The following is a 57,671-nucleotide window of genomic DNA, read 5'->3' as shown; positions in this document are numbered from 1 at the left end:
ATCTTTCCCAGATTTCTTCAAAACGTAACCCTTCACTCCTGCTCGAATAGCGTCCCTAATTTGTGTGGCGTCTTCCACCATAGTCAGCATCAGAATTTTTAATAAAGGTGCCTTCTCTCTTAAAATTAAAGCCAAGTCTACACCAGAACTTCCTGGCATATTAAAATCCGAAATAAGGACATCTACTTCGTTAGAAATCAAAAATGTAATGGCGTCTTTGGTATTATTAAAACATTTCAAAACTTGAAAGTCTTCTATGGATTCAAACAATAGACGCAGAGCATCCAACACCACTTGATGGTCGTCAATTAAAACAAGACTTATGGGTTTCTGAGTCATTACTTAAGTTTGGACAAACGAAAATAACGGAAGTATTGGAAGAATAAATAAAAGCAGCCTTGAAATCTACTTCTCGGTTACAGATAGGGCATAATATACTCATTTTTAGCAGCTTCTAATCCTGCGAAATCAAAACCGCTACGTTTCCCGTCTTTTGCCCAGAATAAACATAAGCAAAAGCCGCTCCTATTTCATTGAGCCTATACGTTCTATCAATTAGGGGTTTCATTTGCCCAGATTCTATCAGTTTTTTTATCAGCAAAACACTTTTCATAGTATTCAATGGTATAGGAAACTTCACCTTCTTTCCTTTTGAAAACTTCCCTACTATCGTTAAAAAGAGATTTTGCGACCATGGACCCAATTCAGAAGAGATGTAGACTCCCTTTGATTTTAGAATTGGTTTACATTTAAAAAATGTGCTTTTGCCTACGGCATCAAAAATGAAATCAAACGGTGTATCTAATCGGGTGAAATCTTCCGTTTCATAATTAATCACCCTATCAGCCCCAAGCGTTCTCATTAAATCTAAGTTTTTGGTATTGGCTACGGCCGTTACCTCCGCACCATAATACTTGGCAAGTTGTAATGTAGCCGAACCTATGCCTCCAGTAGCTCCGTTGACTAAAACTTTATCGCCCGCTTTCAAATCCACCTTGTTTAGAAAATTAAGCCCATAATGAGCTCCTTCTGTACAGGCTGCCGCTTCTTCAAAAGTGAGCTGATTGGGTTTTATGGCAAAAGCTTCTTTATCAGAAAGCACTAGGTATTCGGCATGAGCTCTTAGTCCATTTGTATTTAAGCCGAAAACTTCATCACCTTTCTTAAAACCGCTCACTTCTTTACCTACCTCTTCTATAATTCCAGAAAACTCCGTGCCGAGAATAATAACTTTGGGTTTAAAAACACCCGTCATTAAACGCATAAAAAAGGGTTTTCCATAGAAAATGGCACAGTCTGTTCTATTAACAGAAGCTGCTTTCACTTTAATTAAAACCTCGTTTTGCTTTGGTATAGGCTTCGGAAAATCTTCTAATTTGAGGTGCTCTGGAACACCATATTTTAACCATTTGATAGCTTTCATAATTAAAAATACATTTTCTAACGAAAATCATGATGGGCTAAATTATCAATGGTTTAAAACACTTTTGAATGGTTTAACTTTAATAAGTTCAGCTATTAAACCCAAAATTCAATAAACTTTAAAACGTTAGTCATTGGCACAGATATCTTCTATTTCTGCGACAAATGTAGCGTTTTGTTCTACCTGAAAACCTTCATCCATTAGAATTGACTGGCCTGCTTTCATTCGAATTTTGGCACCCGAATTTAATTTGTTTGTGGCTGTTAAATCTTCTTTGGCGGCAAACATTTTAACTATATCTCCTACGTCGTGATCTGGACTACTGAGTAAAAGTTGAGGTAGAATAAAAGACACTAAACCACTAGAGGCGTTTTTTTCGGGGCAAGCACCATTCTGAATAACGGCTCTGAATTTTGTATCTTGCTTCACCTTTTTAAATTCCAATGAATCGGCAGTATTTGAAATGATTTCTATATTAACAAAATCGTCTATAGAAGACTCCCAACGTTTTATTGGGCCAATATTTCCAACTAAAAATAACATTCCTTTATTATTACGACTACAGACAAACGTATCAATTACGGTTCCCGAACTCGAAGTTGGTTCATTTACAGCGAAAGTTACCCGTGTTCGGCAAGACGAATAAGTAGTATCGCCTAAATAATAGTTTTTAGAAATAGGTGTTCCGGTATCAGCAATACCAGAGCCCGAAACTCCAATTGGATTGAATACATTTTCCGTGCTCAAAAAGTCTCCGCCAATTGGAAACGATCCCCATGTCCATGGACGGATAAATTCAACGGCTGCCGAACTTTTTGTTGTAAAACTTCCGACAATTCCGACTGCGAAAGTTGAAGCTACAAGAAAATACATATTGCCCTCAACTAGTGATTCTGTGACTTTCGATTTCGAACCAACCCCTGAATCATCATCCCCTCTTAAAAAATTTGTTGCCGGATTACTAGGGTCAAATGCATTTTGATATAAGCTTAAATAAGTGTCGTTTATTGAACCGTCTGTAGTTTCAAAAGAGAATGAACCAGTTGATGGGCTAATAAAAGGAATTACCCTAAAATAACATAGCTTACCAGAGGCAATATAAGTATTAGAATTATTATTAGAACTAGACCTATTATAAGTGCTGTCTGAAACAATAGTACCATTATAAACTGTATCCAGACTTTCTGAAGCTAGAAGACCTTCTCCAATGGGAACTGTTCCGTTTTGGCAGACATTATATACTCCGATTAAAGGCATCGGGCCAGGATTCACAACTACACTCACTTTTTGACTTGCTGTGGGATTACAAGGATCTTCGGAAATTGTAAAAATATAATCGACAGATATTGGTTTTTCTGTACTGTTAATTAAAACTTCATTGATGAAAGGTCCAGATCCTGCTCCTACACTATTACTTATTCCTACAACGATTGGCCTCGTCCATGACAAAGTGGCACTCGGCGGAGCATTATCAGCAAGTGCCTCGTACACAAAAGACAAATTTGAACAAATCGCAGGTGGTGTTAGACTAGATGTTAAAAATCTCGATAGAAGCGTAAAATCTTCTGTAACTATTCTGTCATGACTTGAAAGCCCTGTTGAAGCATTTTGACCTAGACCACGTCGAGAAAATGCTCTTGCTAAAGCACATTGATATCTACCGCCAAATAAGTTAAGGTCAGCTTGCAATATGGCATCTCTGGCATCAATAAAACTTGGAGAACAAGGCTGAATGGACAAACCAGTACTTACAAGCTTTAAGGCCGCCACATTTCCTCGCATATCAGCTAAGTTGATTGGTACGTCATATATATTATCAATAATTTGATTGTCTTCAAGAATTATTTCCCAAGTCATATCCCACAAAATGGTAGCCCAAATGGAACCAATCCCGTGCGGTTGTGTGAAGCTAGGATTAGCAACCTGTCCGTATGTAACTAAGGGATTGACATTTGCCATGTCATATGAATAGGGATAGGGTCTGACGCCATCACCGTTTATAGATTCACCTAAAATATACGTCCCAATTCCTCTTGACAAATTAGCATTTGCTACACTAGGAGAAAGTAAAGACCAATCTGTTGTTAGCATTAATGCTAAATAGTCACTCCAGCCGAAGGAGGCACTCTCGGTATTTGAAAGGCAAGAAACTGTATTAGGCCCACCAGTTAACCTCCTTGACCAAGCATGCCCGTAAGTATGTACCACCACCCCATTATCAAAGGCAGCCTCGGGTTGGTAGGTATCTCCATTATCAAAAACACCAATGGTCATACGCACTATTCCACCATCAGCCGTGGTGGTAATATTAGCATCGTTTGTTGTGAACCCATCTTGTACTTCTGCCAATATGGCGTCACCACCTTGCCCCCCTCTTTCAAGGTTATAATTTTGAAAATTCCCTGCTGGTTCATCAAAACCATATTGCCATAAGATGTCGTGTGTCAAATTACACCAGTAAAAACAATTGGTTATGGCGGCATTTTGGTTCGCTGTAGCAGTATTTAAACCATGGGTATATGAAAAATTAAAATTTAAATCGGTAGACGATGGTGTAAAATCAGCAGGCTCGTTAGCTACATTATCATGATCTGAATCTTCATAGGCAATAACATTATTCCCTTTTGTTATCGTAGAATTCAAACTTTCGTCGTCACCATCATTGTGCCAGCCGTTTGTACTTCCTATTCCAGTGCCTAAAGGTGCAAATCTGGCATAGGGAGAGCTTACTAAAGTATTTAAACCATGATTTGGGCTTTCTAAAGGGTAATCAAAAACACGATAAGTATTAGTAGTCAAAGCACCTTCTGCTCCCTGAACACCTTTTCTAGACGACTTTTCGATAATCGGTTTTACATAATTCGATGGCTCTCCAAATGACGATTGAATGACATTGTCTTTAATATCCAACACTTCCCCATTTATAGCATCAATTTTAATAGACCATTTATGTTTGTATCCTTTTTCATAAATATCAGTATCCCATACTAAATGTAAAGCTGTGCTTCCTTTGATGTCGGATTCGTACCAATACAACTTCACAAATACGTTTTCATCACTTAGTTCATTATCAAAGAAAACAACTTCCTTAAAGATTTCATTATTAAGAAAAACAGAAGATACTTCGTTCAATTGCTCACCTGCATCTAAGCTCACACTTAGTGCGGCCTTTTGTAAGGCACTTTTGGCTGTTATGATAGACTTAAAATCTATTTTAGGTAACCTAGAATTTAAATTCTTAACACCTCCATTTCCCACATGTAAAACCTTTCTGTCTTTTAATGTCAAATTCAACATTCCATTATAAACTTCGATTCCTTGTGCTATCTGGCTTAAATAAATATGATACAGGCCTGTCGATGAAGAGAAATATTCACTCGACACCATTAAATTGTCTATTTCTGCTAGACTTAATTTCTGCTCCTTAGCATGGTCCTTTAAGTAGCTTTTTGCCACCAAGAATTCATCTTGTGCATTACCAATAATGTATATAAATAGACAGCAGACAGTCAAATAGAAAGTACTTAAGTTTCTCGTTTTCATGCTTCTATATAGTTTCATAATTAAAAGTATCGTTTCTTAATATAGCGTTTTCTGAGGGCATATTCAAACTTTGCAGTTGTCTAGCATTTATCCAGTCAGTACTATTCCAGCAAAACAAACAAGCAAAATCTTACAGATTTATAGCCCGCTTTGTTAAATAAAGCTACTTTGATAAGTCAAAAAGCATCAATAACGGAAGATTATTAAAAAACCTGAAGCAAGCATTCCCATTGCTTTTGGCTAATTTTGCAGTCGAACTACAATTGAACTTTAGTATACATGCTCTACCCGAGAAACATTGAGATAAAATTAGGTTTTAACACCATCAGAGAATTGGTGGCAGAACGCTGTGTGAGTGATTTAGGAAGGAGCTTTGTAGATAAAATTCGTTTCTCGGATAATTATCCTTTGGTTAAAAAGCTGATTGGACAAACTGCTGAATTTAAACTCATCATGCAGCTTCATTCGGCATTTCCTGAGCAAAACTTCTTAGATGTAACTGATGCTCTGACCAGTGCACAAACTGTAGGGGCATATCTTTCAGAAGAACTTTTCTTTGACATAAAACTCTCTTTAACCACTATACTGCAGATTCAGCAGTTTTTTGACGAAAAAGAAATTCAATTTCCACTTCTTGTGGAAATGGTGAAACAGTCCATTTCTGAAGATTTAGACTTAGAAGAAATCATTTCAACTATTGACGGTATTATAGACGAAAGAGGCATTGTAAGAGACAATGCCTCTAAAGAGCTATTCTTAATTCGTAAAAAGATTTTAGCAGAGCAAAGTGCCGTTAGAAGAACTTTAGAACGTATTTACAAGACCGCTAAAAACTCAGGCTGGATTGGTGAAGATATGACCCTGACGGTAAGAAACGGCAGATTGGTTATTCCTTTATTGGCAGAGCATAAGCGTAAAATGAAAGGCTTTGTTCATGACGAATCCGCCACTGGAAAGATGGCCTTTGTAGAGCCTTCTGAGGTGCTGGAAGCCAATAACGAAATTCGTGATTTAGAGATAAAGGAAAGAAGAGAAGTTATAAAGATACTTCGCGACCTTACGGCTCATATCAGACCACATATCTTAGAACTAAAGAGAGCCTATTTCCTACTAGGCATTACGGACTTTATAAGAGCTAAAGCCAAATTAGCAGTGGATTTAGATGCCACAGCACCACTTCTAGTCAATGAAAGAATACTAGAATGGAATTTTGCGAAGCATCCTATTTTATATTTAGCTCACCAAAAACTGGGCAAGCCAACTATTCCTTTAAACGTAGAACTCAACCCATTAAACAGAATTTTGATTGTCTCAGGGCCAAATGCAGGGGGGAAATCTGTGATGCTTAAAACCATTGGTTTAATTCAATACATGGCTCAATGTGGCTTTCTAGTGCCCGTTTCCCCTGATTCTAAACTTGGTATTTTCAGAAATCTATTTATTGACATTGGCGATGAGCAAAGTATAGAAAACGACTTGAGTACTTACAGCTCTCATTTGACCAATATGAATTTCTTCCTTTCTAACGCCAACAAAAGCACGCTTTTCTTAATTGATGAGTTTGGCACTGGAACGGAGCCCAATTTGGGTGGTGCCATTGCGGAATCGCTCCTTGAAAACTTTGTTAAATCTAGAGCTTTAGGGGTTATCAATACCCACTACACCAACTTAAAAATCTTCGCGGATAAAAACGACGGGTTGCAAAACGGAGCGATGAAATTTGATGGCGAGCAGTTAGAGCCGCTTTATATCTTAGAAATGGGTAAACCAGGTAGCTCATTTGCCTTAGAAGTAGCCAGTAAGATTGGATTGCCAGATTACATCACTAGAAATGCCAAGAAAAAACTAGGCACCCAGCAAGTAGATTTTGAAAAGATGCTGAAAGAGCTGGAGATTGAAAAGAAAGTTTTTGCCGAAAAGAATCAAGAGTTCCTTTCACAAAATGCTTTGTTAAAACAAAAAATAGAGCAATACAACGGACTTAAGGACTTCTTAGATGGTGAGCAAAAACGAATTTTAAATGACGCTAAAGCTGAAGCCAAAAGACTGTTAAAAGACAGTAATAAAGCCATAGAAACAGCCATTCGTGATATAAAAGAAAATAAAGCTGATAAAGAGAAAACCAAGATTATCCGCCAAAAGCTAGAAACGCTGAAGGAAGAAACGCTTGAAGAGGAAGCAACTGTTACACCAAAAGACGAGTGGCTAAAAGAGGACGGAGCCATTGTAATTGGGTCTTTTGTCAAAATTAAAGGGCAAGAAACCATTGGTGAAGTAATAGCCATTAAAGGCAGAGATTTTGAAGTGGCCATAGGCCAATTAAAGACCAACATAAAAGCCAATAGATTAGAGAAAGTAAATAAGAAAGCTTTCAAAACTGCCACCAAAGAAAAGCCAAGAGCCAGAGTAAACGGCGTGGATATGTCTGAAAAAATGGCCAATTTCAGCTTTAACTTAGACATTAGAGGTAAAAGGATGGAAGAAGCCATGCTGGAACTAGACAACCTCATGGATGACGCCATTATGCTGGGGTATAATGAACTTAGAATAGTACATGGTAAAGGAGACGGTATACTGCGAAACCTAGTGAGAAACCACCTAAAAGAATACAAACAAGTGAAAGGTTTTAAAGATGAACACGCCGACAGAGGTGGACATGGGGTTTCATTGGTTAGTTTAGCGTAAATATGAAAACAGATAACTCCCTAAAGGAAATTAAGAAATTTTGGCTGTGGTTTGAGAAAAACAATGCTCTTTTTATGAGGGTTTTGGAAGATGGCTCCGACTTAAAGCAGAAAGAACTCAGTAATTTCTTCGACGAAAAAATACTTTCGTTTGGGCATTTCACTTGGGAAATAAACGAAGGAAACTTCAAAAAGTACCAATTAGTGATTTCACCAAACAGGGTATTTGAATTACTTCAAATTTCTAAAAAAATAATTTCTAAGGCTCCTCAAATGGAGTTCTGGGAGTTTGCTTATGCCAGAGAAAAAGTAAGGTATATGGAGCCTTTTAAAATCTATGACCAAAACTTGGACGTCTATATTATAGATCCCAAAGACTGGTCTTTTAAGCAAGACGGAAAAAGTTTCTATGTGTGTGCTCCAAACCTAGAAAAGCTAGATGCGGAAACAGAACAACATGCCCTAGATTTAGTGGCTACGGCTATATTAGGAGAAGAAAACAGAATACTTAATATTACGACCTTGGTAAAGGTAGATAAAACCGACGAGACTTTTTTCTCTCTTTAGTTTTCTCTCATCTGTAATGTTTTTATTCCAAAAGTGTGGTCAGGATTCTCTTTAATGAGCATATAAATGAAAAACTCTTTGTTTTTACTTTTATAGCTTGCCACCGAATACTTTAAAGTTTTGGAAGTATTTCCTTGGTAAACATACCCAAACTCTACTGGTGGGTTGGTCTTAAAAAATGAAGACAAAATATATCCTGCTCTCTCTTGCGTTATCTTGGCGTATTCTATTTTTTCTGAGTCTATCACTAATTCCAACTCTGAGGCCAATAATGTTCTAAGTAAATCTGCATTTCCATGATTAAATGAAGTCGCTATCAAGTCCGTTATTTCCTTTAGAGAACCCGAACCTTTATCATAATCTGCTTTTAATGCTACTGAATTTGTCAACATTAGACAAAGCAGTATACCGAAAATGTATTTCATAAGTTTTATGTGAAGTTTGTTCTCCTGACAATTTATATATTGATTAAATTTGCATAAACTGTGCCAGAAACACCGATATACGCAAAGAATATGATGGATATAAAAGAAGTACAATTACTGCTCAATCCTGAACAGACCAAACAGAAAATCAAGAGAATGGCTTTTCAAATCTATGAAGGCAATTTTAAGGAAAAAAAACTGGTTATAGCGGGTATTAATGGCCAAGGTTACCACCTTGCAGAAGCGATATCTGAGGAGTTAAAAAACATAACTGACAAGGAAATATTTCTTGCAAAAATCATATTGAACAAGGAGGCTGAGAGCCAGCCAGACATTACCATAGAATGCGAAATTGATACTTTTAAGAAAAAAAGTGTGATTTTGGTAGACGACGTATTAAATACTGGAAGAACTTTAGCCTACACTTTTCGCCCTTTCATGTCTATTCCTTTAAAAAGCTTACAAGTGGCAGTATTGGTAGATAGAGACTATTTACTGTTTCCTATAAGGGCAGATTACGTGGGCTATAACCTCGCCACTACACTTAATGATCACGTTAAAGTGATACTTAACGACCAGAAAAAATATGGGGTTTATCTTTATTAAACGATGAAGTACAAATTCACCCTTTAACAAAAGATACACACACTACTTTTGGCACTGGTATATTGTCCTTATTGAGGCGATTTTCAAGGTATTTAAATCTAAGAATTACCTTTAATTATAATTCCACCATCAAAAATGCAAGCATAAGCTTACCCTATTACATCGCTATAAAACAGAAAATCAGTTTCTTCACCGATTTCGATATCAGCCAACCTTCAAGCTTCTACGAAAAGATAATGCTTTAAAGCAAAAAAACGAACGGAACTTGGTGGAAACAAAGCTCCAAGTCCTACTCGATTTTTTGAAGATCTGTAATTTTTATTTGTCGGCTTTAGCTCTTAGATAAAAGTCTACTAAAACTAAAGCTGCCATGGCTTCCACGATAGGTACAGCTCTTGGTAGAACACATGGGTCGTGGCGTCCTTTACCTGACACTATCACGTCATCGCCTGTTTCATTGATACTCTCTTGGTCTTTCATGATAGTTGCCGTTGGTTTAAAGGCCACATTGAAATAAATATCTTCGCCACTACTGATTCCCCCTAAGATACCACCTGCGTGGTTAGTTTTGGTTCTTACATTTAAATCGTCGTCTGTATAGAATTCATCATTATGTTGCGAACCATATAGTTTTACACCTTCAAAACCACTTCCATACTCAAAACCCTTTACAGCATTGATGCTTAGCATGGCTTTCCCAAGTTCAGCATGTAGTTTATCAAATACAGGTTCTCCCCAGCCTACTGGCACACCAGTGACTACACAAGTGATTATGCCACCTATAGAGTCTCCCTTCTTGCGGGTATCGTCTATATAATCAAACATTTTCTGAGCCATCTCGGCATCTGGGCATCTCACGTCGTTATCGTACCTTGTATTCAAATCTAGCTCTTGATAGCTTTTTTCTAGCTTCAAAGCTCCCACTTGATTGACATAGGCGGCTATTTTCACACCCATTTTGGCCAAAATGGTTTTAGCAATAGCTCCCGCCGCTACTCTGGCTGCCGTTTCTCTAGCAGAGCTTCTTCCTCCTCCTCTGTAATCTCTGTTGCCATATTTGGCAGAATAGGTATAATCTGCATGTGATGGCCTATACTTGTCTGCTATATGCCCGTAATCTTTGCTTCGCTGGTCTTCATTATGAATGACCAAGGCTATCGGCGTTCCTGTGGTTTTTCCTTCAAAAACCCCTGACAACACTTCCACACTATCTGCTTCCTTCCTTTGGGTTGTAATTCTAGACTGACCCGGCTTACGCTTATCTAGTTCAGATTGTATATATTCCTCATCAAACTTCACTCCTGATGGGCATCCATCTATTACCACACCTATGGCCTTTCCGTGTGACTCACCAAACGTAGAAATATTAAAAATTTTACCGTACGTGCTTCCCATTATTTATGGTTTGTTATTGTCTTCGCTTTCTTCTAAAATCAAAAATAAAGAGCATTCCTACCAACATCAAAAAAAGCAGCAAATTCACTACTATTTTTATGATTTTTCTATAATTCACTTCTGGTTCAGAAATGCTCAAATTCTCTATGTCGTCATAAACCTCCTTAGAGTTTCCCGAATAAGTTTCTATTCTAGGACCGCTTACAGATAGTTTCTGCTCCGCTCTTAAAGTATCATAACTTTCTGTGGCGGTATTATAAAATATCCATTTAAAATAATTTCCAAAGTCGTAAACACCAGAATCCTTTGGAAAAACCTTAAACGTAAAAGTCTTACTACCTGTTTCATATCCTTCCTTTTGATTTAAGGTGGACTGTGGTGGGTAAAAGTCGAAAGAAGGATCGTTATCAGGTTTATCAAAAACCATCGTCTTAAAATTCCCTCTACCGCTAATATCTATAGAATAGTTAATGACCTTGCCCGTTCTGGCAGATCCTAACTTTGTTACTTCCGTCAGTTTAAAGTTTCCTACAGCAGCCCTATTCTTCATTTGATGCTCCGGTAATGCACTCACGTCTATACTATAAGGACGAGAATAAAAGGCCCTCACTTCCACAGACCTAGTGCTATCTTTACCCATATTTAACTTATCCATGTCTAGCCTTACAGAAGGTAGATTGATATTTTTCTGGCTTAGGGGATAATAAATACTTTCAAAAAACTTATACTTAATATAGTTTTTGCCATTAATTACAGATTTTTCAGGCTCTATATTGCTTATCTCTCTTTTACTTTCTAGGCAGTTTTCAGGTTTTAAACTGTTAGATATCTGTTCTATCTGATATGCGAGGTTCTTAGGAAACTCCCATGATGCCGTGTTATCCTCAGATACATAAAATGCCAAATTCATTCTTATGCTTTCGCCCACCACAATATCTTTTTTGTCAACAAACAAAAAAAGTAGTGCATCTTCATTACTAAGTGTATCTGTAAATTCTCTTTCTTCAGGGTTTTCAGAATTGCTTACCGTCAGTTCACCTGCCTGCATTACCCTTTCTTCTCCATTAATCACAAACTCAAACTCAGGCAAATCAAAAGAGCCCCAGTTTATGGCTTTATAATTTTGGGTAACAATGTGCTGAAGAACAGTTTTATTGCCAATCTTGACATTGGCGTGAGAAACCGACCGCCCCTCCTTTTGAAAGCCTTCTATTTTTGGAAATTCCTTTACGTTAGAGTTTGGATTACCCCTTATGTAAACTTTTATATTAAAGACATCTCCTAATTTCATAACCTTGGTAGACGTCACTATATCTATCTCCTGTCCTTTTTGAGAGAAACCAGATATAGAGCATAATAGGAGTAAGCACAGAGGCAGAAATCGCATATGGCAAAATTAGTGAAAGCATCAAAAATCCATTGCTTTAAATAGATTATTCTTGCAGCCTCTTTTCTTTATCGTTTTATTACCAAAGTTTTTAATCTCTTATAACTATAACCTGGTTTTGCCATGAAACAAATACTCAGCTTTTTTTGGGTAGTATTACCTTTTATAACCTTCGGTCAATGGCAAATACTAGAAACAGAAACACAAGCCTCTTTCAGGTCAATGGATGTCGTCAATAAAAGAGTCATTTGGGCGGGAGGTTCTCAAAACACCGTGCTAAAAAGCTTGAACAGTGGTAAAACTTGGCAAAGCATCAAGGTCCACCCAGAAACAGCATTAGACTTTAGAGGTATTAAAGCCTTTGACAAGCAAACAGCCCTAATTGTAAGTGCCGGCTTAGCGGAAGAGGGACAAGCCAAAATCTTTAAAACATCGGATGGCGGAAAAAGCTGGCAGTTGGTTTTTGAAACCAACAAAAAAGGCGTCTTTTTAGACGGCATCGCTTTCTTCGATAAATCACACGGCTTGGTTATAGGCGACCCTATAAATAATGAGGCTTACATACTAGAAACTAAAGATGCTGGAAATACATGGCAGCGAATACCTCCATCTCGAGTTCCTAAATTTCAGGATGGTGAAGCTTCTTTCGCAGCCAGCAATAGCTGCTTAGTGACATTTGGTTCCCATGCCTGGTACGCATTACAAAGTAGAATATTACATTCCCCAGATGCAGGAAACTCTTGGGAAATTCTAGATTCTAAATTCCCAAGTGGACCCACAAGCGGTATTTTCGGTTTAAACTTTTGGTCTGAAAAGGATGGAATAATTTTGGGTGGCGATTATAAAAATGATAAATCGGAGCAAGTGAACTTTAGCAGAACTACCGATGGCGGAAAGACTTGGAAAAGTTCACAAATTGAACCACCAGGTCTAAAGGAATCTGCTGCCTATTTCAAAAGTAAAATTTTGGTTGTAGGAACCTCCGGCAGTAGTTCATCTGCGGATGCTGGAAAATCATCTTGGCAGGCCTTAGATAAAGCCTCTTTCCATGTGACTCAATGTGCAGGTAAAAAATGCTATGCCATTGGTGCTAAAGGGCACTTTGGCAAAATGAAAATGCCTTAAAGCTGGGAGAGCCGCAAAGACAAGAACCTGCACTTTAACATGCATTACCTTATCCTTGCGGTCAAATTAAATCTATTTATTAAACCTTACAGACTTCAGTCTCACCACATCCTCAAAAGGTTCTTCTTTTCTATATACCACGAAATAGAGGTTTTGAAACTCCTCATCCACATTTTCCATTTTGGCATCTGCCCATTGCATTTTACCGAAATCGCCCGTTGGCTCAAAAGGTATAACACCAATAATTGACCCTCCTACAGAGTTTTTCCTTACCTCAATAGCCCCTGAAAGCTCCTTAGAACCATATTCCACACCAATGCTTTTAATATTGGTAAGGTCAATATTTTTAAAAACCAAATAGGCCTTATAACCTCCTGTTTGTAACATTCCCCAGTCAAAAACAAAACCTGGGTGCATGTCTGCATCCATTGCCCTTAGTTCATTATATCTTAAATTTAGTTCGTCGGTACCTTTTTGTGGTGCGGCCTTTTTGAAGCCTTTGTCTGTATATTCCGCTTTTACAGTGTAAAAACCTTTGGTATCATAATCTTTATGAGCCAGCAGCGGCAAAGAACCCGAATCTATAACGGACTTAAATTCTAAATTAGGATCTGAAAGTGAAAAGATATAACTCACCATTTCACGAGCATCTTGTTCTGAAATTTGCGGGTGAGCACTCATCACATGCGTTTCTCCCCAGTTTCCTCCTCCACCTTCTATTATTTTGGTGGCTAATTTCCCCACAGCCCTTCTATCGTCTTTATACCTAGCCGAAATAGCTGCAAATGACGGCCCCACAGACACCTCAGAAATGGTATGACATGCTTTGCAGTCGCTGCCTTCTATCAATGTTCTACCAACAGAACCTGGACTTAAGTTAGTTTTTATCTGAGCACCACCAGAAATATCTGGTGCGGGAGCTTTCGGTGTTGGGCTGTAATTATACACCGTTTTTATGTTTTTCATTTTTACACTTTTCCCATCCTTATCCGAAATTTTCACTTGATAATCAAAATTGGAATCGTCCCAGAAAAAAGAGCGATTTTGACTACTTGCTATTTCCACTATTGGCGGTTCGTTACCCACAGAAACATGAAGCGTATCCGTATCCGATAAGCCACCCTGGTCTGTGGCTTTCATCACTATTTCATATTCTCCAGGGTTTTCGAAGGTTTCATTAAACATGACGGCAGAATGGTCCACCTTCTGACCATTTATAAACCAACTATAGCTTTGCTTATCGCCAAAATCTTTATCTGTGGCCCTGCCCATCATATTGACACGGAGTGGTGCCTTTCCTGCCAAACTTTTTCTAATAGGCAGCTGACGTTTTTCGGAAGTAAGAAAAACTTGTAAGTTTTCCTTAGCAAGTCCAACAGAATCCAAAATTTGAGCAGCAAGATCCGGTTTTCTGTTGCCAGCATTATATTCAATTTTAACTAATCTGGCATCCTTATTATCTGCTCCATAAACAGACCCGTACTCTAATACGTACATCATTCCATCTTTACCAAAAGCCAAGTCTATAGGTCTTCTAAAATCGCCCACAGTAGGCATAAAGGCTTCACTTCTTAGATAATCCTCATTTTTATCAAATCTTATGACACGCATCCAGTTTCGCATCCATTCAAAAACAAACAAACCCCCATCATAATATTTAGGAATTTTATTTGGGTTTTCAACGCTAGCATCATAAGTATAAAACTCTCCGGCCATGGCACTTCTTCCACCTATGCCTAGCTCTGGAAATTTATCAGACAGACCGTAAGGGTAATAAATCATGGCTGGCTTTGGCTTTGGCAACTTTATCAATCCTGTGTTATTCGGCGAATTGTTTTCAGGATTGTTAATGTCATATTTCCCCCTTGGCTTTTCAGTTTCAAAATCCCAATCGGCATAAGGGATGTCGTTGGCAATGAAATAAGGCCAACCAAAAAAACCAGCTTCCTTGGCCTGGTTAAACTCATCATATCCTTTAGGTCCTCTATCAGAATCTTTTCCAGCATCTGGACCAATTTCGCCCCAATAAACCGTGTTGGTTATTGGATTTACCGCCAACCTATATGGGTTTCTAACGCCCATGGCATAGATTTCAGGCTTAGTCTTGGCAGTGCCAACAGGAAAAAGATTATTAGGTGGAATACTGTAACTACCATCGGCGTGTGGTATAATTCGAAGTATTTTACCCTTCAAATCATTGGTGTTTGATGTTCCACGTTGTGCATCTTTTGGGTAACTTTCCGGATCTGAGCGTTCATCTAAAGGCGAGTAACCATCCGATGGAAAAGGCGTAGTTCCGTCGCCTGTAGAGAGCACTAAAACGCCTTTAGAGTCAAAAGCCAAAGAGCCACCATGGTGTGCTCCACTATTGATTTGTACAGGTACTTTTAAAAATATCTTTTCTGAAGCCAAGTCCAATTCGTCATTGTGCGTAAGCGTAAAACGCGATAAATTAAAGTCGATTGGCTCACCCTCAATTGGCGGCGAATAATATAAATAAACCCAACGATTATCTATAAAGTTTGGGTCTAGGGTAATGCCCATTAAACCTGTACCTCCCTTTAAGGTTAACGGAAAACGATGAATCAATTTATACGCTTCAGTATGCGTGTTATAAACAGAAAAATTACCTGCTAACTCCGTAAAATACACCTTGCCATCCGGCGAAACGGCCAATTCCATAGGGTTATTAAGATCATTCACCAATACCGTCTTTTCAAATCTATTTTCTTCTGGGATGGTTTCTGCATAGGATTTTTTATAATCTAGCTTCACATTCTTTCCCATGGCATACTTTATTCCTTCCAGTAAGTGCTTTCTAAAAGCCGGCTCTTCGAAAGATGTCTCTACATGACCTCCTCCAGTAAAAAAGGCTCTTCCACCGTCATATTCATGATACCACGCAATTGGGTGATTAGCACCATTGGTACCTCCAGTATAAGTATGTTCGTCTAAAAATGCCAATACTTTAAGATCATGATAGATGTTTTTATAACTGTACCACTCGTCTGTCCGCACCCATTTGTCAAGTAAATGCTGCGAAGAAGGATGCGATTTATCCACCACATTTACAGTGGCTTCTCTGATGTTAGAATTGTTTGGATGGCTAGAAAAATATGCTCCTGCCAACTCCCCATACCATGGCCAGCCATATTCGGTATCTGCGGCAGCATGAATACCCACATAACCTCCACCTGCCTGTATATATCTTTTAAAAGCGGCTTGCTGTGTATTATTTAGAACATCTCCTGTGGTAGAATTGAAAATTACGGCGGCATACTTACTAAGATTGGCGTCGTTAAAAAACTCAGAATCTTCGGTATAGTCTGCCTTAAATCCATTCTCCTGCCCAAGTTCCTCAATGGCTTTTTTTCCAAAAGGAATACTGCCATGCCTATAGCCTGCTGTTTTAGAAAAAATTAATACACTGGGTTGGTTTTGGGCTAAACTCGAAAAGGAAATACAAAGAATGAGTACTAAAAGCTTAAGTTTTTTCATTTTATCAATAGGTTACTTCAATAGGTATGACCAAAATAAGGATAAAATTCGGGACGTTTAACACTCATTTACGCATAATAAACTGAGATTCGGCGTAACGACCAAACTCCACGACCATTCAAAGAAAGATAACTTAAAGCACTCTAAGAAAGCTAAACGCTAGGAAACCACATGCCCATAGCTGCTGAAAATATGCCTAATGCAGTAAAAATGGTGAGTATAATCAGGCTTATAGCCATAAAATATTTTCCTGATGTTTTTGCCTTTTCTTGAACATAAAAATACCATTCTAATACTGCCAATGGTATCAGATATTGACCAAAGGCCAAGAATGAAAGAAATGGCCCTATAAAAGTTTCAGCATTGAAAAAAAATGGTTTTTGGTAAAGCATAAAGGAAAGCATCAGGCCTATTCTAAAAAACCAGACGCCAGCCATGGAAAGAAATAAGCGAAGAGCCCACTTACGGTGTTTATTAATTTCACAAGCCATTGCATATTTAATGGTCAGTGTGGCGGCCAAGGCAATAAAGAGGGCATTACTACTGGTACCTAAATGCTGCCAGATGCCTCCAACAGAACCCCTAGTCCATAGCATATAAATGCCGCTAATGGCCAATATATAAGCCGCAGTAATATATATACGTCCATTCCAATGATGAAATTTAGGAGCTATTTGTCTCATTTTGGAGAGTATTTGAAGTGGGCCGCCTATCATAACCACAACCACAAAAAACACATGAAGGGCCACGGCTATATTTCCCATGGGCTCTCCTACCCTATGCCCGCCAGACATTATTTCATTCCATTTTTCGAAATTGCCTTTGAAGCCAGAAATTCCGTAAAATGAAAATACGTAGTATGCAAAAATCCAATGACCTAAAACGGCAGTGGTAAACCAAAAACTGGCCGCGTAGTTTAGCAGCTTGTCTGCATTTATTTTCTTTTTCATTTGTAATAGCTTTTCCTCAAAGCTAATTCCCAGAAAAAGCAAAACTCCTTAACATTTGTTATTTACGATCTCCTTTCTAATTCTACTTAAGCTTTCTGGTTTGATGCCCAGATAAGACGCAATGTATTTTTGAGGTACATTTTGAATCATATTAGGTCTATTTTTCATGAGCTTAAGGTACCGCTCTTCGGCAGAAAGTACTGCTAGGTCATTGACTTGCTCCTGTTTTTCCGCTAACAATTTGTGAAAAAGTTTCACAGAATATCTTTGTTGCGTGAGCGACTCGGCAGCTGAAATCCCAATTTCGGGAAGCGTGATCTGAAGCAATTCACTATCTGTGAGACATACTACGTTTTCCTTGGAGATGGTTTGATTGGCAAAATGAAAATAAGATGTAAAAAAACGTGGGCCATCATTCAGATCCACCGTAATTTCCTCTCCTTTATCATTCACATGATAATTTCTCAAATAACCTGAAACTATAAAATTATGATACGTTGGTATTTCACCAGCTTTGCTTACCAGACTTCCTTTAGTTTTTTTTAACGCATTTAAAATACTTCCGAATATTAGCCTTATCCGCATCTGGTAAATCATGGATTACAGCGATGTAATTAAAAAAGGTTTGAAAATAATGCTCCATATTATTATTTGACACTAAGACATATTTGACTCAATACGCTTGCCAGCAAAATGTGTCAAAAAAATTTCCCTAACACAGTACCTCCATAAAAATGGGTCAATTGTAGGAAACTATATCTATCAAATACATCAGTGGAGTATTTGATAGATAAAAGGTTGTCTTAAATATCATTATAATTCTAAAGCGAAGAGCGGCTGAAAATTGGTATAAGTTGAATCGTTAATGATAATGCCATTTCATTTTGCTTTATTTGAACAAAGCACAGCTTTCAAAAACCCGCTTTGGACTTACCACTCTATCTAGGCCAGTTTATCTTTAAAGAAATTTACGGTTCTTTTCCATGCTAAATCCGCCTGGGGTTTATCAAACCTAGGGGTGGTATCATTATGAAAACCATGATTGGCTCCTGGATAAACAAAAGCACTATACCCTTTTCTATGTTTTTTTAAGGCCACTTCATAATCTGGCCAACCCGCATTTACCCTTGTGTCTAGCTCTCCATAGTGAAGAAGTAGCGGTGCATTAATTTGTGGCACATCTTCTGCATCTGGTTGCCCGCCATAAAAAGGTACACTGGCTGCCAAATAAGGTAATTTAACTGCCATCATGTTTGACACCCAACCGCCAAAGCAGAATCCTACTACGCCTACCTTTCCATTGCAGGATTCATGTCCTTTAAGAAAATCAGCTGCAGCCATAAAATCTTCCAACATCTCATTCTTATCCCTTTTACTTTGCATTGTTCTGCCTTCATCATCTGTTCCAGGGTATCCACCCAATGGTGTTAAAGCATCTGGTGCTATAGACACAAAACCAGCCAAGGCTGCTCTTCGGCCTACGTCTTCTATATAAGGGTTCAAACCCCTATTTTCATGAACCACCACTACGCCACCTAAAACGCCTTTAGCATCTGACGGCATAGATAATAATGCTTTTATCTCTCCTCCACCTTTTGGCGATTTATAGGTAATGTATCCTGATTTTATTCTTGGGTCATCTTTTAAAACTTGAATTTGCCCTTTATAGTCAGGCATCAGAAAACTCATTAGAGAGGCCACTGTGACAGAACCCACCGCATAGGTAGCTAATTGTTTCATAAAACCGTTTCGGTCTATACGATTATGGGCGTAATCATCATAAAGATCAAAAATCTCCTGTTTGATATCTTCTTTTTTTATTTCACTCATAGCTTTTTTATTTATATAAGTAAGATAATGATTTCCAAGCAATAAGACAATATATAGGCATTTAAATCCCGCTCTATTTTCTTTTTTATGATAAAATATCTCAAAACAGAGCAAGTTTTCTATTGCCTTTTCATCCAAGAACTAGAACAACAACAAAAAACAAAATATGAAGATATTCATAAGTGCCATATTCTCTCTAATGTTATTGGCAACATCCTGCAAAACCACAGATTCTGATTTGGATCCAAGTGAAACAACACACGATGTAGATGCCTCCTTTTTTTTGAATGATGCCATTTCAGTAAGTCTTGTAGACTGCATTTTATCAGACGGCTCTAGTTCGCAGTGTTATCAAATAGTTTCAAATGGTTTGGCATCTGACCACGAAATGGGACCATGGTGCCCTAGCAATATAACAGACAATGCCGATGCAGGTGGAATTTGGCTGGAAGGTGGAAACCTATACGACGTTGACGGGGAGTTCGTGAAAAACATGGCGACTTTCTACAATGATAATACTTGGAAAATGTATGATGCCAATGGCAAAATTTATAAAACAGCAAGTTTGGAAGATTGTAATAATGCCGCCAATCCAAATGTAGGTGCGGAATACGCCAATTTCTGTGTAGAATGTTTACCGTCTTACATCTCTAACGTAAGTCAGACTTACCTTATCCCTAAAACTCCAGTAATGACAGCACAGTCGACTTCTTTTGGGACTGCAGGAGCAGCACCCGCGGGAGGAGCTCCAGCAGGAGACCCACCAGCAGATGGCGTAGGCGGACCTCCTCCGGGTGGAGTAGTAGGTGGTGGTTTAGCAGCACGTGGCGTTGCATTTAATGGTATTCCTTTTGATGCTCCTGCTCCTACAGACGCTATTCTAGGTGCTTATACACTTGCTCCTTTTGATGATGCCGGCGGACATATAAACCTAAATGCAGGATATCACTACCATACCTCTACAGGTAAAACCACCAAGTTTAATCAGCCCGATGGCCATGCAGCCATGATAGGTTACGCAATGGACGGTCATGGTATTTATGAACAATTAAACGAAGATGGTTTAGAACCAGCCGACCTAGACGAATGCCGTGGACATACCGATAGCACAAGAGGTTACCATTACCATGTTTCTTCTCCTGGAACAAACAATTTCTTCAACTGCCTAAAAGGTGCTTACGCCAATTAACATGAAGTTTCAACAAACAAAAAATACCTTCAGAAAGATGCTCATTTGGTTATTTATCTCAATACCAATGCTGACATGGGCTCACCAACCTGATGTTTCTGCTACTATGTTGGTAGAAAACGAAAATAACGAGTGGATTTTAAGAGTTACTTCCTCTGCTTCTGCTCTGGAATACGAGGTAAAAAAAACCTTTGGAGAAAACGCCTATAAAACAAAAGAGGAGTTTGAAAAACTAGCTTTAGAGCATGTTAGAAACAATCTAAAGCTCACTGCCAATGGTACTAACACCTTAAAGCTATACGCAGACATGATTAAGATAGGACATGAAACTCAAATCCTTTTTAAGGTGGCAGAAATGCCCGCAGAGCTTCATTCTATAACTGTTAAAAACAGTTCTTTTAAAGACATTCATCACCATCAGGGAGCCTTAATGATATTAAAGAATGGTTTTGAGAAAAAGCAATTCTTATTAAATAACGGCAATGAACATACCTTAGAATTGACCACCGAATCTAATAAATGGATAATAGTGACAGATACCGAAATGGGTATTCCTAAAATATGGAAATTCCTTAGCATGGGTTTTGCAATCGCATTAATGACTTTAGTCGGTTATAAGCTATATCAGAAAAGGAATGTCGCCATTGTTCAACATCAATAAATAAAAACAAACTAGAAAAATGACAAAATCAAAAATAGCCTTCCTTGCATTAATCGCATTGGGAGCCTGCAAAAGCACGCAGAAAAATAAGGGTTCAGAAATGAATCAACAAGCGGAACAGATGTTCACACAAATGGACGCTAACAAAGATGGATACCTTTCTAAAACGGAAGTAAAGGGACCTTTAAGTCAAGAATTCTCAAAAATAGATCTTAATAATGATGGGTTGATTTCAAAAGAAGAATTCAATAAAGCTCCTAAACCCAACCGACCAACGTCTGGAGGAGGAAGACCTCAAGGACCTCCTAGAAATTAACCTTAGGAAGTTAATCCGGTTTACCAGAAGTCATCTAAAATTGAAAAGCCCAAGGAATCTTAAAGAAACCTTGGGCTTTTAGTATACTATTAGAGATTAATCGTATTTAGGCTTTTTCAATCTCTTCTCCTCTTTCTTCTCTTTAGGAGTTTTTGTTGCTTCTTTTTTTACGCTCTTTTGTGCGTCTTTACTTTTAGCCATGATCTTTTAGTTTAAAATTCCATCAAAGATGATAATTATTGTTAAACAAAATTAAATATATTTCAATATATAAAGATAATCCCTTCATCAAAAGGTCAGAACATAAAACAAAATAATGTAAAATGGCTACTCAAAGTCACTATTTAGATCTTGATAAACGAAAGGAATTAGAACCCATTATAACTAACCAAAGACATATTCCAAACTCCCCAATTTGTGAAGGTAAATTCGCTATGTCAGATAGAAGACTTATATAATAATCTTCCATAAACAAATTTCCTACAAACTCCACCAGATACCCTAAACATCCTAACATTAAGAATATACCTAAAACTTTGGGCAAGAATCCAGATTTAAAAACCAAATAACCAAAAGGAAAAAGCCATAAGCCCCAGAAGACAGAATTAACATGAATTCCGTTTCTATAAGATTCTAAATGGAGCATAATCTGCGTTTGAAGATTTTGCTGATTTAAATATGCTGGTTTTGTTAAAAGCGTCAAAACATCCATGCGGTGAACCATATCTGAAAACGACAAGCATACACTTATAGCCACAAAAAGCACTAATAAAGCGGCCGCAGTAGCACTTACTTTTACAAAGAGCTTATACAATACGATTGCCAGCATCAAAAAACTCAAAGCCATCAACAAACCAGAAACTATACTGAGTTTAAAAAGCACCAAATTTCCTTTTATGTTTTCCATTGTTTTTGCAGCATTATCCCAGTCTATTAATTGATTAGGGATATACATTAAACTGAAAACACCTGTAATAATAAGTCCTAAATAAGTAAGACCAGCAAGTCTAGCAAGCCGATTTTGGGTAAGCGTCAAATTCATAAAATAAAAGTTATTTTCATTACAAGATGCTAGTAATCAGGTGGAGGTTGCGTCTTTGTAAACGCTACGTAAAACCAATAAAAGACAAGCGGGTGAAATAACCGTTTAATAAAAACAAAACGTTTTATAAGCCCTTACAAAAGTTCTCCAACGCCAGTTTCTTTAATTTAGACTGATTTTCCTAAAAGGAACATTGCCAACCCTAGCCTAATTAACCATGAAAAACAGCAAAAGGATTAAATCTATAGACCTTTTACGAGGACTAGTTATGGTCATCATGGCTTTAGACCATGTGCGAGACTACTTTCATTATGATGCTTTTTTCTTTGAACCAACAGATATTTCTCAAACCAACCTTGCTCTTTTTAGCACTCGGTTTATTACACATTTTTGTGCCCCTGTATTTATCTTCCTAGCAGGTACCTCGGCTTTCTTTGTAGGACAGCGTCTGAACAAAAAAGAGCTTTCTATTTGGCTTTTGAAAAGAGGTATTTGGCTAATTTTCGTAGAGCTTATTATTATAAAATTAGCATGGATGTTCAAATTAGACTTTAGCATGATCTTGCTCATGGTCATTTGGATATTAGGTGTTTCCATGATTTTCTTGGCTGGCTTTATCCATATTCCAAAGAAGCTTATGATTGCCCTTTGTCTTCTTGCCGTTTTTGGACATAATTACTTTGACACATTTCAGCCCGCTAGTCGACAGCTAAGTTTCATCTGGGATATACTTCATGTTTATAGCATGAATAATTTCGGCCCCTTTGATATTTATTCCGTATATCCATTGATACCTTGGATATTTGTTATGCCACTTGGCTATTATTTTGGTGAACTTTACCTCCCAAAAGTGACATCTGAAATCAGAACAAAAAAACTATTACAATTAGGTATTTCTATAACCTTACTGTTTTTCATTCTGCGTTTTATTAATATTTATGGTGACCCAGAAGTTTGGATGGCTTATGAAACATTTGGACAGAGTCTCATGTCGTTTTTTAATGTGACCAAGTATCCGCCTTCCCTACTCTATTTATTGATCACCTTAGGACCATCCATCATCTTTTTGGCTTTTGCAGAGAAATGGAACTCTGAGAAACTTGTTATTATAGGCCGAGTGCCCATGTTCTTTTATATCATTCATATCTATACCATACACTTCTTTGCTGTAATAGCGGCTGCTTTAAGCGGCTTTAAAGCTTCAGACATGATTATAAGTGTTTGGGTGACAGAAGAGCCACAGCTTAAAGGTTATGGCTTTAACCTCTGGGTTGTTTATGGCATTTGGATTTTGCTAATCATAGGTCTATACCCACTATGCAAATGGTATGATAATTACAAGCGAAACAATAGAGACAAATGGTGGCTGACTTATCTGTAAAGTAAATTGATGCATTTGCTGAAAACTAAAAAGTCAACCCTTCCGATAGTTATTGGAACTGAGTCGACTTTTTATATATAACTTTGATTTCAAAAACACTTTAGTACTTCTGAATCAAGAGAAAGTGAATAATTATGTACTTCATTGTAAAACTGTCGATTATCAGTAGTATTTAAAACACGCCCTCGAAGACCTAGAAGGTAAACATCGCTGAGGCAGCCAGAAGACCGTACATGGCTTATCGCATAGTCTATGGTACCAACTATCCAATTATTGTCATAACCATGGAGTGTACCCATTTCTAACATTCCAACCAATTTCCCTATCCCTAAGAAGTTAGGACAGGCTTTACTTGCTTTAAATTTCCTTTTATAAGTGTTTATTACTTTACTGCCTTCTTTTTGAATCAAAATATCATTTTCCAACGCGAAACTTCTATCAACCCATTCAGACTCTCCTATGGTCCCTCTCACCTTAACTTGTCCCATGTATGAATTAAAAGCTACTTTCTTAAAAACTACAACCATTTCCCCATCATTATAACCATATGATTTTAAAGGACCAACCTCAACTATAAAACCTTCCAATTTCGTATTAAAGGATTCTCTTACCTCAAAAGAATATCCGTCTGCTCTTTCCCAAACACCTAAAATAGGATCAGAGGTTTGAGCATGCAGTGATAAAATAAGGAAAGAAAGTATTAAGGTAGCGTAAATCTTATTTTTCATTATTTAGCTATTTTGATTGATTGGTATCTAAGTTAATGTTTTATTTCCAATAGGAAACCGACCGAACATCTTACCATCAAAAACTAAAATCGAATTAACTAGCTAACAACAAGGACATTAACAAACCGCTTAATTAATCCATCACCATATAATAAAAAAGTCGACCCATTTCTGAGTCGACTTTTGATATAGACATAAATCTAAATTCTTAGCTAAGTGCCGCTACGCCTGGCAATACTTTACCTTCCATATATTCTAATAATGCACCACCACCGGTAGACACATAAGATACACGCTCACCCATACCTGCATTATTAATAGCAGCGGCAGAATCTCCACCGCCTATCAATGAGAATGCATTGTTTTCTTCTGTAGCCTGAACCACAGCATTCGCAACTGCATTTGTTCCATGGGCAAAGTTAGGAAATTCGAAAACACCCATAGGACCATTCCAAAGAACAGTTTTTGATGTTTTGATGGTTTCAGCAAATAACTTAGCAGATTCCGGTCCGATATCTAAACCTTCCCAGCCGTCCGGAATTTCACCTCTGTTGACCACTTGGGTTTTGGCGTCATTACTAAAACTATCCGCTATTAAATTATCTAATGGCATGATGATATTAACACCTTTCTCTTTCGCTTTTTCTAAGATAGATAAAGCCAACTCTTGCTTGTCTGATTCCAAAAGAGAGTTTCCTATTTTACCACCTCTGGCTTTAGTAAAAGTATAAGTCATACCTCCGCCAATGATTAGGTTATCAACCTTATCTAGCAACTTTTCGATGATCAAAATCTTATCAGAAATTTTTGCACCGCCCATAATTGCCGTGAAAGGTCTTTCTGCTTTTTCTAAAATACGCTGTGCGTTTTCAATCTCCGCTTGCATCACATATCCGCAAACCCTGTCTTTAAAAAACTGACCTATTACCGCGGTAGAAGCGTGAGCTCTATGAGCAGTACCAAATGCATCGTTTACCCATACATCACCAAGTTTAGAAAGCTTTTCTGCAAAAGCTACATCACCTTTGGTTTCTTCCGGATAAAAACGAAGATTTTCAAGCAATAAAACTTCGCCTGCTTTAAGGTTACCAGCCAATTCAACCGCTTGCTCTCCTATACAGTCATCTGCAAACTTCACAGACACGCCTAAAATTAAAGAAAGAGCTTGTACTAAGTGTTTTAAAGAATCTTTTTCAGTAGGACCATCTTTAGGTCTTCCTAAGTGAGACATTAATATACATGAACCACCATCTTCCAAAATCTTTTTAATGGTAGGAATAGTAGCCTTGATTCTGGTGTTATCGGTGATCTCAAACTGATCGTTTAGAGGCACGTTAAAGTCTACACGTATTAAGGCTTTTTTACCTTTAAAATCATAAGAGTCTAGTGTTATCATATTGGATAAGATCTGTTTTGTTATACTCAAATTCGGGATAGCAAATATAATTCTATGCTTGAATCTTGTACAAGATTGCTATGGCTAATTGCCCTTCTGTCACAAATTCTATTTGTATTGTGCAAATAAATGTATAGAAATTTCTAATTTGCCTTTATCACTCTTCTACTATATACTTAATAATCATATTAATATCTACGAATAGCGTTGTTTAGAAGCAAAAAAGTCTTACTTTTGCACCTCATTTTTGAAAATAATTAATAACAAACAAATTATCATGTTTCAAAACCAGTACGAAACAGTGTTCATTTTAACTCCCGTTTTATCTGAGATTCAGATGAAGGACGCTGTGGATAAATTTAAGAAAGTGCTGACTGATAATGGAGCTGAGTTAGTAAACGAGGAACATTGGGGCCTTAGAAAACTAGCATATCCCATTCAGCATAAATCAACGGGCTACTACCAGTTGTTTGAATTCAAAGCAAGCACTGACATAGTTGCAATCATTGAATTGGCATATAAGCGTGACGAACGCATTTTGCGTTTCCTAACTACCAAGTTAGACAAGCATGCCATTGACTACGCCGATAGACGTAAGAATGGTAAAATTGGAAAGAAGAATCAAGATGCACCTAAAGAAACTCAAAAAGCTTAATCATTATGTCATTAGTAAACGAAAGAGTAGAACGTAAAGATAGAGTACAGAAGAAATACTGTCGCTTTCAAAAAGCCGGTATCAAGTATGTAGACTATAAAGACCCAAATTTCCTTTTGAAATTTGTAAACGAGCAAGGTAAAATACTTCCTAGAAGATTAACTGGTAACAGTTTGAAATTCCAGAGAAAAGTATCCGTAGCTATCAAAAGAGCAAGACATTTGGCTTTGATGCCTTATGTAGCTGATGGCTTAAAATAAGATTAGTCAAGAGAAAGTCTGTTTAGATTTTTCGCTTTTAAAATTTTTAATCAAGTATTACAATGGAAATTATATTAAAAACGGATATTGCGGGTCTTGGCTACAAGAATGATGTTCTTGAAGTGAAGCCAGGTTATGGTCGCAACTATCTTATTCCTCAAGGATTTGCTGTTTTGGCGACTTCGTCAAACAAAAAAATTCTTGCTGAGAATTTAAAACAAGCTGCTCACAAAGCAGAAAAAATATTAACTGCTGCTCAAGATATTGCAGATGGCATTGGCGAAATGGTTATTACCATTGTTATGAAAGCTGGTGAGTCTGGTAAAATATTTGGTAGAGTTACTAATACCCAAGTTTCTGATTTCTTAGCTACTAAAGGCTTCGAGGTGGATCGTAAGAAAATCACCATGGAAGACGTTAAAACTGTAGGAGATTACACGGCTAACATTGACCTTCACAAAGAGGTTAAGCATGATGTAAAAGTTTCTGTAGTGGCAGAAGCTAAAGTAGCAGAAGCTTAAGAAGTACTAGAAAAGCTTTTAATAGGAAAGACGAATCGAAAGGTTCGTCTTTTTTTTATGCCCTGCTTTACATTTTTTCTCCTTTTATAAGTAAAGTAGATTTTATTGACTCTTCTTTCAGATGAATAAACTTCAACCTACTGTCGTCATCCATGTAATTGCCTAAATCTTCCTGAGATTCAAACGAGACAAAATGAATTTCATAAGGCCGTTCTTCTTCACCAGAAATGAAAGACTCCTTGCTAGGTCTTATTCTATACATCATTTGTCCATTATACTTTTCCATCAAAGGAATTACATGGCTTTCAAATTCGAGAAAGACGCTTTCCTTTCCCTCTTTTATGAAAATGAACTGAGTAATATATATCATGCTTAACCGAAACTTAGATTAGGATAAAAGTAAATAAAAAAGTCGGATACATTTAAGCATCCGACTTCCGATATCAATCTTCTGACAATTGACAAATATTTATGACTAAGCTTCCACTTACTTCAAACTAACAATCCACTTTGCTATGATTTCAGCTTCATTTTTAGGAACCTGCGTCATTGGAGCCATTGGTGGGTAACCAGGCCAGTTTTTAGGGTTTGGCTTGTAAATAAGAGCTACAATTTCGTCCGCTTTATACTTCTTTGTCGCCATAACCTCTTTATAAGCAGGCCCTACTAATCTCTTATCTGCATTATGACAAGCTAAACAAGTATTTTTTTGAAGCAATTTCTGCACGTTAGGAGGAATACGCGTTTGACCGTGAGACAAAGTAGCGATACTTCCGATTAACAATAAGGTGATTAATACTTTTTTCATTATGAGAGACTTTTTAATATTTTATGATGCAAATATGGTTGATAAATCTTTATTCAAAAAACTTGATTCAAAGATACCAACGCTTTTCATATATTAGACGCCGAAACAGGCATTTGAGTTGTTAAGAGTCTGTTAAGGAATTAAAATTCTTTAACAAAGTTTAGCAAACTTATGCTCATCCCACAGCTGACCTTTCTTTAAAATAGCTTTTCTCAAAACGCCTTCTTTCTCAAAACCATTTTTCTCCAAGACTTTCATGGAAGCCAAGTTGTATTCAAATACGCTTGAGAAGATTCTATTTACTCCTAAATGATCATAAGCATAAGCAGTAATTAACTTAACCGCTTCCGAAGCTATTCCTTTTCCCCAAAAAGGTTCACCTATCCAATATCCCATCTCGGCAGATTTCCTATAAACGTCCGATTGAACATTGGCAGAGATTACACCACAAAATGCACCATCGTAATTAATGGCAAAGTTTTCATTGACGGGCATTCCCAAACTATTATTAATAAACCACTCCGCGTCTTTCTCTGTGTAGGGAAATGGGAAATAATCTCTCACGCCTTCCCATATGTTCTGATTATTGGCTAGGTTAGCTAAATCAGAAACATCAGATAGCTCTAGCGGCCTTATTTCAACTTTCACCTTCTACTACATTTATTAGTCCTCAAAAACTCTATTCTCTTGCTCAGCAACTCTAATAAAGGTGGTTCTCTTTGTCAGTTCCTTTAATCTGGCAGCTCCCACATAGGTGCAGGTGCTCCTTATTCCACCCATAATATCCTGAAGCGTGTCTTTCACCTTTCCCTTAAACAGTACTTTCACGTCCTTGCCTTCACTGGCTCGGTATTCTGCTACGCCGCCTACATGCTTATTCATGGCCAAAGCGGAACTCATTCCATAAAATCGTTTGTACTTTTTCCCGTTCTCTTCTATCAGTTCTCCCCCACTTTCTTCATGCCCTGAGAGCATTCCTCCAAGCATCACAAAATCTGCACCCGCTCCAAAGGCTTTTGAAACGTCTCCTGGCGTAGTACAGCCTCCGTCGCTGATAATCTGCCCACCAAGTCCGTGAGCGGCGTCTGCACACTCTATAATGGCCGACAACTGAGGATAACCCACACCTGTTTTAACGCGTGTGGTACATACGGAACCAGGACCAATGCCCACTTTAATGATATCTGCTCCTGCTAAAAGGAGTTCTTCCACCATTTCTCCAGTGACCACATTACCAGCTATAATGACCTTATCAGGATAACTCTTTCTGGTTTGTTTCACAAAACTCACAAAATGTTCCGAATAACCATTGGCCACGTCTATGCAGATAAACTGTAGCTTCGGATTCGCTTTTATAACTTCCGCTACCTTCCCAAAATCTGTCTTATCCGTACCTGTGCTAATGGCTATGAAATCGTAAATCTCATCCGATTGGCTTTTAAGAAAGTTATTCCATTCCTCCACATCATAATGCTTATGAATGGCGGTAAAAAGCTTTTGTTCGCTCAATACTTTTGCCATTTCAAAAGTACCAACGGTATCCATATTGGCGGCCATAATGGGTACGCCTTTCCAAGGAATCTGGCTATGCAAAAAAACAAAATCACGCTCTAAACTCACCTGAGACCTACTTTTTAGCGTAGAACGTTTAGGTCTGATCATCACATCTTTGAAACCCAATTTGATTTCATTTTCAATACGCATATTTGTTATTTTTTTAAACCCTGAAATGACATAAAAAAAGCTCACTTCTAATTGAAACGCCATTTATATACATCGGCGGTTTAACTATTTATTCCCTTTATTCATTAACTGAGTTTTTATCACCATTTGAATTTCCCACATCTCTTTCATTGACACCGCTTTCCTGCTTAATTTTTCTAAGTCAACATATTTGGTCCAAAGGTATGGCGAAAAACTCATTGCTTTATCTGCTCCCATCGCCATAACTTCCTCTTCCCAATTCTTCCAGCGAAGCCCATTATAAAACTGGGCAATATCACCCGTAAAAGCCCAATAAATAAAATCTGAGTATTCAATTCCGAGCGACTCCCAAGCTATATTATCTGGAGAGAAATAAAATACCTTTCCTATACCTTCATCGCCAAACTGACCAACATTCAAAGCATAAAACCCACCTACGGCATCATCTGCTATTAAAATATAAGGCATTCCTTCACCATATTCATCAAACGATTTTCCTTTATTCCATTCGGGTAAACTTCTTTTAAGTTTTTCAGAACCTGAACCTAAAATTCTAATCCAGCCATTGTCCACCAATATTCCACCTGATTCGTAGACTACCGCAGCCATTAGCGAACTTGTGGTCATTTGTAATCGGTATAGAGCTGTATCTGCTTTGGTAGAGTCTCTTTCCAGAATTTCTACGTTATTTTTTGCTTTGCCAATCCACTCTTCCACTAATCGCCAACTAGACTCTTCTTGACTAGTCAGCTCTTCGAGCGATTTCATTTGGCTAAATGCAGTTTGACTTACTACAAAGAGAGCCAGGAACTTGAAGTATTTCATGTTTTTTATTTTATTGGCGTTAAAGTATACTATAAACTTATAAAATCACTTCATAAAAAACATACGAAGCTGTCTCGTATTTATCTGTTTCTCTACAAAATAGTTGAATGAGTAGAGTTTGGGGTTTTAGAAATTTGAGCTGTAGGAATTTCAGACTCTTTTTTCCTTAAAATCTTCAATAATCCTTCTTTTCACCTCCTGTGTATTGTTAAATTTCAGCTTTTCTGAACCACAAACTCCACAACTCCAGACCTGATATTTAAAGGGCCTTTTGAATTGGTATTTATTTTTCAATACTGGAATATTTAAACTCCCACATTCTTTACAATAACTTTTATCCCGTTTCTCTATAGGTATTTTCAAGTTTTCCATTTCGACAAAAAGCTTCATTTCCTTCAAAATAAACTCTTCTGAATTTTCCTTAGTTAATTCGGAGTTCCACCTTGTTGAGTAATCATAAATCAAACTATCCAAGTCCTCGTCAATTACATAAAATACCATGTATCTTTCGTCATATCCACTGGCCGAAACAATTTCCAACATTTTACTCAAAGCATAAGTAATGTCAATCTCTTTTCTAATTGCTCTATTGGTAATAGTTAAAGCATATTTGTTTATTAACTTTCCCTCATCTTTTTCAACTTCCAATTCTAAATCCTCTGTACATTTCCAAAAATACTCTTCACGCTCTTCAGTCGAATCATAGTCTAATCCTGCCAAGATATATAGGTTTTCCGTTTCAAAGCCCAACTCCATAGCAGCCACAGCCCAATCAACAAGCTTTTTACTATCAAAATCTGTTATTGCCCTTTCAGCAAAGATTTCAAATGTAAGCTCTTCAAGAATATTTCGATTAGTTCTTTCCATATACTTAAAGATCTAAAATCACTCCTCAAAAAACACCCTAAGCACCCTCGCATTTATGCCTTTTTCTTCAAAATAATTTAGCCAGTACAGCTGGCGGTTTGAGAGATTATCGGTGGGTGATTTAACTTCTACAAACTCATAGCCGTTTTCGTCCCAAACAAACAAATCTGGAAAACCTCTGGAGTTTTCTACGATGTCTTGACAGATATGTACCAATATCTCTTTGATGGGCTCTAAGCCGATGTATTGTGTGGCTATTCTGATGCTTTCCCACATTCCTTCCATCCATATCACAAAAGGATTGGCGATACCCTCATGGTCGGTAAATTTCCTTCCCATAAAAAGCAGCAGGCTTTCCATATCCTGAAAACTTTTTAAATGCTCATGAATATGTTCTTTTCGTTTGAGATAAAAATCGGGCAAATGTAAATCGGACGGGCGACGCTGAAAAGGATGGTGAAAAGCCACCAAACTTGGGTCAAAAATGATATCCCAAAAAACAAGGCCAAAAATACCTCGCCAAAGATGGTTTTCGGAGAATATGGCATATTTCCCTTCTGCCAAATAATGTTCTATGGTACCTAGCTCCACATTTCCTCTGTAAATGCTGTGAATGGTAATTCGTTCTGCTTCGTGAAGTTTTTCGGTGGTGAGTTTCTTCTTTCTGGTAGATTTGGTCAAAATCCTCCCAGAAAAATCCTTGGCAAAAAAGTGCTCGTCGGCATTTGTACTATTGGCTATCATGTCTTCACATAAAGCCAGAGCTTCCTCATTATGTTTGAGCTTTACCAAGCACCGCACACGTCTTTCTTTTGCCTGTGATAGTGCACACATTTTATAAACTTCTACCGCCAGCTCTTCTGCTTTTTGACGTTCTAAATGCCTGCCAACCTTGAGTGTCAGTCGCTCTAATGCTGGTTTAGCTATTTCGGAGAGGTCTTTAATACTATCTACCATGGTGTCAAACCAATCATAAAGAGCTTCGGGCGTTTCTTCCTTTTTGAGTTTTTCAAAAAGGTCCGTTTGGTCAGAAATCATCCATTTATCTTCCGCATCTTTTCGGGTTTCAAATCTGGCCACCAGTTTATCTTCATCATGAGAGAAATATTGAACAAAACCGAGGTCTCTGACCACAAACTCGGTCATGTCCATGTATCTATTCCCAAAGAAAAGAAACTTAAAGAAGGTAACTTCATACTCGAAGCCCATTTTAACCAAGGGATGCAAAACCGACAATTTTTCTACGACTTCTTCTGCCGGAATATGTTCTTTAACCCAGTCAGTTATTTCTATTTTGCTTTTCGAAGAATGACCCTTTTCCGTAACAAGTTTCAATACCTCTGCTTTGGTGCTAAGGTGCAATAAGTCTGAGAGGTAATCTATGTGTTTGACCGATAAATCTTCAATAAAACCTTTAGACAGAAGTTCTTCTAATGCCACAGGAATATCTTCCAGCTCGGCATAGTTTAGTTTGTTGGTTTTAAAGAAAAGGCCTTTTCTGTTGGTAAACCTTATATATAGGCACTGGGCATCTTCAGACAGGCCATAATACTTACGCAGAAAACGCCACTCCTTTTCTTCAAGGATATGCTTGTATTTGTCTTTGACGAAATCAAGTAGATAATTGAAATAGTCTAAGTAATACTTTGGGGGAAGTAATATATTTTCGTTTTCTGACACAGACGCAATTTATCCTTTTAGCATCTACAAACAAAGACCTAAAATACCGCCTGCCACTTTGATACAAATATTAGCAAGCGAGACGTTTCCTAGAATCTTCTTCTAGCACCTGAATATTCCATAGCCTCTCCTTTACCAAATCCATAACTAAGACCTAAAGCGATGAATCTACCTCTTTGTCTACTGCTATAAACGTAAAACGCTGGCTGAACTGTTTCCGATTTGCCAATTCTAGAGGCAAACACATCTCTAACACTTAAATTAACTACGCCTTTTCCTTTCAAGATCTTTTTTCTTATGCCAAAATCGGCATAGACTTGTTCGGAATCCTCGCCCTGTAAGGTTCTTACTTTTGAACGGTAGTTTCCGCTCACTTCAACATCAATATCTTTAGGCAAACCAATTTTAGCATTCAATCTTGTACTCCATTGGTTTGCACTGAAATCAAACAATACCGCTTCTAAAGAACCTTCTCTTTTAAACATGCTATAGTTGAAATCGCCATTAAATGTCAACCATTTCGCGGGAGAAAGCTTTCCGTTTATTTCTACACCGGTAGATTTATTAGTACCGATATTGGTTGGTTTGGTATAAGTTATGCCATCTTCAAAAGTCGAAATACGTTCCACCACATCATCGGTATGTCTATAATAAATGGCTCCGTTTAAAGACAGCTTATCTAATAAGTAGATGGCCGTCAACTCATACGAGTCTGTAAATTCTGGCAATAAATCGGGGTTACCCGTACGTACGTTAAAGTTGTTTCTGATGTTAAAGAATGGATTCAAATCCCATAAACGAGGTCTATATATTCTGCTGGAGTAACCCGCCTGAACAGAAAACTCTTTGGACACTTTATAAGTGGAATGTAAACTCGGGAAAAGATTATTGTATTTCTGAGTATTCGAAACATCTGTGGTCGCCAAATAGGTATTCAAGTCTGTATTTTCCATTCTTAAACCTAGTTTCATGCCCCACTTCTCCCCTTCATATGAACCAGTTGAGTAAACCGCAAACACCTTTTGATTGTATTCAAAAAGATTGGTTAATGCCGCATTTTCTACATAAGCACCATCTATCTGGTCGCTAACAGAATAATCGTTACTCACATCATTAATCACATATTGCGAGCCCAGCTCCAAAGTAAAAGCCTCTGAGAAAGGTCTTGTATAATCCACCTTAAAAAGATTCTCTGCTTCTTTGAAGTTCGTCCTGGTTTGTTGATCCGTTAAAGAACCTGTACCAAATGTATATGTATTACCAAACTGAGAAGACTGGTCTTTTCCAAAAAAGCTACCTACAGCAGAGGCCAGAAGTGTATGATCTTTATGGTCTTTAAAGTCTCTTTTGTATTGGAAATCGTATTGATATTTTGGGTTATTAGCCTCGGTAACTTCTTCTCTGTACCATTCTGATACTACTTGATTTTGGGCATTCAACAAGCTAAAATCTGTTTTAGAGGGTCCGTCTTCTATTTCATAAGCAAAGTTTCCTGAAAGCGTAAAAACATTATAATCGTTCAGATGGTAGTCTGTACCTAAAATGAAGTTATAAAAAGTCTCGTTTCTGTATTCTGTACCTGCACTATTAATGATTTGATTGGTGACTAAGTCTTGGTTAATGTTTTCCATCTTGTTTGGTAAAGACCTATACCCTGCTCCAAGCTGCGAGAACAAATTGAATTTCTCTGTTCTTCGGTTTAAACTTATACCTATGCTATGGCTATCTGGAATACCTGTATTTAAGGAAACCGAGCCATTAAAACCCTTTCTTTCGTCTTTTTTAATGATGATATTGATAATACCACTCGTTCCTTCTGCATCATATTTTGCCGAAGGATTAGTAATGACCTCAATTTTCTCAATCATATCTGCGGTAATGGTACCCAGTGCATTTCCTTCACCTGAAGCCATCACAGAAGGTTTACCGTTGATAAGAATTTGAACACCTGCACTACCTCTTAGGGTAATTTGACCTTCTATGCTGACATTTACGGAAGGCACATTATTCAATATTTCTAAAGCACTGGCTCCAGTGGTAGATAAATCTTTTCCTACATTAAATACACGCTTATCTAATTGAAACTCCGTCTGAGATTTTTCTGCTCTTATCACCACTTCTTCTAACATGGTATTATTCTCTTCCAACTTCAATTTTCCGAGATTCATAACACCATCTATGGCTTTTAATTCTTTTACCATGAGATTATTATAACCAATAGAACTCACCTCCACGATAAAGTTCTTGGCATTGGTTTCAATCTCAAAAGCTCCAGAAATACTAGCGGTAGTTCCAGTAATTGGCTTTTTAGTCGTTTTATCTAAAAGTGCTATGGAAGCAAACTCAATTGCTAAGCCAGTTTGTCCATTTATCACCTCACCTTTCACTACAAGTCCAATCGCATCTTGTGCCAATGATATGGTAACAAAAGTGCATAAACATGACACTACAAGAACTGCTTTCAATAAGGACTTCATGATAAAAAAGTTTTTTTGACCGCCCGAGCGGAAGGAATGCTTTATAAATTTCATATTTACAAAGAAACCATTTTCAAGAATGGAAAGTCGGTCTAATCGGCGAATACTAGCAAGTAAACGACAGATACTGTTGATTTTGGATTAATTCGGAGTCCTTAGCCCTTAATTCTGAGAAAAAATGAGATACTTAAAGGGTAAAGGAAAGTCCATCGTAGGCCAGAGCCATTCCTTTGGGAAGCTCTTTATTAACCTCCTCATGCAGACCCATTTTATGGGAAATATGGGTAAAATAGGTTTGTTCAGCACCTACTTCTTTTGCTATTTCTATCGCTTGTTCTAAAGTAAAGTGAGAAATGTGTGGGGTTCTTTGAAGTGCATCCAGCACTAATATTTTTGAGCCTTTGGCTTTTTCCAATTCCTCTTTTGAAATAAAATTGGCATCGGTGATATAGGTAAAGTCTTTTATTCTAAAGCCAAAAACTGGTAATTTGTGATGCATCACTTCTATGGGTGTAACCTTCAGACCTTCTATAAAGAATGGTTTGTTTTCAATAACATTGGTATGAATTAAGGGCACTCCTGGATAAGATTCTTCCAAGAAAGCATAATGAAACTCTCTTTTTAGTTGCTCCAAAACGGAGAGTCTACCATATATATTAAGGTACTTCTTTCCGCTGATGTAATTGAAAGGCCTAACATCATCTAAACCCGCAGTGTGGTCCTTGTGTTCATGGGTAAATATAAGGGCATCTAGTTTTTCCAAACCCAGCGGCATAAGCTGTTGCCTAAAATCTGGACCTGAATCTATAACTACATCTAAATCATCGGTTTGTACCAACACAGATACACGTAACCGCTTATCCTTACCGTAGGTGGATTTGCAAACAACACAGCCACAAGTAAGTACTGGCACGCCTGATGAAGTACCAGTACCCAAAATTGTGATGGTCATAGTTAAAACAGCTTAATCTTCTGTTAGATCTTTAACTACTTTTACTAACCTATCAAAATTTAATGGTTTCATTAATACTTCGTTAAAACCAGCCTCTTTATACTCATCTTCCGTAAAGTTTCTTGCGTTTCCGGTAATGGCCACTACAGGAAGTTTCGCTGTTGCTTCATTTCCTCTGATAGCTTGAACGCATTCAATACCATCCATTACAGGCATATTGATGTCCAATAATACGATATCAAAATGTTCATTATCAAGTAACTGAATAACTTGCTCACCATTTTTCACAACAGTGATTTTGAAATTTTGGAATTCAAGAATTTTTCTTGCTAGGTTTTGGATTACTGAAGAGTCCTCAGCTATTAGAACATTTTTCGTTACAGACATATTTTTATTAAAGATTTCGCTTGAACTTGAGTTGTAAATATAGAACAGAAGTGGTTTACTTCATTTCTAATACAAGGATTTTTATAGAAAGTTCCTCACTATTTATAGTTTTTCGCCCAATCCACGCTTTTAAGTATGTTTGTATCATGAGTATTTATCCTCAGAAGGCTTAATATTTATAGTACAGAAACATGAATTTAGACCGAGATAAATTACGAAGACTTTCTGATAAATTGAAAAAAATATAATAACCTAGATTGCTACATTCCATTTCTTGAGCATCAAGATTTAAGATAATGTTCGGTATTCTTCCTAGCGTTTTCTATTTTTGCACCTCCATTTTAAAAGCGGAAAATGATAATAAAAACAAAGAAATTTGCCTTAGATAAGAAGAAGTATATCAATATTGCTTTCACACGCCAAATTAAAAAAAGCTGGATGTGGCTATTGATTCCTTTAGCGGTCATGATTTTAGGACTGGGTCTCCATTTTTCTGGAGTCTATAAAAACTGGTGGATTCTTGTCACCGCCATTGTTGGAGGGCTTTTGTATGTTGCTTTTTGGTATATACAATTTTATGCTGCCACTCAAATGGAGCAGAATGCCCAAATGTTTGATAAGTTTGCCTATGAGATAGATAGCAGGCAAATAATGATAAAAATGAACAAGAAAGAGGGTGGTATTATTAAATGGGACACCATTCAATCTGCTGAAAGACTGGATGACGCCAGCTTCATATTGAATATAGCTCGTGGTCAGTTTCTACATTTTCCGAAAAATGTATTCAACAGCGAACACGACATGAAACTTATGGACAATATTTTAAGACGTAAAGGTCTTTTAGATTAAGAAAATAAATAGATGAGAGGGAATGACTGCAAAGTCATTCTTTTTTTTTGTTACATGTCCACCAAATAATCAACCATTGACATTTCTATGGCATTTTGAGCTGACATACCTTCTTTGAGATAAAACAAACAGGATTTTAAAAACTCGAGTTCTTCCTCTTTAGAGAAAACATCCTTACTCATTTCCATTACCTGCTCGATGTATTCGGCATCAACAAAAGTTTTTATTCTCATTTTTCAAGTATTCAAGATTCGTGTAATTTACTACAAAAAAAGTGCCAGAATAGTACAAATAGTTTCTTAATTTAAAAACAGCCTAAAGGACTACTTAAGGAGCCTTTTACGAACATTTAACGCATTAAATGGGCATTTTGGCATGATTTTATTTTCACCCACTCAAGACTATACGAAACCTTTAATTCTTGAAATAGTACAAATAACCAAGACATCGAATCTAACAAAAAAAATATACTAAGCTCTTTATAAGCAATGAAATACAAGAGAAAACTCCTCATTTAAAAACCACTAAAAATGAAATTCATACCTCCAATAGATTCCTAGAGATAGGAAGAATGACTTTTCATGTAGCTATTCCAAAATACTCAAGTCGGCATTAATAAATAATTCTAAAATGAAATTTATAATCTGCTATTATCGGTACTCTTTTTGTTAGATATGTTCCATATACGTAAACAAATATTTACCCTATTTTAATTAAAACCTCCGAGCGAATTATTCAAATGGGATTTGATAAAAGTGACTTCTTTAGCATTTAAAATGAATAAGAGAAACGTTGACTCCCTGACTAAAAGTCGTGTTTTTAATTAAAAATTATCCATCAAACTTTAAAAACTACTAAACAGCAGAATTATGGAAACAATGATCATCGAGGGAGACTTCATCAACGAAAAAGCTCTTGAATGGAAAAAAGTATTGAACAAATCTGTAAGCAGAACGCAATTTTTACATATTGATGTGAGCAACACAAAAGCTGCCGACTTGGTAGCCGTAAATGCTATAGCCACTACCTATAAATTGCTTCAAGATAATAATGGCAGAATGACTTTGAAAATTAATAAAGACAGCTCTATTTATAACCTTCTGAATCTAACCAAGTTTTTAGAGTTGATTCCAAAGTCTATTAGTACCATTTAGAATTCAACGCTCCGCCTTAAGGGTCAAACCAAACCGTGACAAGGATATTAGACCTTGCAACATGATTTTAAACTAGTACAGATGACCATCGGGAGGTTCTCAGCTACCATAGTCACCGTTTGTATAATACATTGATTCTGCCAAGAGATCTGTTTAATAAATAAGAATTCACCCTGTCCGTAAATCTGAACAAAAAAAATGCACACCTGAGGTGTGCATAGTTCACTCAATAAACCGTAATTCTAGGCTAATATTTTCTGAAAATGCAGGTAATACCAATCCACCATGTCTTCCATAGGCAAGAAAGATGCCGCCAAATAATTTCTTTTCGCTAGATAAAAACGATACTCGTTATTTTCTAATACTTTCTGAATACTGTCCGCCAAACTTTTCACGGAGTTGGGTTCATAAAAATCGGCAGAATAACCTTCTCCATCCATCCATGTAGCTAAACTGCCCGGCTTCGGTATCACTAATGCTTTACCATAACTAGCGGCCTGATTAAGCAAATCAGAACATCCTCCATTGGCATACCGATATGGGAAAACGCATAGTGCAGACCTTCTTAAAAGAATAGGCAAATCTATTAAACTGGTAAATTTAAGCTGCCGAACCGTTCTATATTTTTCTAATATGCCACCCAAATAACCAGACATACTTGTTTCATCGCTTCCCGCGATCACAATTTCTATTTCTAAGGTAGTTCTAGATCTAATTAGAGCCACGGCCTCTATAATCTCCTCTAATTTTTTATAGCCGCCATTTTCACCAGAACTGCTCATTTCTCCAAAAACCAGCACCTGTAATGCTCCTTCTGGTAAATCAAAAGCTGGTTTAGTGGAAACATCAAAGCTTCCGTATGGAATTAACGCTACGTTCTTGGCTTTATATTTCTTTTCCAAAAGCTCTACATACTTAGAAGTAGTAATACCTAAAACATTAGCAGATAACATAAAACGTGTTAGTAGGCTCTTAAAAATACCATTAACAGTCTCTTTTAGTCCTTTATTAGCATATACTTCAGGAACTCCTCCATGGAGAATCACCATCGTGGGTATACCACTAATTCTGGTTAAAAACGGCGTTAACATACTCACCGCAACGGCCAATTTCCTATCCCCAAATGAGCGTAAGTGTAAATTAAATAAGACCACATCTGCACCGGAAGCTTTAGCCGCCTTTAATATTTTATAAGGATTAGTCAACCCGTTAAAATCCCAAATTTGATAATTTTCAATGGGCACTGGCTGACTTACAAAGTTAATTTCCTGTTTACTTGGAAGCCTATCGGAAAGCAAAATGACCTTTTCGTAATCGAGCGACTTTTTCCTAAAATGATTTATAAGATGATATCCATATTCGCTGGGGTTATGTTCACTTGGAGGATAACTTGAAACTATGGCTATTTTAAGCTTCTTCTTCTTCATCTTACTTCTTCTTTAATCATGCGGATATTAGTCACTAATATGCATAAACGTTTTTTTCTTTTCATGGCTTGCCTCAGAATGACCTTTCTCTTTAAATAGCCCTTTCATCTACAATGAGACACAAGAAGCCCAGAAAAGTCCTTCAACACCATTAAGAATACCTTATTACCTCAAGAACTAATAGGTGCTATCCGTATTCCTAAAAAATTGAAAACGATTATATTCTAAAAAGATGCTTGGTTAGATATATCCCGACTCTTTTTATAGCTTAAATTCCAATTTGGGTGACTTAAAGAATAAAGCAATTTCCTTGCCTAACTGCCTTACTCAGGAGAAAATCCTTTGACAAAAAAACGTAACCTTACCCAATGTATTACAACCCATTGGGTTTCAAAACTTTGACGTTTCCTTGTCAAGCACATTAATTTTTCTACCATTATGCTAGCTTAAACCCAACGTATGGATTGGAGAATCTTAAGGGGTGTTTTAAGGTTAACGGAGAAGAAAAAAATGGTCTTCGAATCATAATTCACAAAGCCCATAGACCATTCTTCTTTATAATATACCGCAATACAGGCCTGTTTACAGCTTCACCAATTTTCTATATGCATCTCCTTTATCTGTTGCTACTTTGATAATGTAAACACCAGCATTAAAATGACCAATGCTAATGATGTCCTTGTCTGTTTTCAAAACAGACTTACCTTTGATATTGCGTATTTCTGCCGATAAAAAACGGCTTCCAGAAGGCACACCAATTTTAAGCTCGTCCTGAGTAGGATTAGGAAAGACCAAAAGGTCAGACAGGGCGTTTGGCTCTGTCCCTAAAACACCTTGCAGCCTTGCCTCCACTTCGTTTGAAAACGAACTTAAGCAACCATCAGGGGTAGCCGCCTTCACACTATAAGTTCCGTTTCTATCTATTACAATAGCACTGTTTGCTGTTTGCCCACCCAGCGGATTACCATTTACATACCATTGATACATACTGGAGTTAGAAGCAAAAACTTTCTCTCCATCCGTAGTAATAGACGGAGCTTGAGGTTTTAAACAAAAGCTTTGTTCTACACTGGTTGATGCAAAATCATTCCCTCCTACCTGATAGGCCTGAACGGTCACCAAACCTGGCGTATTTCCTAAAACTATACGGCTGCCACTGATACTGGCATCGCCAGAAATAACACTAAAAAGAACCGTTAAACCTGAACTTGCCACTGCCTTTAGTGTAAGAGAAGCTCCGGCATTTTGCTCCGATACCTTATCAAACTGAATGGTTTGAGCTTCTTTTGATGGCAACTTTCGCTGTCCTTGAGCGTAATATACCACCCATTTATCTTGTCCTTCCCCAAAAATCCGCGTACCTCTTGACGCATTTGTGGAAATTCTATCTGCATTTAAAGGAATGGTTTTAACCACTTCGCCCACAGCTTCTTCTGCCGTGTAAGCCAATAACCTGTCGTCAATGGAATAGTCTGGGTAACCTATCGCATTGTTTTCAATCATTAAATTAAGATCTCCTGAATTAAGGTTAACACCCAAAATATAGAACTTCTCTTCGATAGCATCTAGGTAGTCGAAAGCAAGGATATTAGGGTTTGTTTTTGACAGAGCTGGATTTCCAATATTGTCTCCTTCATCTAAATCGGTAAAAATCTTTTCAATATCGCCGTTAGCAAAATTATTAGTATTCACATCCCAGGCTCTTAACAAACCCACATCCCAATATTCTAGATCTCCAAACAAACTACTCACCCTGTTAAAAGCATCGTAAACAATGTATTCTCCGGAATAATCCCATTCAAAGGCATCAGCATAAAGCACCTCGCCAGTGGAAACACCCTGTGTATAGGTAGGGTTATAAAGTTTAAAGCTTGCCTGTTGGTCGGTTTCTAAATTTATCACGTAAATTTTTCCATCCTCAGAGGATGTAAGAGCCGCCAGAAGTTTACCATTTTTAGAAATAGCCACATTTGACCATGCTTTATTGCTGGTAAGAACCTGGGCACTGGTTGGGTTTTTCGTTAAGTCTACATTATAGATATTACCATCACTGCCCACAAAATACATATCGGTTCCATCATCCGTAACACTCGGTTTATTTTTACAACCCTTGCCCTCTGCAATAAGGTCATACACACCCGAAACCCCTCGATAAAGGCTTTTTCCTGCTGGCTCATAAACTATTAATGACTCTGTCCCTGGATTTACTTCAATAGTTTCTTCTTCTGTATCTGGTATTTGCTGGCCTGTTCCTGGTGCGGCAATTCCCACGGCATCAAACGCAGCAGTGGCTGCCGCCGACTCTTGCCCTTCTCCAAATAAATCTTTCGCCGATTGAATAACAGCTAACCTCAAATCCACAAACTGAGAAGTTCTGGTCATGTAATTGGTAAGCGTATGATAATAAACCTTTTCCGCTTTGTCCTTATTCATTCCTACTCCTGTAGCAAATAAATAAAAGGCATGATTTGGGATACCAGAGTTAATATGCACCCCACCATTATCTTCGCTAGGTACATCTCTGAGATAAACATACTGGCTCATATTCATTGGCTGATAGCCTGGGTCTCTTTTTCCACCCTGATTAGGGTTTTCTAAACTTCTTAAAGCACCAGAAGGGAAAACACTAATTTTCACCACATCCTCTCCCAGCGTCCAGTCATCTCTGTCTATCAGTGCCCCAAATGCATCCGCAAAAGACTCGTTTAATGCTCCAGATTGATTTCTATACTCCAGTCTGGCAGTGTTTTCTATAACGCCGTGTGTCATTTCATGCCCAGCTACATCCAAAGCTCCGGCCAATGGCTTAAATCCACTAGCTCCATTTCCGTAACCCATAAACTCACCATTCCAATAAGCATTATCCATGCCTTTTCCATCTTCATCTGTGATATTTATAACCGAAATAATATTCCCCCCTTTAGCATTAAGAGAGTTTCTATTAAACTTTTCCTTATAAAAATCGTAACAGATAGAAGCATTATGATGTGCAGAAACAGCGGTAGGATTCCACGTCAAACCATCATTAGAAGTCACATGAGATAATTCCATATCACCAGCAATACTGGAATTATTGGCATCAATAGTCCATATAGTTCCAACCGGAGCATTTGGCAATTTTGATTGACTTTGATTAAACATGGGTTTAGCTGCGTCAATCAGGAAGTAAGTATTGTTATTTTCAACAATATGGAAGCTCCTACTCATACCGTTTAAGTCTTTGGCTGTTGTTTTAAAAACACCATCCAAAGTACAAGTGTGATTATACTTATCTAAAATCTCCCCCGTTTGAGCATTCATAAACACCACCCATCTTTCCAAAAAATTCGGCTTTAAAGTAAGTTCATAAGCAAGCACCGGAACATCTTTCTGATGATAAATAATGAGTTCTGCCTTATCTTCAACCATAGTCAGCAAGCTTCCTTGCAATCCACTTTTTTGAACAATTGAGGTTTTTCCTATTTCCTTTAAACCCAATGCTATGGCATTACTTTCTGTAAGATTAGCCTCCAATTTCAAGTTTTCTGGCGTTGGATAGGCTCTTCCGTTAAGGCTGTTAATTCTATCCGAATTACCATGTAAAACAACCTCTGCCCCATAAATTTTAACACCTCCAAATTCCTGTTGAAATTTTGAATGTCTTAAACCCTTGGCGTCTGTATCAGAAGATATGGGTACAAACTCAGTTTCTGGGTTCTTAATTTTCAGTTGATTTTTTATCATTCCCAAAAACTCCGATTCTAGAGCCTTTGTAGATTTCCTTGCATTATTATCTTTCCCTAAAATCGTTTTGTTTTCAATAAATATGATGGCTCCGCTTTCCGCATCTTTATAGGTCTTAAAGTCCATAGATTCATGAAGTTGAACACCCATTTTCTTAGATGATTGCCTCAGATTTTGGGTAGAAGCGTTTCTACCATCTATTTCTATATACGCCCTATCTAATTGAGCAGGAACTTTGCTCTTTTGCTTCTTTGAATCGAATCCTGACTGTGCAAAAGAATTAGATATACAAAATACTATCAAACCAATATGTATAATATTTTTCATATTTTCAGAACTTACTGAAATTTTCAATTCAGTAATTTTAAGGGGTTTATATAAGATGCTTTCAAAGATAATTAAAAAAGTCCGTGGGCATTCTAAAAAAACTGCAAAGAGATCTCAAACAAATCAATTTCTAAAAGGCACATAGTACAATAAAACAGGGTTAATCGAGTTAAAATACTTTAAAAAGTGCAAATTTTTGTAAGTTTGTCTCAGACCTATTTTGTTCTTAGAAAATAGTTTTCAAACCTCTTTCAAAACCATCTCATCAAAAAAACCATGCCTACTACACATGAAAAGAGTTTAGCTACCAAACAGAAAGCCCTCAAACTAAACCTTGATAAGAGAATCTATGGATCGTTTGCGGAGATTGGAGCTGGACAGGAAGTAGCGGCACAGTTTTTCAAATCTGGCGGTGCCAGTGGCACAGTTGCTAAAACCATGTCTGCCTATGACATGACCTTCTCTGATGCTATTTATGGTGAAGTAAAAACCAAAAGGTACGTAAGTCAAGAGCGTCTTTTAAGTATGCTAGACCATGAGTATGACCTTATGGTAGAGAGATTGAGCGAAAAAAGAGGAGAAAACACACAGTTTTTTGCCTTCTCAGACACCGTAGTGGCTTTGAATTATCACAAAAACAACACCGCACATGGCTGGGTAGGCTGCAGATTCCAGACAAAACCGGGCTCTGAGTATAACGATGTGGTCATACACATCACCATGCACGATAATGACAATTTGCTTCAGCAGCAGGCACTAGGCATTATAGGCGTTAATCTTATCTATGGTTGTTTTTATTATTACGAAAACCCAGAGGTTTTGCTGCTTTCTCTTATGGATAATCTGGACAGAGAACGTATCCAAATTGACATGATAAGGTTTGACGGACCAGACTTCAAAGGAGTGGACAGCAGATTGATGAGTTTGCATTTAGTGAAGTATGGATTTTCTGACGTGGCTTTATTTGGCTCAGACGGAAATATTATTCAGCCAGACGAATGTCTTTATAAAAAGCACATTGTAGTACTAAGAGGACGTTTCAGACCCGTAATTAATGTACATTTAGATATGCTTGATAATGGTGTTAAACAATATCTTCGAGAATCAGACGTAGATAAAGAGAATGTACTTGTGGTTAATGAGCTCACCCTCCAATCTCTCCAAGAAGGGCAAGACGGTGAACTTATTGACGAAAAGGATTTTTTAGACAGAGTAGATATACTTTGCTCTCTTGGACAAACCGTAATGATCACTAATTATCATGAATATTATAAACTGGTTTCTTATTTATCAAAAATCACTCAACACAAAATTGGGCTTATCATTGGATACCCTAATTTGGAATATATTTTTGAAGGAGAACACTATACAAACCTGCCAGGTGGTATCTTGGAGTCCTTTGCAACGCTCTTTGGACGAAATGTAAAACTTTACGTTTATCCTACCAGAAGGAACAATTCCATACTTAACTGTATGAAATTTAATCCGACCATGGAACTTATAGACTTATATAGGTATTTAATTGCCAACCATAAGATTGAAGACATATATCACTATAACCCAAAAAATTTAGACGTACAGACCGACAACATGTTGGAGCTTATCAAAAAAGGCGAAGAAGGATGGGAAGAAAATGTTCCTCATGAAGTAGCAGAAATGATTAAGACAAGATGTTTATTCGGATTTCCGTGCGTTGTTTTTCCTAAAAAAGAAGAAGTATAATAATGCGATCAGCCCTTTTAATTACCCTAATATTCATAAGTTTTGTAGCTACTAGTCAAGCTCAAACCAATTACAAAATCCTTTTCCCATATGGAGATACATGGAGCAAGTTTGAGGAAGGTAAAAGTGGAGAATTTAGCCTAGGCATTGCCAATAACGAAGACGATAGAGAATTCACTTTCAATATCAGCCAAGGCAAGCAAGTTGGCATGTCTCTAGACTCAACTGGCTTTTTTCATTGGACGCCAGACTATAACATGGTGGACAGAATTGAGAAACAGAAAATCTATCAAATTTTGGTGGAAGCCAAATCGGATTCGGGTGATTTTGTATCAAGAACCCTAGACGTATATGTAAAACATACCAATAGACCCCCTATTGTTAATGAGCTTACACCGTTTTATATACAATATAACACTCAAAATAAATACCAAGTGGAAAATTCGCTGGTATATGACGAGGACGGCGACCCCTTAGTTTTTATTCCGTCTGTGGAAGATCTTCCAGAGGGTATGAATATTAATTCTAGAGGTGAAGTAACCTGGTCTCCTTCTTACACGCAGTTCAAAGACCTGCAAAAGTCTCCAAAGTTTGTCAGCTTTTCTGTAGAAGATCAGCCTAGCAAAAAAAGAACTGAAGGAAGATTAAAGCTGGTTCCTACTAAACTTGACTTACCACCAGCCATCACCGTCTTACCTAAGGTAGAAAAGATAGTTTTGAAAGAAAACGAAACCATAAATATTGGCTTTTATCTATCAGACCCTAACGGTGATGAAGACATCGAAACTTTTGATTTTTTGGCCAATAACCCTGAAGTTAAAAAACAGAGTTTGGTAAAAAATACGCAAAATCAATATGAATTCTTCTGGACTCCAGACTATAATTTTGTTAAAGACCCAGCAGATTCCGTGAATTTTTATATCGACTTCTTTGTCATTGATAAAACACAAAAGAGAGAAGTTAAAAGAATTTTGTTCCGTGTAGATAATGCCGTCAACGAAGAAGAAACAGACAAAAAGAACTTCAACCTCTATCAAGGCACACTAACTAGGGCATGGGAATTACTGGAGCAGCTCAAGGAAAAAGAAGAGCAATTAAAAAAATCTTATAACAGGGCTAAAAAGGGTAAGAAAAATAGATCTGTTGTAAATGCTTCTTTAGGTGCTACAACTGGCTTATCATCTATTTTCACAAAAGATAAAGAGTCTTTGCAAAGAACCATCTCTACAATTGGAGGTACTACCGTCCTTACTATTGGCACACTAGAAGCCACGGAAGTAATAGGAAAATCTATGAAAGACCTCATCGATAGATTGAACTATGTGATTGAAAAGAAAAATGAAATCCAAACCAAAGGAGATATCTTTGCTAGAGACTATGCTTTAAAGTCCACTAGACGAGAAGCTAATTTTAATAGATCTATTGATGGCTTCATGACCACCATGAACCTTAAAGGGCTGGTGGCCCTAGAACTGGATGCTAGTTGGGAATCCAAGAAAAAAGCTACAGACGCCAACATTAAAAAAAGTTTTAAAGATTATAGGACTTCTGATTGATTTTAACGCTAAATCTTAGTAGTTTCATCTTAATAGACAAACGGCTTTTTTAAAGCACTGTTTATCTGTTATTGGTCATATTATACATTTCAAATCCAAATAAAATATGAAGCTAAAAGTAAATGCAGTTCGTTTTACAGCTGATAGTTCATTAGTTGACTTTATTCAGAAAAAGTTAAATAAGTTAGATCAATTTCATGACCGAATAACTGGGGCAGACGTGTACCTAAAATTAGAAAAAGGCGATAGTTCTAAAGTCCAGAAGAAGTTAATAGAAGTTAGTTTAAGTGTTCCTGGTAAAACTATTTTTGTCAAAGAAGAGGGAGATTCGTTTGAAGAGGCTACAGACATAGCACTGGACGTACTAACACGCCAAGTTAAAAAGGCAAAACAAAAACAAAATGACACTAAAAGTCATCAGAAGCCAGAAGTTGTCTTAGAGGTTTCTGAAGAAGAAGATTAAGATTTATAAATTCCTATATTTCAAGTCACGGTTTAAGCCGTGACTTTTTTATTTTTAGAAGGTGTGGTTCCCACAAATTCTTTCAAATAAAAAGGCTCAAATTCCACCACATCTTCAAACTGCCCATTTTTAAATTTCTCATAAGCCATAAATCCCATAGCGGAGGCTTTGGGTCTAATCTCAGAGCCTAAGAACATCGCATTTTCGTGGATGATAACGCCTTTGAGCTTCTCCGCACCTTCTCCACAGAAAAGCACCTTATTACTCGCCAAATACTGTTTAAAAGAACTTTCATTAACCACAAGAGCGGAAGTAGGCATCCGTTCATCCCCGCTTTTGACAGAAACTATTTTACAGTAAACCTCCATCCTTTTTGCATCTAACATAGGACAGATTAAGCCATCAAAGAATTTACCGACTTCCGCAGTCATTATATCTAATGAATTAAACGATAACAAAGGCAGGTTTTGAGCATAACAAATGCCTTTCACGGTACTTACGCCTATCCTAAGCCCAGTATAAGAACCAGGCCCCTTTGAGACCGCCACAGCGTCTAAATCTGAAAATTGTTTTTTACAAACTTTTAAGGCATCGCCAATAAGTACCGTAAGCATCTCTGCCGAGGAACGCTCCGAAAAAAGCTCAAAATTAGAAATCAGTATACCATTCTCATGAACTGCCGCCGAGCAACCGTTGATGGATGTTTCTATGCTTAATATTACAGCCATTATTTCTTACCTGCCAAAATGGATTTATAACGAGGCATATCTTTAAAAAGTTTTAAAGCCTCCTGCACCTCTTGGTCTTTTTCAAAAGACACAAACTTCATGGCATTATCGTAATGATATCTACTCAATATCTCCAAAGCCAATTCGTCTTTAATCTGATCCTTATAAAGCTCCATGTCTGCATTCTTTTTCTTATTCACCAGGCTTCTCAATGGAGCTAATGCCGCCCCCATAGCAGCGTAACCTTTATCATTACTAGCTAGAGCCTCTAAATCCGCCAAAGCCTCTTCAGCCTCATTCGTATACTGGAAGCCAGACTTTTTCACAAAACTCTCAAAGGATTTATACAATTCATCTGAGGGTGTAAAATTATCACCAGGAACATTATTTTGATGACTAAAGTAGTACTCCGTGGCAAAATCAAAAATTAGTCCTTCCCTAGTCAACTGTTTAGTCAAGGCAGCCAATTCCTTGGGTTCTAAATAAATATCTGGGTCAACACCACCACCATCGTAAACAGGACGACCATTCTTGGTGTAAAACGTTGATTTTAAAGAGTCAGGAACTTTCCCAACTGAACCATCTTCGTTTCTATGACTATAATCTATGGCCTGAATACATCTTCCAGAAGGTATATAATACTTGGCCGTGGTTACTTTTAACTGGGTGTTAAAAGATAATGGCCTGGTTGTTTGTACCAATCCTTTCCCAAAAGACTTCTGCCCTATCACCACGCCTCTATCATAATCTTGTAATGTTCCACTCACTATTTCTGAAGCTGATGCACTACCACTGCTTATCAGTACCGCCACCGGAATATCTAAATCGATTGGATTAAACCTTCCCGTATATTTCTTATTCCACTGTCCTACTTTCCCTTTTGTTTCTACCACTAATTCTCCTTTAGGAATAAAAAAGTTGCAAATATCAATTGCCATATTCAACAAACCTCCAGGATTTCCTCTCAAGTCTAGAATTAGTTTTTTCATGCCTTCAAGTTTCATTTCCTCAAAAGCAGCTTTTATTTCTGCGGCGGCCGTAGCACTAAAATCGTTTAATTGAATATAACCAACCTCTTCATTGACCATCCCGTAATGTGGGACGTTCGGCGTTTTAACCACGGCTCTTTTAACCGTCAAATTCAAAGGTTTATTTTGCCCAAAACGCTTAATAGTTAAGGCTACTTCGGTATCTGTTTGACCTTTTAATAACCGACCTAACTGATCATTATCTCTTCCTTCCAGACTTACGCCATTTATTTTACTGAAAACATCTCCTATTTTAATACCAGCTTTATCTGCTGGAGAACCCTCATAAATCATCACTACGGTATGTTCCCCATAGACTTTACTAACTGTTGCACCTATCCCGTTATATTTCCCTGTGGCCATCGTGCGGTAGTCTTCAATATCATCTTCAGGGTAAAAGTTGGTATAAGGATCCAGCTCTTTAAGCATGGCTGTGATACCTGTCCGCATCACCTTATTTGGATTTATTTCATCCACATAAAGGGCATTGAGTTCTTTAAAAAGCGTAGCAAAAATGTCAAGATTCTTCGCAATCTCAAAATAACGATCTTCATATTTAAAGCCAACCAAGGCTAAAGTTGAGGCAATTAACCCCACCACCAGAAATCTGTACGTCTTTTTCATTTATAATTAGGTTGACAATGATTTTATATACTAACGCAAAATCCAATCCAGTCTTTTAATATCTAAAAATCAATTTTTAATATTACCCAATAACTTTATCATGGCCTCCTCTATTCTGGAATATTCTAGAGATTCTTTTGCGGTGTAAAGAAAGGCAATTCGAAGAGAAGCCTGATTTTGCAATATATTTTTATGGAGCCTGTAAGCCTCCCTTAATCTCCTTTTTATGAGATTTCTATCTACGGCTCTTTTGAATTTTCTTTTAGGAACAGAAAATAAAACCTTTGGCATTGTTCCTTCAACAGTAAGCGAACTACTGTATATCATCAAAACTGGATAAGCACTATTGCTTTTATTCCCCCCATTTCTTCTATCAAAAAGACTGTCAATCACCTTTACGTGACATAATCGTTCTGATTTTTTAAGAGAGTTATCCAATTAGCAATAAAGTTTATCTGAAGCCAAAATTACATATAAAAGGCATAGAAACACCACACATGGGTGGATCACAAACAAGAAAAGCCACCAAAAAAGGTGGCCAATCAAAGTCCGAAATGCTATATAGATTATTTATGCGTCTTTTCGTCAGAAACGGTCAGCTTCCATCTACCTCTGGTACGACGTGCTTTAATAACCTTTCTTCCACCTACTGTGGCAGAACGCTCACGAAAACCATGTTTATTTTTACGCTTTCTATTTGACGGCTGGAATGTACGTTTCATTCTAATTCAATTAATTTTGTCCTTTCCTAAATTTGGGACTGCAAAAGTATATATTTAATTCTTTATTTCAAAAGCTAAAGCCAGAATGAATTACAAATTTTCACGTAAAAACGCTAACAGTAAGTATATTCAAATAGAAGCGACCTTCTCAAACGTAACTAAACGGCGTCAAAAGGTCAATTTGCCAGCATGGAGACCAGGAAGATATGAAATTCAAAATTTTTCCAAAAATATTAAAAGTGTCAGATCTGAGTCGCTCAATGGGACTCCATTAGCCATAAAAAAGGTCAAAAAAGACGTGTGGGAAGTAAGTACTAAAGGGCAGCATTCCTTCAAAATTATTTATGATTTTTATGCCGATATTCAAAACGCTGGAGGCAGTTATATCGACGAAACTTTCTTGTACATTAACCCCATAAATTGCTGTCTTTACCTTGAAGATCAGCAAGACCAACCCTGCGGACTTGAGGTTACTTTTGAGGCAAATCAAGACGTGGCTTCAGGAATGAAGCACATCAAAACTGGAAATAAAACTTTGTTTACCGCTAAATCCTTTCACGACTTAGTAGATTCTCCCTTTATGATATCCTCTGCAATACAGCATAAATCTTATGCGTGTATGGGCTATAAATTCCACATCTGGGTAAAAGGTAAAATTGAAATTCCATGGGAAAGAGTTCTAAGAGATTTTGAGAAATTTACAGAAGAGCAAATCCGGATATTTGGAGAATTCCCAGAGGAGGAGTTTCATTTTATGCTCTGGATGATGTCAAAACCGTATTATCACGGCGTGGAGCATCACAACTCTACCATGATGACTCTTGGGCCTGACGCCCAAAACTTTGATGACATCTATGTTGACCTTCTTGGACTGGCTTCGCATGAACTATTTCATACATGGAATGTCAAAAAAATAAGACCTAAGGAACTTTTACCTTATGATTATTCTCAAGAAAACTACTTCCAAACTTGCTTTGTGGCAGAAGGCTTAACCACCTTTTATGGTGATTGGATTTTGTATAGAGCTGGTGTTTTTAACAAAACCCTTTACAAAAAAGAACTAGAAACGACCTTGAGGAGACATTTTGAGCACTCAGATAAGGCAGACCAATCTTTATTAGCGTCTTCTTACGATCTCTGGCTTGATGGCTATGAAACTGGAGTTCCAGACAGAAAAGTCTCCGTTTACTTCAAAGGAGCTATTGCAAGTTTAATTTTACACGCTCTTATAAAGGAGAAAACAAACGGTACAAAAGGCTTAGACGACCTTATGAAATCTTTATGGATAAACTTCGGAAAACCCTTCATAGGCTATTCCTACAAGGATTATCGCCATAACTGCAAAGAAGTGATTGGAGAAAACATAAGCTCATATTTCACAAATATTATTGAAGGGAATGCTTCTATAAAAATCGAAACCAACGAAGCCCTTAAAAGCTTAGGATTTGGATTATCAGAAGACTCAAAAGGGTTTATAAAAATAACGGATATTTCGACTCAGAAGGGTTTAATTCCAGAGGGTTAAAAGCTTTCTTATAAAAGCTAAAGCGAATTGTTTGGGAAAGATTAGTTTTTTTTTTAGTATCTTTGCAGCCTAATTAGGAAGCACCTTCCTCATATTTAACAAAAATAGTCTTTTATGAGCAAAATCCGAATCCTCTATCTTACGAGCGAGATCGATCCATTTCTAGAATTATCAAAAATTGCAAGTCTGACTAAAAAATTACCTCAAGAGATGCAGGAAAGAGGCATGGAAATCAGAATTCTGATGCCACGCTTCGGTACTATAAATGAGCGTAAGAATAGACTTCATGAAGTGGTAAGACTATCTGGGATAAACATTACTGTAGGAGATGAAGAAAAGCCGTTGATTATTAAGGTGGCTTCTATTCCGTCTGCGAAATTACAGGTATACTTTTTAGATAACGACGACTATTTCCATAGAAAAACTGTATTTACAGATAAGAAAGGAGCATTTTATGATGACAATGACGAACGTGCCATTTTCTTCTGTAAAGGTGCTCTAGAAACCGTAAAAAAATTAGGATGGTCTCCTGATATCGTGCACTGTACAGACTGGATGACTGCTTTGGTTCCGCTTTATTTGAAAACAACTTATAAAAACGACCCAATGTTTAAAAATACTAAGTCTGTTTTCACCGTTTATAATAATGTATTCGACCATAAGTTTAGCCAAGACATGATTCCAAAGGCTAAAATGTTAGATATTTCTGACGAAAACTTGGCCAATTTAAGATCTAGAGATTTTACTGGCTTTATTAAAATTGGTTGTCAATACGCAGATGTTGTGGTTAAAGCTAATGAAAATTTAGACTCAGACATAAGCGACATCGTTAATGAAATTGCTGAAAAGAAAATTGATGCTCAAATTGAAGACGAGAATATCACAGAAACATTTTTCCAACTTTACACAGATTTGGCAGAATAGTTTTATGCTTAATAAAATCGAATTATTGCGGAATTCAGTTCTAATACTGACTTCCGCTTTCTTTTTGTCCTGTGAAGATCCAACAAACATTGGTCTTCCTGGCACTGGAGGAAGTGGAGAGACCTTCTTTACAGATACGCTAGGCATTCAAACAAGTACCTATTTAATGGATTCTGCCATTACTTCGGGTCAATCGGCAGCATTGGTCGGCTCTTTAGACGACCCCTCTTTTGGACAAGTGTCTTCGGTAGCTTATTTGCAACCTTCTCTAAGCCAAACCTCAAATCCTCTAACTTTTCAGACGGAGACAGCGGCTCTAACGACACCAACTAATGTGGTTTACGATTCACTGATTTTAAGTCTAATAAATAGAGACCTTCTATTTTATGGAGACAGTTTGGCCAATATGACTATTGAAATTCATAGGCTTACCGAACCGTTAGTCTCTGGGAAGAACTACAATTACGACGACGAACTGAATTATGATCCAACGCCTTTGGCAACAAAAAAGCTTACGAGAGCAGACTTTTACGATCCTTCAGATTCCTTAACATTGTATATTAATATCAAACTCCCTGATGCTATGGGAAAAGAATTAATGGCTTTGGCAAATAAGGATGCATCAGCCACAAATGTAGCTTTTGCTCAAGCTTTCAAAGGCATTAGGATATCTGCCAAGGCGGGAGCTAAAACATTGGTGGCATTTAACCTAGGTACATCCTCTACTGCTACTGGATATTCTCGTTTAAACTTACTTTTTCATGAAGCAAATACGACCACTGCAAATGGCTACACATTTGAGTTTAACGCAGGTAGATATAATAAGATTGCGGCTAACAGAGCGGGTACATCCATTTCTAGTTTAACACTTAAAACCGGAAGTATTAGTAGTACTCAGACAAATAACAACGTTTTTGTACAAGCGGGAACAGGTGTAGCAGCCAAACTAGCATTTCCAGCAATCTCAAAATTAAAGAACCCACAAGTTGGGAGAGCGGAAATTGAATTTTCAGCAGATGTTAACACCTTGAAGAGCGGCATCCCTATAGCTCCATTTATCACCTTTATTGAACTTGGCGATAACCAAAGGGTTAAAAGAGTGAATAATGCTTATGGGTATGTTAACTATACTACAAATGCTACCACTGGAATTTTAAGTACTTATAATGACTCTACAAATCTTTTTGTGGCAGATATAACGCCTTACATTCAGGCCATAACGGCAAAGAAAAAAAATGACAATGGAATATTGCTAGTCGCTGGTGTTCCTTTGAGTTCAACTGGCTATTCTGCCCAAGTATTTAATGCTGGCTTTAATAGAATAGTACTTAAGAACTTCAAATTAAACCTTTATTACTCAGAAAAGTAACAGTATTTAGGTTCTAAAACTGGTTATAAAAAAAGAAACCTTATCGCAATAGCGGTAAGGTTTCTTTACTTTTGCATGAATTAAAATTCATACTCAATAATATGTGCGGAATAGTAGCTTATGTAGGGCATAGAGAAGCAGCCCCTTTAATTATTAAAGGACTAAAAAGACTCGAATACAGAGGATATGATAGTTCTGGAATTTCGCTTCTAAATGGTGACGGCCTAAAGGTTTATAAGAAAAAGGGGAAAGTAGCCGATTTGGAAGCAGAATTAAAAGACAAAAAACTTCACGCCACCATAGGAATAGGTCATACAAGATGGGCCACTCACGGTGAGCCTAACGACATAAACGCACATCCGCATTTTTCTCAGGGTCAAACCCTGGCCATCATACATAATGGTATTATTGAGAATTACGCTTCTATTAAAAAATCTCTTTTAAATAAAGGATACGTTTTTCATAGTGAAACTGATACTGAAGTTTTGATAAACTTCATAGAAGATATAAAAATACAGAAAGACTGCTCTACAGAGGAAGCTGTAAGGCTAGCCTTACTTAAGGTGGAAGGTGCTTATGCCATAGTGGTCATAGATAAGGATGTTCCTAACCAGCTTATAGCCGCTAGAAAAGGGAGCCCACTGGTAATTGGTGTGGGAAAGGACGAATATTTCTTTGCCTCAGACGCTACGCCAATTATAGAATACACCAAAGAAGTGGTCTATTTAGACGATTATGAAATTGCGGTGGTGTCAAACGGCATCTTGGAGGTCAAGAGTTTGGAAAATGTTGCTAAAGGAGCATTTATTCAAACCGTTGAAATGGAGTTAGAGTCTATTGAAAAAGGCGGTTTTGAGCACTTTATGCTTAAAGAAATTTTTGAGCAGCCTAAATCGATAGGTGATTGTATGAGAGGTAGATTAAATGTCGAAACCTCACATATCCAACTTGGTGGACTCACAAATCACTTAGATAAACTATCAAAAGCGAAGAGGATAATATTCATAGCCTGCGGAACATCATGGCATGCTGGTTTGGTGGGGGAATATCTTTTTGAAGAATTGGCCAGAATAAATGTCGAGGTGGAATACGCGTCGGAATTTAGATACAGAAACCCCATTGTAAAGGAAGGTGATTTTGTCATTGCCATTTCACAATCCGGAGAAACAGCCGATACGATGGCCGCTTTAGAGTTAGCCAAGCAAAGAGGTGCCACCATTTTGGGAATATGCAATGTAGTGGGTTCTTCTATCTCTAGATTAACAGAAGCTGGTGTTTATACCCATGCAGGCCCAGAAATTGGCGTAGCCAGTACCAAGGCCTTCACGGCACAAGTTACCGTTTTAGCCATGATAGCGATAGCTACGGCAAAGCAAAAAGCCACCATTACAGACGATGTTTACAGAAGACTCCTTTCTGAATTAGCCGCTATTCCGAACAAAATAGAGGACATTCTTAGCAAGGTGGATGAAATCAAAGACATTTCTAAACTCTTTACTTTCGCATCTAATTTCATTTTCTTAGGGAGAGGAATAAACTTTCCAGTGGCATTAGAAGGAGCATTAAAACTGAAAGAAATATCCTATATTCATGCAGAAGGATACCCTGCTGCAGAAATGAAACATGGGCCTATTGCTCTTATTGATGAAGATATGCCGGTGGTTTTTATTGCCACTAAAGATAGTTCTTATGACAAAGTCGTTTCTAATATACAAGAGGTAAAGGCTAGGAAGGGTCGTGTTATTGCGGTGATAAATGAAGGAGATGAAACATTAAAAGAGATGGTCGATTTTGCCATTGAAATTCCTGAGAGTCATGAAATGGTTTCTCCCCTGCTGACCTCTATTCCTCTTCAATTGCTGTCCTATTATATTGCGGTTTTAAGAGGTCGAAATGTAGATCAGCCTAGAAACCTTGCAAAGTCTGTAACGGTAGAGTAAACAGAAACTATAGCGTTTAAAATGAAAGTTTTACATACCATCTTAGAAACCAAAGATTATCTAAAATCCAAAGTAAAAGAAGGACGTAGTATAGGATTTGTGCCCACCATGGGGGCTCTCCATGATGGGCACATTTCTCTGATAAATAAAGCCCAGGAAGAAAATGATCTAGTGGTATGTAGCATCTTTGTTAACCCTACTCAATTTAACAATCCTGAGGATCTTGCTAAATACCCAAGAACCTTAGAGGCAGATTGTGAACTACTGGCACTGGCAAAATGTGATGTGGTTTTTGCCCCTTCGGCAGA

The 57,671-nt window shown here is 37.4% G+C and carries 51 protein-coding genes (2 of these 51 running past the window's edge); 21 read left to right on the top strand and 30 right to left on the bottom strand.

Going from position 1 to position 57,671, the window contains the following annotated elements:
• The 3 genes from ACSBFT_RS00765 to ACSBFT_RS00755 form a co-directional block, all read right to left on the bottom strand.
• Nucleotides 1-339 carry the 5' portion of a response regulator gene (locus tag ACSBFT_RS00765; protein WP_489602895.1) on the bottom strand. Its footprint begins 318 nt before the window's first position, so the window shows 339 of its 657 coding nt (coding positions 1-339); its start codon is at nt 337-339; its stop codon lies beyond the left edge, outside the window.
• A gap of 115 nt (nt 340-454) precedes the next feature.
• A complete protein-coding gene (locus ACSBFT_RS00760; protein ID WP_489602894.1) occupies nt 455-1,423 on the bottom strand; it encodes an NAD(P)-dependent alcohol dehydrogenase in 969 nt (322 codons plus the stop codon).
• 126 nt (nt 1,424-1,549) lie between these two features.
• Nucleotides 1,550-4,966, bottom strand: a complete 3,417-nt coding sequence (locus ACSBFT_RS00755) for a M36 family metallopeptidase (RefSeq protein WP_489602892.1) — start codon at nt 4,964-4,966, stop codon at nt 1,550-1,552.
• 279 nt (nt 4,967-5,245) lie between these two features.
• On the opposite strand from ACSBFT_RS00755, the gene ACSBFT_RS00750 reads away from it, so the two are divergent.
• Nucleotides 5,246-7,651 carry an endonuclease MutS2 gene (locus ACSBFT_RS00750; RefSeq protein ID WP_489602890.1) on the top strand — a complete coding sequence of 802 codons (2,406 nt, stop codon included), beginning with the start codon at nt 5,246-5,248 and terminating at the stop codon, nt 7,649-7,651.
• Nucleotides 7,652-7,653: 2 nt separating this feature from the next.
• Complete coding sequence (locus tag ACSBFT_RS00745; RefSeq protein ID WP_489602889.1) at nt 7,654-8,217, top strand: hypothetical protein; 564 nt, start codon at nt 7,654-7,656, stop codon at nt 8,215-8,217.
• Here ACSBFT_RS00745 and ACSBFT_RS00740 read toward each other — a convergent pair.
• Nucleotides 8,214-8,642: a DUF4783 domain-containing protein gene (locus ACSBFT_RS00740; protein WP_463047009.1), complete on the bottom strand. Its 429-nt coding sequence runs from the start codon at nt 8,640-8,642 to the stop codon at nt 8,214-8,216. The two genes, ACSBFT_RS00745 and ACSBFT_RS00740, sit on opposite strands and share 4 nt — an antisense overlap.
• A gap of 90 nt (nt 8,643-8,732) precedes the next feature.
• On the opposite strand from ACSBFT_RS00740, the gene ACSBFT_RS00735 reads away from it, so the two are divergent.
• Entirely contained in the window at nt 8,733-9,248 is a 516-nt protein-coding gene (locus ACSBFT_RS00735) for a phosphoribosyltransferase family protein (protein WP_489602887.1), read from the top strand.
• 318 nt (nt 9,249-9,566) lie between these two features.
• On the opposite strand, the gene aroC is transcribed toward ACSBFT_RS00735, so the two are convergent.
• Both aroC and ACSBFT_RS00725 read right to left on the bottom strand, forming a co-directional pair.
• Nucleotides 9,567-10,643, bottom strand: a complete 1,077-nt coding sequence (gene aroC / locus ACSBFT_RS00730; protein WP_489602885.1) for a chorismate synthase — start codon at nt 10,641-10,643, stop codon at nt 9,567-9,569.
• A 13-nt stretch (nt 10,644-10,656) separates the two neighbouring features.
• Nucleotides 10,657-12,030, bottom strand: coding sequence for a hypothetical protein (locus tag ACSBFT_RS00725; protein ID WP_489602884.1), 1,374 nt, complete (start codon nt 12,028-12,030; stop codon nt 10,657-10,659).
• 123 nt (nt 12,031-12,153) lie between these two features.
• Here ACSBFT_RS00725 and ACSBFT_RS00720 point away from each other — a divergent pair, with 123 nt between their 5' ends.
• Entirely contained in the window at nt 12,154-13,155 is a 1,002-nt protein-coding gene (locus tag ACSBFT_RS00720; protein ID WP_489602882.1) for a WD40/YVTN/BNR-like repeat-containing protein, read from the top strand.
• Between the two features lie 72 nt (nt 13,156-13,227).
• On the opposite strand, the gene ACSBFT_RS00715 is transcribed toward ACSBFT_RS00720, so the two are convergent.
• The 4 genes from ACSBFT_RS00715 to ACSBFT_RS00700 all read right to left on the bottom strand — a co-directional run bounded on the left by ACSBFT_RS00715 (nt 13,228) and on the right by ACSBFT_RS00700 (nt 19,433).
• Nucleotides 13,228-16,653, bottom strand: coding sequence for a ThuA domain-containing protein (locus ACSBFT_RS00715; RefSeq protein WP_489602880.1), 3,426 nt, complete (start codon nt 16,651-16,653; stop codon nt 13,228-13,230).
• Between the two features lie 152 nt (nt 16,654-16,805).
• Complete coding sequence (locus ACSBFT_RS00710) at nt 16,806-17,603, bottom strand: DUF2306 domain-containing protein (protein WP_489602878.1); 798 nt, start codon at nt 17,601-17,603, stop codon at nt 16,806-16,808.
• 48 nt (nt 17,604-17,651) lie between these two features.
• The gene (locus ACSBFT_RS00705; RefSeq protein WP_489602876.1) at nt 17,652-18,188 is read right to left on the bottom strand and encodes a Crp/Fnr family transcriptional regulator; all 537 of its coding nucleotides are present in this window, start codon (nt 18,186-18,188) and stop codon (nt 17,652-17,654) included.
• Nucleotides 18,189-18,545: 357 nt separating this feature from the next.
• Entirely contained in the window at nt 18,546-19,433 is an 888-nt protein-coding gene (locus tag ACSBFT_RS00700; protein WP_489602874.1) for a dienelactone hydrolase family protein, read from the bottom strand.
• A 166-nt stretch (nt 19,434-19,599) separates the two neighbouring features.
• On the opposite strand from ACSBFT_RS00700, the gene ACSBFT_RS00695 reads away from it, so the two are divergent.
• The 3 genes from ACSBFT_RS00695 to ACSBFT_RS00685 are packed head-to-tail and all read left to right on the top strand — an operon-like array spanning nt 19,600 to nt 21,599.
• A complete protein-coding gene (locus ACSBFT_RS00695; RefSeq protein ID WP_489602873.1) occupies nt 19,600-20,622 on the top strand; it encodes a YHYH protein in 1,023 nt (340 codons plus the stop codon).
• Nucleotides 20,623-20,659: 37 nt separating this feature from the next.
• On the top strand, nt 20,660-21,283 hold the full coding sequence (locus ACSBFT_RS00690) for a DUF6702 family protein (RefSeq protein WP_489602871.1): 624 nt from the start codon (nt 20,660-20,662) through the stop codon (nt 21,281-21,283).
• A gap of 19 nt (nt 21,284-21,302) precedes the next feature.
• A complete protein-coding gene (locus ACSBFT_RS00685) occupies nt 21,303-21,599 on the top strand; it encodes an EF-hand domain-containing protein (protein ID WP_489602869.1) in 297 nt (98 codons plus the stop codon).
• 340 nt (nt 21,600-21,939) lie between these two features.
• Here the strand turns inward: ACSBFT_RS00685 and ACSBFT_RS00680 are convergent, their stop codons facing one another.
• On the bottom strand, nt 21,940-22,641 hold the full coding sequence (locus tag ACSBFT_RS00680) for a DUF4386 domain-containing protein (protein ID WP_489602867.1): 702 nt from the start codon (nt 22,639-22,641) through the stop codon (nt 21,940-21,942).
• A gap of 217 nt (nt 22,642-22,858) precedes the next feature.
• Here ACSBFT_RS00680 and ACSBFT_RS00675 point away from each other — a divergent pair, with 217 nt between their 5' ends.
• Entirely contained in the window at nt 22,859-24,022 is a 1,164-nt protein-coding gene (locus ACSBFT_RS00675) for an acetyltransferase domain-containing protein (protein WP_489602865.1), read from the top strand.
• Between the two features lie 89 nt (nt 24,023-24,111).
• On the opposite strand, the gene ACSBFT_RS00670 is transcribed toward ACSBFT_RS00675, so the two are convergent.
• On the bottom strand, nt 24,112-24,750 hold the full coding sequence (locus tag ACSBFT_RS00670) for a hypothetical protein (protein WP_489602863.1): 639 nt from the start codon (nt 24,748-24,750) through the stop codon (nt 24,112-24,114).
• 208 nt (nt 24,751-24,958) lie between these two features.
• Nucleotides 24,959-26,146 (bottom strand): phosphoglycerate kinase, encoded by a 1,188-nt coding sequence (locus ACSBFT_RS00665; RefSeq protein WP_489602861.1) that lies wholly within the window; start codon nt 26,144-26,146, stop codon nt 24,959-24,961.
• A 277-nt stretch (nt 26,147-26,423) separates the two neighbouring features.
• Here ACSBFT_RS00665 and rpsF point away from each other — a divergent pair, with 277 nt between their 5' ends.
• From rpsF to rplI, 3 genes are all read left to right on the top strand, one after another.
• Entirely contained in the window at nt 26,424-26,801 is a 378-nt protein-coding gene (rpsF, locus tag ACSBFT_RS00660; protein WP_463044807.1) for a 30S ribosomal protein S6, read from the top strand.
• A gap of 5 nt (nt 26,802-26,806) precedes the next feature.
• The gene (gene rpsR / locus ACSBFT_RS00655; protein ID WP_463044806.1) at nt 26,807-27,061 is read left to right on the top strand and encodes a 30S ribosomal protein S18; all 255 of its coding nucleotides are present in this window, start codon (nt 26,807-26,809) and stop codon (nt 27,059-27,061) included.
• Between the two features lie 62 nt (nt 27,062-27,123).
• Nucleotides 27,124-27,582 carry a 50S ribosomal protein L9 gene (gene rplI / locus ACSBFT_RS00650; RefSeq protein WP_463044805.1) on the top strand — a complete coding sequence of 153 codons (459 nt, stop codon included), beginning with the start codon at nt 27,124-27,126 and terminating at the stop codon, nt 27,580-27,582.
• A gap of 67 nt (nt 27,583-27,649) precedes the next feature.
• Here the strand turns inward: rplI and ACSBFT_RS00645 are convergent, their stop codons facing one another.
• The 10 genes from ACSBFT_RS00645 to ACSBFT_RS00600 all read right to left on the bottom strand — a co-directional run bounded on the left by ACSBFT_RS00645 (nt 27,650) and on the right by ACSBFT_RS00600 (nt 37,282).
• The gene (locus ACSBFT_RS00645; protein WP_463044804.1) at nt 27,650-27,952 is read right to left on the bottom strand and encodes a DUF1330 domain-containing protein; all 303 of its coding nucleotides are present in this window, start codon (nt 27,950-27,952) and stop codon (nt 27,650-27,652) included.
• A gap of 117 nt (nt 27,953-28,069) precedes the next feature.
• Nucleotides 28,070-28,390 carry a c-type cytochrome gene (locus tag ACSBFT_RS00640; protein WP_463044803.1) on the bottom strand — a complete coding sequence of 107 codons (321 nt, stop codon included), beginning with the start codon at nt 28,388-28,390 and terminating at the stop codon, nt 28,070-28,072.
• A 150-nt stretch (nt 28,391-28,540) separates the two neighbouring features.
• A complete protein-coding gene (locus ACSBFT_RS00635; RefSeq protein ID WP_489602859.1) occupies nt 28,541-29,038 on the bottom strand; it encodes a GNAT family N-acetyltransferase in 498 nt (165 codons plus the stop codon).
• A 15-nt stretch (nt 29,039-29,053) separates the two neighbouring features.
• Complete coding sequence (locus tag ACSBFT_RS00630) at nt 29,054-30,094, bottom strand: GMP reductase (protein WP_463044801.1); 1,041 nt, start codon at nt 30,092-30,094, stop codon at nt 29,054-29,056.
• Between the two features lie 84 nt (nt 30,095-30,178).
• Nucleotides 30,179-30,919 carry a DUF2625 domain-containing protein gene (locus tag ACSBFT_RS00625; protein ID WP_489602857.1) on the bottom strand — a complete coding sequence of 247 codons (741 nt, stop codon included), beginning with the start codon at nt 30,917-30,919 and terminating at the stop codon, nt 30,179-30,181.
• Nucleotides 30,920-31,069: 150 nt separating this feature from the next.
• Entirely contained in the window at nt 31,070-31,786 is a 717-nt protein-coding gene (locus ACSBFT_RS00620) for a hypothetical protein (protein ID WP_489602856.1), read from the bottom strand.
• 18 nt (nt 31,787-31,804) lie between these two features.
• Complete coding sequence (locus ACSBFT_RS00615; protein ID WP_489602854.1) at nt 31,805-33,466, bottom strand: VRR-NUC domain-containing protein; 1,662 nt, start codon at nt 33,464-33,466, stop codon at nt 31,805-31,807.
• Between the two features lie 89 nt (nt 33,467-33,555).
• A complete protein-coding gene (locus tag ACSBFT_RS00610) occupies nt 33,556-35,943 on the bottom strand; it encodes a TonB-dependent receptor (RefSeq protein ID WP_489602852.1) in 2,388 nt (795 codons plus the stop codon).
• 187 nt (nt 35,944-36,130) lie between these two features.
• Nucleotides 36,131-36,895: an MBL fold metallo-hydrolase gene (locus ACSBFT_RS00605; protein ID WP_489602850.1), complete on the bottom strand. Its 765-nt coding sequence runs from the start codon at nt 36,893-36,895 to the stop codon at nt 36,131-36,133.
• Between the two features lie 12 nt (nt 36,896-36,907).
• Nucleotides 36,908-37,282 carry a response regulator gene (locus tag ACSBFT_RS00600; RefSeq protein WP_463044795.1) on the bottom strand — a complete coding sequence of 125 codons (375 nt, stop codon included), beginning with the start codon at nt 37,280-37,282 and terminating at the stop codon, nt 36,908-36,910.
• Between the two features lie 354 nt (nt 37,283-37,636).
• Here ACSBFT_RS00600 and ACSBFT_RS00595 point away from each other — a divergent pair, with 354 nt between their 5' ends.
• A complete protein-coding gene (locus ACSBFT_RS00595) occupies nt 37,637-38,131 on the top strand; it encodes a YcxB family protein (RefSeq protein WP_463044794.1) in 495 nt (164 codons plus the stop codon).
• A 50-nt stretch (nt 38,132-38,181) separates the two neighbouring features.
• Here ACSBFT_RS00595 and ACSBFT_RS00590 read toward each other — a convergent pair whose 3' ends face one another.
• Nucleotides 38,182-38,364, bottom strand: coding sequence for a hypothetical protein (locus ACSBFT_RS00590; RefSeq protein WP_463044793.1), 183 nt, complete (start codon nt 38,362-38,364; stop codon nt 38,182-38,184).
• A 636-nt stretch (nt 38,365-39,000) separates the two neighbouring features.
• Between ACSBFT_RS00590 and ACSBFT_RS00585 the strand changes: the two genes are divergently transcribed.
• The gene (locus tag ACSBFT_RS00585; RefSeq protein WP_463044792.1) at nt 39,001-39,285 is read left to right on the top strand and encodes a hypothetical protein; all 285 of its coding nucleotides are present in this window, start codon (nt 39,001-39,003) and stop codon (nt 39,283-39,285) included.
• A gap of 242 nt (nt 39,286-39,527) precedes the next feature.
• Here ACSBFT_RS00585 and ACSBFT_RS00580 read toward each other — a convergent pair whose 3' ends face one another.
• Complete coding sequence (locus tag ACSBFT_RS00580; RefSeq protein ID WP_489602849.1) at nt 39,528-40,712, bottom strand: glycosyltransferase; 1,185 nt, start codon at nt 40,710-40,712, stop codon at nt 39,528-39,530.
• A gap of 582 nt (nt 40,713-41,294) precedes the next feature.
• A complete protein-coding gene (locus tag ACSBFT_RS00575) occupies nt 41,295-44,762 on the bottom strand; it encodes a M4 family metallopeptidase (RefSeq protein WP_489602848.1) in 3,468 nt (1,155 codons plus the stop codon).
• A gap of 276 nt (nt 44,763-45,038) precedes the next feature.
• On the opposite strand from ACSBFT_RS00575, the gene ACSBFT_RS00570 reads away from it, so the two are divergent.
• From ACSBFT_RS00570 to hpf, 3 genes are all read left to right on the top strand, one after another.
• Entirely contained in the window at nt 45,039-46,484 is a 1,446-nt protein-coding gene (locus ACSBFT_RS00570; RefSeq protein WP_463044789.1) for a TonB-dependent receptor, read from the top strand.
• A 2-nt stretch (nt 46,485-46,486) separates the two neighbouring features.
• A complete protein-coding gene (locus tag ACSBFT_RS00565; protein WP_463044788.1) occupies nt 46,487-48,040 on the top strand; it encodes a hypothetical protein in 1,554 nt (517 codons plus the stop codon).
• 106 nt (nt 48,041-48,146) lie between these two features.
• Nucleotides 48,147-48,503 carry a ribosome hibernation-promoting factor, HPF/YfiA family gene (hpf, locus tag ACSBFT_RS00560; protein ID WP_463044787.1) on the top strand — a complete coding sequence of 119 codons (357 nt, stop codon included), beginning with the start codon at nt 48,147-48,149 and terminating at the stop codon, nt 48,501-48,503.
• 32 nt (nt 48,504-48,535) lie between these two features.
• Here hpf and tsaB read toward each other — a convergent pair whose 3' ends face one another.
• The 4 genes from tsaB to rpmH all read right to left on the bottom strand — a co-directional run bounded on the left by tsaB (nt 48,536) and on the right by rpmH (nt 51,605).
• Entirely contained in the window at nt 48,536-49,231 is a 696-nt protein-coding gene (gene tsaB / locus ACSBFT_RS00555; protein WP_489602845.1) for a tRNA (adenosine(37)-N6)-threonylcarbamoyltransferase complex dimerization subunit type 1 TsaB, read from the bottom strand.
• Nucleotides 49,231-50,883, bottom strand: coding sequence for a S41 family peptidase (locus tag ACSBFT_RS00550; RefSeq protein ID WP_463044785.1), 1,653 nt, complete (start codon nt 50,881-50,883; stop codon nt 49,231-49,233). The genes tsaB and ACSBFT_RS00550 overlap by 1 nt, the downstream gene beginning before the upstream one ends.
• 69 nt (nt 50,884-50,952) lie before the next feature.
• Nucleotides 50,953-51,321 carry a ribonuclease P protein component gene (gene rnpA, locus ACSBFT_RS00545; RefSeq protein ID WP_489602843.1) on the bottom strand — a complete coding sequence of 123 codons (369 nt, stop codon included), beginning with the start codon at nt 51,319-51,321 and terminating at the stop codon, nt 50,953-50,955.
• A gap of 128 nt (nt 51,322-51,449) precedes the next feature.
• Complete coding sequence (rpmH, locus tag ACSBFT_RS00540) at nt 51,450-51,605, bottom strand: 50S ribosomal protein L34 (RefSeq protein ID WP_341227090.1); 156 nt, start codon at nt 51,603-51,605, stop codon at nt 51,450-51,452.
• An 85-nt stretch (nt 51,606-51,690) separates the two neighbouring features.
• Here rpmH and ACSBFT_RS00535 point away from each other — a divergent pair, with 85 nt between their 5' ends.
• From ACSBFT_RS00535 to panC, 5 genes are all read left to right on the top strand, one after another.
• Nucleotides 51,691-53,130, top strand: coding sequence for a M61 family metallopeptidase (locus ACSBFT_RS00535; protein WP_489602841.1), 1,440 nt, complete (start codon nt 51,691-51,693; stop codon nt 53,128-53,130).
• A 114-nt stretch (nt 53,131-53,244) separates the two neighbouring features.
• Entirely contained in the window at nt 53,245-54,054 is an 810-nt protein-coding gene (locus tag ACSBFT_RS00530) for a glycogen/starch synthase (protein ID WP_463044782.1), read from the top strand.
• Between the two features lie 4 nt (nt 54,055-54,058).
• Nucleotides 54,059-55,423, top strand: a complete 1,365-nt coding sequence (locus tag ACSBFT_RS00525) for a DUF4270 family protein (RefSeq protein ID WP_463044781.1) — start codon at nt 54,059-54,061, stop codon at nt 55,421-55,423.
• A gap of 101 nt (nt 55,424-55,524) precedes the next feature.
• On the top strand, nt 55,525-57,363 hold the full coding sequence (glmS, locus tag ACSBFT_RS00520) for a glutamine--fructose-6-phosphate transaminase (isomerizing) (RefSeq protein WP_463044780.1): 1,839 nt from the start codon (nt 55,525-55,527) through the stop codon (nt 57,361-57,363).
• Between the two features lie 21 nt (nt 57,364-57,384).
• On the top strand, nt 57,385-57,671 hold the beginning of the coding sequence (panC, locus tag ACSBFT_RS00515) for a pantoate--beta-alanine ligase (RefSeq protein ID WP_489602839.1). It continues 556 nt past the right edge of the window; only the first 287 of its 843 coding nucleotides appear in the window; it begins with the start codon at nt 57,385-57,387; its stop codon lies off the right edge, out of view.

The sequence above is a fragment of the Arcticibacterium sp. SM2516 genome (assembly GCF_057914865.1).
Note: the sequence above shows the minus strand (reverse complement) of the source record. Positions and strands in the feature narration are given on the sequence as shown.

What these genes read in the sequence shown, in the direction of transcription:
- ACSBFT_RS00675 (WP_489602865.1), top strand. Translation starts at nt 22,859, where the DNA reads ATGAAAAACAGCAAAAGGATTAAATCTATAGACCTTTTACGAGGACTA.
- ACSBFT_RS00630 (WP_463044801.1), bottom strand. Translation starts at nt 30,094, where the DNA reads ATGCGTATTGAAAATGAAATCAAATTGGGTTTCAAAGATGTGATGATC.
- ACSBFT_RS00620 (WP_489602856.1), bottom strand. Translation starts at nt 31,786, where the DNA reads ATGGAAAGAACTAATCGAAATATTCTTGAAGAGCTTACATTTGAAATC.
- ACSBFT_RS00690 (WP_489602871.1), top strand. Translation starts at nt 20,660, where the DNA reads ATGCTCATTTGGTTATTTATCTCAATACCAATGCTGACATGGGCTCAC.
- ACSBFT_RS00535 (WP_489602841.1), top strand. Translation starts at nt 51,691, where the DNA reads ATGAATTACAAATTTTCACGTAAAAACGCTAACAGTAAGTATATTCAA.
- ACSBFT_RS00705 (WP_489602876.1), bottom strand. Translation starts at nt 18,188, where the DNA reads ATGCGGATAAGGCTAATATTCGGAAGTATTTTAAATGCGTTAAAAAAA.
- ACSBFT_RS00590 (WP_463044793.1), bottom strand. Translation starts at nt 38,364, where the DNA reads ATGAGAATAAAAACTTTTGTTGATGCCGAATACATCGAGCAGGTAATG.
- ACSBFT_RS00740 (WP_463047009.1), bottom strand. Translation starts at nt 8,642, where the DNA reads ATGAAATACATTTTCGGTATACTGCTTTGTCTAATGTTGACAAATTCA.
- ACSBFT_RS00550 (WP_463044785.1), bottom strand. Translation starts at nt 50,883, where the DNA reads ATGAAAAAGACGTACAGATTTCTGGTGGTGGGGTTAATTGCCTCAACT.
- ACSBFT_RS00725 (WP_489602884.1), bottom strand. Translation starts at nt 12,030, where the DNA reads ATGCGATTTCTGCCTCTGTGCTTACTCCTATTATGCTCTATATCTGGT.
- ACSBFT_RS00760 (WP_489602894.1), bottom strand. Translation starts at nt 1,423, where the DNA reads ATGAAAGCTATCAAATGGTTAAAATATGGTGTTCCAGAGCACCTCAAA.
- ACSBFT_RS00665 (WP_489602861.1), bottom strand. Translation starts at nt 26,146, where the DNA reads ATGATAACACTAGACTCTTATGATTTTAAAGGTAAAAAAGCCTTAATA.
- rpsR (WP_463044806.1), top strand. Translation starts at nt 26,807, where the DNA reads ATGTCATTAGTAAACGAAAGAGTAGAACGTAAAGATAGAGTACAGAAG.
- rpsF (WP_463044807.1), top strand. Translation starts at nt 26,424, where the DNA reads ATGTTTCAAAACCAGTACGAAACAGTGTTCATTTTAACTCCCGTTTTA.
- ACSBFT_RS00735 (WP_489602887.1), top strand. Translation starts at nt 8,733, where the DNA reads ATGATGGATATAAAAGAAGTACAATTACTGCTCAATCCTGAACAGACC.
- ACSBFT_RS00565 (WP_463044788.1), top strand. Translation starts at nt 46,487, where the DNA reads ATGCGATCAGCCCTTTTAATTACCCTAATATTCATAAGTTTTGTAGCT.
- ACSBFT_RS00720 (WP_489602882.1), top strand. Translation starts at nt 12,154, where the DNA reads ATGAAACAAATACTCAGCTTTTTTTGGGTAGTATTACCTTTTATAACC.
- rplI (WP_463044805.1), top strand. Translation starts at nt 27,124, where the DNA reads ATGGAAATTATATTAAAAACGGATATTGCGGGTCTTGGCTACAAGAAT.
- ACSBFT_RS00610 (WP_489602852.1), bottom strand. Translation starts at nt 35,943, where the DNA reads ATGAAGTCCTTATTGAAAGCAGTTCTTGTAGTGTCATGTTTATGCACT.
- ACSBFT_RS00670 (WP_489602863.1), bottom strand. Translation starts at nt 24,750, where the DNA reads ATGAAAAATAAGATTTACGCTACCTTAATACTTTCTTTCCTTATTTTA.
- ACSBFT_RS00695 (WP_489602873.1), top strand. Translation starts at nt 19,600, where the DNA reads ATGAAGATATTCATAAGTGCCATATTCTCTCTAATGTTATTGGCAACA.
- ACSBFT_RS00715 (WP_489602880.1), bottom strand. Translation starts at nt 16,653, where the DNA reads ATGAAAAAACTTAAGCTTTTAGTACTCATTCTTTGTATTTCCTTTTCG.
- ACSBFT_RS00595 (WP_463044794.1), top strand. Translation starts at nt 37,637, where the DNA reads ATGATAATAAAAACAAAGAAATTTGCCTTAGATAAGAAGAAGTATATC.
- glmS (WP_463044780.1), top strand. Translation starts at nt 55,525, where the DNA reads ATGTGCGGAATAGTAGCTTATGTAGGGCATAGAGAAGCAGCCCCTTTA.
- ACSBFT_RS00525 (WP_463044781.1), top strand. Translation starts at nt 54,059, where the DNA reads ATGCTTAATAAAATCGAATTATTGCGGAATTCAGTTCTAATACTGACT.
- hpf (WP_463044787.1), top strand. Translation starts at nt 48,147, where the DNA reads ATGAAGCTAAAAGTAAATGCAGTTCGTTTTACAGCTGATAGTTCATTA.
- ACSBFT_RS00575 (WP_489602848.1), bottom strand. Translation starts at nt 44,762, where the DNA reads ATGAAAAATATTATACATATTGGTTTGATAGTATTTTGTATATCTAAT.
- ACSBFT_RS00755 (WP_489602892.1), bottom strand. Translation starts at nt 4,966, where the DNA reads ATGAAAACGAGAAACTTAAGTACTTTCTATTTGACTGTCTGCTGTCTA.
- ACSBFT_RS00700 (WP_489602874.1), bottom strand. Translation starts at nt 19,433, where the DNA reads ATGAGTGAAATAAAAAAAGAAGATATCAAACAGGAGATTTTTGATCTT.
- ACSBFT_RS00750 (WP_489602890.1), top strand. Translation starts at nt 5,246, where the DNA reads ATGCTCTACCCGAGAAACATTGAGATAAAATTAGGTTTTAACACCATC.
- ACSBFT_RS00570 (WP_463044789.1), top strand. Translation starts at nt 45,039, where the DNA reads ATGCCTACTACACATGAAAAGAGTTTAGCTACCAAACAGAAAGCCCTC.
- ACSBFT_RS00710 (WP_489602878.1), bottom strand. Translation starts at nt 17,603, where the DNA reads ATGAAAAAGAAAATAAATGCAGACAAGCTGCTAAACTACGCGGCCAGT.
- tsaB (WP_489602845.1), bottom strand. Translation starts at nt 49,231, where the DNA reads ATGGCTGTAATATTAAGCATAGAAACATCCATCAACGGTTGCTCGGCG.
- ACSBFT_RS00680 (WP_489602867.1), bottom strand. Translation starts at nt 22,641, where the DNA reads ATGAATTTGACGCTTACCCAAAATCGGCTTGCTAGACTTGCTGGTCTT.
- ACSBFT_RS00585 (WP_463044792.1), top strand. Translation starts at nt 39,001, where the DNA reads ATGGAAACAATGATCATCGAGGGAGACTTCATCAACGAAAAAGCTCTT.
- rpmH (WP_341227090.1), bottom strand. Translation starts at nt 51,605, where the DNA reads ATGAAACGTACATTCCAGCCGTCAAATAGAAAGCGTAAAAATAAACAT.
- ACSBFT_RS00685 (WP_489602869.1), top strand. Translation starts at nt 21,303, where the DNA reads ATGACAAAATCAAAAATAGCCTTCCTTGCATTAATCGCATTGGGAGCC.
- ACSBFT_RS00745 (WP_489602889.1), top strand. Translation starts at nt 7,654, where the DNA reads ATGAAAACAGATAACTCCCTAAAGGAAATTAAGAAATTTTGGCTGTGG.
- ACSBFT_RS00580 (WP_489602849.1), bottom strand. Translation starts at nt 40,712, where the DNA reads ATGAAGAAGAAGAAGCTTAAAATAGCCATAGTTTCAAGTTATCCTCCA.
- ACSBFT_RS00625 (WP_489602857.1), bottom strand. Translation starts at nt 30,919, where the DNA reads ATGAAATACTTCAAGTTCCTGGCTCTCTTTGTAGTAAGTCAAACTGCA.
- ACSBFT_RS00600 (WP_463044795.1), bottom strand. Translation starts at nt 37,282, where the DNA reads ATGTCTGTAACGAAAAATGTTCTAATAGCTGAGGACTCTTCAGTAATC.
- ACSBFT_RS00530 (WP_463044782.1), top strand. Translation starts at nt 53,245, where the DNA reads ATGAGCAAAATCCGAATCCTCTATCTTACGAGCGAGATCGATCCATTT.
- ACSBFT_RS00605 (WP_489602850.1), bottom strand. Translation starts at nt 36,895, where the DNA reads ATGACCATCACAATTTTGGGTACTGGTACTTCATCAGGCGTGCCAGTA.
- ACSBFT_RS00640 (WP_463044803.1), bottom strand. Translation starts at nt 28,390, where the DNA reads ATGAAAAAAGTATTAATCACCTTATTGTTAATCGGAAGTATCGCTACT.
- aroC (WP_489602885.1), bottom strand. Translation starts at nt 10,643, where the DNA reads ATGGGAAGCACGTACGGTAAAATTTTTAATATTTCTACGTTTGGTGAG.
- ACSBFT_RS00645 (WP_463044804.1), bottom strand. Translation starts at nt 27,952, where the DNA reads ATGATATATATTACTCAGTTCATTTTCATAAAAGAGGGAAAGGAAAGC.